The organism is Pseudescherichia sp., from assembly GCF_032052675.1.
In the GTDB taxonomy this organism is placed as follows: Bacteria; Pseudomonadota; Gammaproteobacteria; order Enterobacterales; family Enterobacteriaceae; genus Pseudescherichia.
Map to the genome: position 1 here is coordinate 54,884 of NZ_DAMBWA010000005.1, position 56,295 is coordinate 111,178.

Sequence of the window (56,295 nt, forward strand, 5' to 3'; positions counted from 1 at the left end):
CGTTGAACGTGCAGGCGCGGCCTGTAAAGCAGCAGGCGCTAAACGCGCGCTGCCGCTGCCGGTGAGCGTACCGTCCCACTGCGCGCTGATGAAGCCCGCAGCCGAGAAGCTGGCCGCCGAACTGGAAAAAATTACCTTCAACGCGCCGGCTATTCCGGTAGTGAACAACGTAGATGTGAAGTGCGAAACCACGCCGGAAGCGATCCGCGATGCGCTGGTTCGCCAGCTCTACAGCCCTGTGCAGTGGACTAAAAGCGTTGAATTTATGGCTTCCCAGGGCGTTGAGCACCTGTATGAAGTCGGTCCGGGCAAAGTGCTGACTGGCCTGACCAAGCGTATTGTTGACACCCTGACCGCCTCGGCCATTAACGAGCCGGCGGCACTATCAGCGGCGGCTGAGCAATAAACAAGGAATCCAAAACCATGAGTTTTGAAGGAAAGATCGCACTGGTTACCGGTGCAAGCCGTGGCATTGGCCGCGCAATCGCTGAAACCCTCGTCGCCCGCGGCGCGAAGGTGATCGGTACTGCGACCAGCGAAAGCGGCGCACAGGCCATCAGCGACTACTTAGGTGCAAACGGCAAAGGTTTACTGTTAAACGTGACCGATCCTGCATCTATTGAAGCTGTGCTGGAAAATATCCGTGCAGAGTTTGGCGAAGTGGATATTCTGGTAAATAATGCCGGGATTACTCGCGACAACCTGTTAATGCGGATGAAAGACGACGAGTGGAACGATATCATCGAAACCAACCTCTCTTCTGTTTTCCGCCTGTCAAAAGCGGTAATGCGGGCTATGATGAAAAAGCGTCATGGTCGCATTATCACTATCGGTTCTGTGGTGGGTACCATGGGAAATGCTGGTCAGGCTAACTACGCTGCGGCGAAAGCAGGCCTGATCGGTTTCAGTAAGTCGCTAGCGCGTGAAGTTGCGTCCCGCGGCATTACTGTAAACGTTGTTGCTCCGGGCTTTATTGAAACGGACATGACGCGTGCGCTGACTGAAGATCAGCGTGCGGGTACGCTGGCAGCCGTTCCGGCGGGTCGCTTAGGCTCCCCAAAAGAGATTGCCAGCGCGGTTGCATTCTTAGCCTCTGACGAGGCGGGCTACATCACGGGTGAGACCCTGCACGTCAACGGCGGAATGTATATGGTTTAACCACGTTATTTCCTAAAGCACCATATGGGAATAATTTTATTTGCGTTATTAGGGCAAAAGGCCTCAGAATAGCGCAAAATCGTGGTAAGACCTGCCGGGATTTAGTTGCAAATTTTTCAACATTTTATACACTACGAAAACCATCGCGAAAGCGAGTTTTGATAGGAAATTTAAGAGTATGAGCACCACTATCGAAGAACGCGTTAAGAAAATTATTGGCGAGCAGCTGGGCGTTAAGCAGGAAGAAGTCACTAACAATGCTTCTTTCGTTGACGATCTGGGCGCGGATTCTCTTGACACCGTTGAGCTGGTAATGGCTCTGGAAGAAGAGTTTGATACTGAGATTCCGGACGAAGAAGCTGAGAAGATCACTACTGTTCAGGCTGCCATTGATTACATCAACGGTCACCAGGCGTAAGTGAACATCTCCAGGCGGTCACTCGACCGCCTGAGTTTTATCTTTTTCTCCCACCAATCTCTTTTTTATCCCTCCCTGGAGGACAAACGTGTCTAAGCGTCGTGTAGTTGTGACCGGACTTGGCATGTTGTCTCCTGTCGGCAATACCGTAGAGTCTACCTGGAGTGCTCTCCTTGCCGGTCAGAGTGGCATCAGCCTGATCGACCATTTCGATACTAGCGCCTATGCAACAAAATTTGCTGGCTTAGTAAAGGATTTTAACTGTGATGACATTATCTCGCGCAAAGAGCAGCGCAAGATGGATGCCTTCATTCAATATGGAGTTGTTGCGGGCTGGCAGGCCATGCAGGATTCTGGCCTTGAGGTCACCCCAGAGAACGCTCATCGTATCGGGGCCGCTATCGGTTCAGGTATCGGCGGTCTTGGCCTGATCGAAGAGAACCACGCCTCGCTGGTTAACGGCGGCCCGCGTAAAATCAGCCCATTTTTTGTGCCTTCTACCATCGTTAACATGGTAGCCGGTCACCTGACGATTATGCTTGGCCTGCAGGGCCCGAGCATCTCTATCGCCACGGCCTGTACCTCTGGCGTGCACAACATCGGCCATGCGGCGCGTATTATCGCCTACGGCGATGCTGACGCTATGTTGGCAGGCGGCGCTGAAAAAGCCAGTACCCCGCTTGGCGTGGGCGGCTTTGGCGCAGCGCGTGCGCTCTCAACCCGTAACGACAATCCGCAGGCGGCAAGCCGTCCGTGGGATAAAGATCGTGACGGCTTTGTACTGGGCGACGGCGCAGGTATGGTCATGCTGGAAGAGTATGAGCATGCGAAAAAGCGCGGCGCGAAAATCTATGCTGAGCTGGTTGGCTTTGGTATGAGTAGCGACGCCTACCACATGACCTCGCCGCCGGAAAACGGTGCGGGTGCAGCACTGGCGATGACCAATGCGCTGCGTGATGCCCAGCTGGATCCGGCGAAGATTGGCTACGTTAACGCCCACGGCACCTCCACGCCGGCCGGCGATAAAGCCGAAACCCAGGCGGTGAAATCGGTGTTTGGTGAAGCGGCAAGCCGCGTTATGGTGAGCTCTACCAAATCCATGACCGGTCACCTGCTCGGCGCGGCGGGCGCAGTAGAGTCTATCTACTCGATCCTCGCTCTGCGCGATCAGGCGATCCCGCCGACCATCAACCTGGACAACCCGGATGAGGGTTGCGATCTGGACTACGTTCCGCATGTCGCACGCCAGGTGAGCAATCTGGAGTATACCCTGTGTAACTCCTTTGGCTTCGGTGGCACCAACGGCTCGCTGATCTTTAAACGGATCTAACGCCGTATGACCGGGTAGCCTCTGCGCTGCCCGGTCCGTCTGTTCCGCCCCTTTTCCCTTTCAATTCAGCTTTCTCCGCTTGTCCTGCGTTTCGCATCCTGCCAGACTATCCGGTCACTCACATAGGAGCCGCTATGTTCTTGATAAATGGCTGTCAACAGCAGACGCTGGCGGCAAACGACAGGGCAGTACAGTTCGGCGACGGCTGTTTTACTACCGCCCGGGTTCAGACCGGCCTGGTTCAGCTGCTGCCAGCCCATCTTACGCGCCTGCGCGAAGCCTGTGAGCGATTGTTTATCCCGTTTACCGAGTGGGGCATCCTCGAACAGGAGATGATCGCTCTGGCCAGCCGCCAACAGACGGGCGTGCTGAAAGTCATCATCACCCGGGGCGTGGGCGGGCGCGGCTATAGCGCTTCTGGCTGCCAGACGCCAACGCGCATTCTGAGCCTGTCAGCGCCACCTGCGCACTATGCCCGCTGGCAACAGGAGGGCGTTACCCTTGCGCTCAGCCCCATCCGGCTAGGACGTAATCCCCATCTGGCGGGATTAAAGCATCTCAATCGTCTTGAGCAGGTGCTGATCCGTACTCATCTTGAGCAGACGGCAGGCGACGAAGCGCTGGTTCTTGACAGCGACGGGTTGCTTACGGAATGCTGTGCCGCGAATTTATTCTGGCGTCAGGGCATGACGGTATTTACGCCACGCCTTGACCAGGCAGGCGTGAAGGGCATTATGCGTCAGTTTATTATCGACCAGCTGGTCGCTTCAGATTTTACGGTTGCTGAAGTTGCTGCACGGCCCAGGGCGCTGGCAGAGGCTGATGAGGTGCTGATCTGCAACGCGCTGATGCCGGTGGTGCCGGTTAATGCCTGCGGCGAGTGGGAATGGAGATCCCGTGCGCTGTTTTCCTTTTTATCTCCCCTTTGTGAGCGTGCGATCTCGTCATGAAGAAAATGTTTCGTTTTGTTTTACTCCTGCTGGTGGCGTTGGGCATTGCTGCCGGGGCAGGTTACTGGAAAGTTCGCCAGCTGGCGGAGAGCAAGCTGCTGATTAATACAGAGACCATCTTTACCCTGAAAGCGGGCACCGGCCGCCAGGCGCTGGGAACCCAGCTCTATAGTGAGAAGATTATCAATCGCCCTCGCGTGTTCCAGTGGCTGCTGCGCGTCGAGCCGGATCTCTCCCACTTTAAGGCCGGGACCTACCGCTTTACCCCGGATATGACGGTGCGCGACATGCTGCGCCTGCTGGAGAGCGGTAAAGAGGCACAGTTCCCGCTGCGTCTGGTAGAGGGAATGCGTCTCAGCGACTTTCTCAAGCAGCTCCGGGCCGCACCCTATATTCAGCACACGCTGAAGGATGACAGCTACGCCACGGTGGCGGAGGTGCTCAAGTTTGAGCATCCGGAATGGATTGAGGGCTGGTTCTGGCCCGATACCTGGCTCTACACCGCCAATACCACCGACATTGCGATGCTCAAACGCGCCCATGATAAGATGGTCGCTGCGGTGAATGCTGCCTGGGAAGGACGGGTAGAGGGCTTGCCGTATAAAGATCAAAACCAGCTGGTGACGATGGCCTCGATTATTGAAAAAGAGACGGCGGTCGCCAGCGAGCGGGATCAGGTTGCCTCGGTCTTTATCAACCGCCTGCGTACCGGCATGCGCTTGCAAACCGATCCCACCGTTATTTACGGTATGGGGGAGCGCTACAGCGGCAAAATTAGCCGTAGCGATCTAGAGACGCCAACGGCGTATAATACCTATACCATCAGCGGCCTGCCGCCGGGACCGATTGCTATCCCGAGCGAAGCATCGCTGCGCGCCGCTGCGCATCCGGCTAAGACGCCGTATCTCTATTTTGTTGCTGACGGCAAAGGGGGACATACCTTTACCACTAACCTTGTCAGCCACAATCGCGCGGTGCAGGATTATCTGAAAGTGCTTAAGGAAAAAAATGGCCAGTAAATACATCGTTATCGAAGGGCTGGAAGGGGCCGGAAAGACCACCGCCCGCGATACCGTCGTGGAGACGCTGACCCAGCTCGGCGTTGGCGAGATGATCTTCACCCGCGAGCCGGGCGGCACGCAGCTGGCTGAGAAGCTGCGCAGCCTGGTGCTGGATATCAAATCCGTTGGCGATGAGGTAATTACCGACAAGGCCGAAGTGCTGATGTTCTATGCTGCCCGCGTCCAGCTGGTTGAGACGGTGATCAAGCCCGCGCTGGCCCGCGGCTGCTGGGTGATTGGCGATCGCCACGATCTCTCGACTCAGGCCTACCAGGGCGGCGGACGCGGCATTGATGCCCCTATGCTGGCTACGCTGCGCGATACCGTATTAGGCGATTTCCGTCCGGACCTGACGCTCTATCTCGACGTAGAGCCGGAAGTGGGCCTGAAACGCGCCCGCGCCCGCGGCGAGCTGGACCGCATTGAGCAGGAGTCCTATGACTTCTTCCATCGCGCCCGCGCCCGTTATCTGGAGCTTGCCGCTGCCGATCCGCGGATCAAAACCATTGACGCTACCCGATCCCTCGACGAGGTGATGAGTGATATTCGCCAGACGGTCACTGCCTGGGTGCAGGAGCAGGGCGCATGAAATGGTATCCGTGGTTACGCCCGGACTTTGAACGCCTGGTTGCCAGCTATCAGGCCGGACGCGGACACCATGCGCTACTGATCCACGCTCTGCCCGGCATGGGCGATGAAGCCTTAACCTATGCCCTGACGCGCTATCTGCTCTGCCAGCAGCCCGACGGGCATAAAAGCTGCGGCCGCTGTCGCGGCTGTCAGCTGATGCAGGCCGGGACCCACCCGGATTACTACGTGCTGGAGCCAGAGAAGGGCAAAAGCACGCTGGGCATCGACGCGGTGCGCGAGGTGAGCGAGAAGCTCTACGAGCACGCCCGACTGGGCGGCGCGAAGGTGGTTTGGGTCAGCGACGCGGCCCGACTGACCGAGGCCGCCGCTAACGCCCTGCTGAAAACCCTGGAGGAGCCGCCAGCGAATACCTGGTTCTTCCTCGCCTGTCGCGAGCCCGCCCGTCTGCTGGCTACCCTGCGCAGCCGCTGTCGTCTGCATCACCTGGCACCACCCGAGGAGCGCTATGCCTGCGCCTGGCTGGCGCGTGAGGTTCAGGCGACGCCCGAGGCGATCCTGACGGCCCTGCGACTCTGCGGCGGCGCGCCGGGCGCAGCGCAAATTCTGCTCTCTACCGACGCCTGGGCGCAGCGTCAGACGCTGTGTACCGCTGTCGATGCGGCGCTGACCAGTGGCGACTGGCTCTCTCTGCTGCCCGCACTGAACCACGACAGTGTGGCCGATCGTCTCCACTGGCTGGCTTCGCTCTATCTCGACGCGATGAAAATTCAGCAGGGGGCAACGCTGATTGGCAATGCCGATGCCCGTCCACTGGTGACCCGGCTGGCTAAAATTATTGCGCCTGCGCGTCTACGGGCCATCCTGGCAGCGATCTTTACCTGCCGGGAGCAGCTGTTGACCGTAACCGGCGTTAATCGCGAACTGCTGTTAACCGATTTCCTCCTGAGCCAGGAGCACTGGCTGCAACCCGACGCCGTGCTGCCTGTATCCCATCTTTAAGAGAGACATTATGTTTTTAGTCGACTCCCACTGCCATCTTGATGGCCTTGATTATCAATCCCTGCATCGGGATGTAGACGACGTGCTGGCCAAAGCGGCCGCCCGCGACGTTAAGTTCTGCCTCGCCATCGCTACCACGCTGCCAGGCTACCGCGCCATGCGTGAGCTGGTGGGCAATCGTGACAACGTTGCCTTCTCCTGCGGCGTACATCCGCTGAATCAGGATGAGATGTATGACGTTGAGGAGCTGCGCACTCTGGCGGCAGAGGAGGGCGTTGTAGCAATGGGCGAAACCGGTCTGGACTACTTCTATACCCCGGAAACCAAACCCATTCAGCAAGAGTCGTTCCGCAACCATATCCGCATCGGTCGCGAGTTGAACAAGCCGGTGATTGTCCACACCCGCGATGCCCGCGAAGATACGCTGGCAATTCTGGCTGAGGAAAAGGTGACGGATTGCGGTGGCGTACTACACTGTTTCACAGAAGACAGAGAAACGGCAGGTAAGCTGCTGGATATGGGCTTCTATATTTCGTTTTCTGGCATTGTTACCTTCCGTAACGCTGAACAGCTGCGCGACGCTGCGCGCTACGTGCCGCTGGACAGAATGCTGGTGGAGACGGATTCACCCTATCTGGCACCGGTCCCGCACCGGGGCAAAGAGAACCAGCCTGCGATGACCCGCGATGTTGCGGAGTATATGGCAGTGCTGAAAGGCGTATCGCTGGAAGAGCTGGCGCAGCAGACCACGCAAAACTTCGCCACCCTGTTCCATATTGATCCCGCGCGCCTGCAACCCCGCTGATTAACCTGTTTTTTTAAGGCTCGTAATTAATTGACAATGCGAGTAGAGTGCACCGCCATAAACTTGGCGGTGAGTCGCATTTTTGGTACTTTCAGGCCGCGTTTTTGTAAATATGTGAAAGTTTTGAAGCGGCCGCGTTTTGAAACGTGATAGCGGTCAAACAAACTTGGGATGATTTATTTTACTCTGTGTAATAAATAAAGGGCACTTAGATGCTCTGATTAAAGTGCGGTTCTCCCCCCGCGCCAATGCGTGAAAACGTACAAAAAGCACAAATACTCAGGAGCACTCTCAATTATGTTTAAGAATGCATTTGCTAACCTGCAAAAGGTCGGTAAATCACTGATGCTGCCCGTTTCCGTACTGCCCATCGCAGGTATCCTGCTTGGCGTCGGTTCGGCAAACTTTACCTGGCTACCAGAAGTGGTTTCCCACGTTATGGCAGAAGCGGGCGGTTCCGTTTTTGCCAATATGCCTCTGATTTTCGCTATCGGTGTTGCCCTTGGCTTCACAAATAACGACGGCGTGTCTGCGCTGGCCGCAGTGGTTGCCTACGGCATCATGGTGAAAACGATGGCCGTGGTTGCACCGCTGGTGCTGCATCTGCCTGCGGAAGAGATCGCGGCGAAACACCTGGCGGATACCGGTGTTCTCGGCGGGATCATCTCCGGTGCGATTGCCGCCTATATGTTCAACCGCTTCTACCGCATCAAGCTCCCTGAGTATCTGGGCTTCTTCGCCGGTAAGCGTTTCGTGCCGATCATCTCTGGTCTGGCTGCGATCTTTATGGGCGTGATCCTCTCCTTCATTTGGCCGCCGATCGGTACGGCTATCCAGACCTTCTCCCAGTGGGCTGCTTACCAGAACCCGGTTGTGGCGTTTGGTATCTACGGCTTCATTGAGCGCTGCCTGGTACCGTTTGGTCTGCACCACATCTGGAACGTTCCTTTCCAGATGCAGATTGGTGAATACACCAATGCCGCAGGTCAGGTCTTCCACGGCGATATCCCGCGCTACATGGCAGGTGACCCGACCGCAGGTAAACTCTCCGGTGGCTTCCTGTTCAAAATGTACGGCCTGCCGGCTGCTGCGATTGCCATCTGGCACTCTGCGAAACCGGAAAACCGTGCCAAAGTGGGCGGTATCATGATCTCCGCCGCGCTGACCTCGTTCCTGACCGGTATCACCGAGCCGATCGAGTTCTCCTTCATGTTCGTTGCGCCAATCCTCTACGCAATCCACGCGGTTCTGGCAGGCCTGGCCTTCCCGATCTGTATCCTGCTGGGTATGCGTGACGGGACCTCCTTCTCGCACGGTCTGATCGACTTCATCGTGCTGAGCGGTAACGGCAGCAAACTGTGGCTGTTCCCGGTAGTGGGCCTGTGCTATGCGGCAATCTACTACACCGTGTTCCGTGTGATGATTAAAGCGCTGGATCTGAAAACCCCGGGTCGTGAAGACGCAACCGAAGACGCTAAAGCTGGCGCGACCAGCGAGATGGCTCCGGCACTGGTCTCCGCTTTCGGTGGTAAAGAGAACATCACTAACCTTGACGCCTGTATTACTCGTCTGCGTGTGAGCGTGGCCGATGTGGCGAAGGTTGACCAGGCTGGCCTGAAGAAACTGGGTGCAGCGGGTGTGGTGGTTGCTGGTTCGGGCGTTCAGGCCATTTTCGGTACCAAATCCGATAACCTGAAAACCGAAATGGATGAGTACATCCGCAACAGCTAAATTGCAGTCTGGGGAGACTGAGGGAGCCGTAAGGCTCCCTTTTTTATTGCTTACCCTTTGCTAATTCATGCCCTTAAAGCGTAATCACTATGATAAGTAATAAATGGAGGCTAAGCTTTTCATACCTGTCTAATGCTGAAACAGAGAGTAATCTGTATGTCTCAACCAACGCTATTTACACCGCTACGCATCAGAAATCTGGAGATTGAAAACCGGATCGTCATTGCGCCCATGTGCCAATACTCCGCTGAAGAGGGGTGCATGACCGACTGGCACACGATGCATCTGGGACAGCTGGCGCAATCCGGTGCCGGATTGCTGACGATTGAAGCCACAGCGGTCTCCCCTGAAGGACGCATCACCTTCGCCGACGTCGGCCTCTATGATGATAAATCTGAGGCAGCGATGGCCCGCGTTCTTGATGCAATTCGTAAATGGTCGGATATGCCCATTGCGATCCAGCTGGCCCATGCAGGCAGAAAAGCATCAACCTACAAACCCTGGGATAAACAGGGGCAAATCCCGCCTGATCAGCAAGGCGGCTGGCAAACGTTAGCCCCCTCTGCTGTTCCCTACACTACGGGCTATACGCTCCCCACAGCCCTGGATAGCGCCGGACTAGACGAGATCCGCACCCAGTTTGCCAATGCCGCGAAACGCGCTGCCAAACTGGGCATCGATCTGATTCAAATTCACGCCGCGCATGGTTATCTGCTGCATCAGTTCCTGTCGCCACTCTCAAACCAGCGTACCGATGAGTACGGCGGCTCGCTGGAGAACCGCGCCAGATTCCCGCTGGAAATTTTTGACGTGGTTCGTGAAGCCTTCCCGGCAGAAAAAGCGATCAGCGTGCGCATCTCAGCGACGGATTGGGTTGAGGGTGGATTCGATATTGAAGAGGCCGTGGCGTTTGCAAAAATGCTTGAAGCGCGCGGTGTTGATGCCATCCATGTCTCTAGCGGTGGGCTTCATCCCGATCAAAAAATCGATGTTTATCCCGGCTATCAGGTTCCATTGGCAAGAGCCGTGAAGTCCGCTGTGAATATTCCGGTTGTGGCCGTTGGCTTGATCACCGAACCGCAACACGCAGAGGCCATTGTCGCGAGCGGCGATGCAGATATCATCGGTATTGCGCGCACGGCGCTGTACGATCCGCGCTGGCCCTGGCATGCCGCGGCAACGCTCGGCGCGCAGGTGCGGGCAGCCAGCCAGTATCTTCGCTGCCAGCCCCATACGCTGAAGAACCTGTTTAAGTCCTGACCCTGCGAGGCGCGCCGCAACGGATGGAAAGCAGACGCAGTAGAATAGCCGTGGCGCTTGAGGCTTTTTGCCTCATGCAGTCGGTAGAGATGTTGGTTTGCAGAGAGGTAAAAAGCAGAAAGCCCCGTAGTTAATTTTCATTAATCCACGAGGCCACCTGTATGCCTGAACAACATCAGAGTAGCCATTTACTCGCCGCAAGGCAAGGAGAAGAAGGCTATGAAGCTGCCACGGAACGCTCTCATTTAGTGCGTATTGATTGTGTGTCTCACGCTGTTGATATTCACCTGGCTGACGCGGAAATCGCTGTGCGAAATCCTCGTGAGCGCCTTTATAAGGGGCTGCTGGTTCAGACCGGCAGCCCTTTTTCTATAGGGGACGATAGCTATTGATTCTGTTCCACTTTTTGTCTCCTTTAATGATAGGGTTATACGCTAACGCGAAAAGGAGATAAATCATGATTGTTCGCACATGGCACGGCTGCGTTCCACTGAAGCATGCTGAGGGTTTTGCCGCACACCTTAATAAAACAGGCGTCGATCACGCTAAAAGCGTGTCGGGAAATCTGGGGGCGCTTGTTCGCCGAGAGACGCAGGGTAACTGGGAGCACTTTTTTCTTGCTACCTATTGGGAGGATTTATCGGCGGTGAAAGCATTTGCCGGGGAGGATTATCATGTGGCGGTAACTTACCCGGATGACGAGCAGTTTGAGTTGCTCTCCGATCCCTACGTTTTCCAGCATGAGGTAGCCGCGGTTTCGCCGTTATAGGGGAGTGTGGGTGAGTTCAAATAGCATCAGCAGCATGCTTAAACATGCTGTTAAGGTACAACCATGAAAAAAATTGCACTGATATGTTTCCTGATGGCGAGTTTCACCGCGCAGGCGCAAAACGCACCGCTTCCTGAACCTGTAAAACAAATAGAGAAGCAGGGAGTTGAGATTATCAAACCCTTTACCGCGCCTGGAGGCGTTGAAGGATGGCTGGGCAAGTTCCAGGATACCGGCGTGACCATCTATCTGACGCCGGATAAAAAGCATGCTATTTCAGGATATATGTATGATGCCCAGGGTAATAACCTGAGTGAAAAAATCATCAATGATGAGATCTATATTCCGGCAGGCCGGGAGATGTGGAAAACGCTGACCAATACACAGGGAATAAAAGAGGGGAGCGAGGATGCAGGCTGTAAAGTAGTGGTTTTTGCCGATCCATTCTGTCCCTACTGCAACAAATTTTGGCATCAGACGCAGCCTTTAATTAAAGACAAGCGTATTAGCATGACTACGTTACTCGTAGGCGTCATTCGTCCGGAGAGTGGGCAGTATGCAGCAGCCATTCTTGCAGCGGACGATCCCCGTCAGGCCTGGTCCGACTTTGAACGCGCTAACGGCCAAAACAAACCGGCGTTAAAAGAGAAGACTCCCCGGCCTATTTTTGATCAGATTCAGCACAATCAGCAGCTTATGCAGCAATTGGGCGCGAACGGTACGCCAGCTATCTATTATCTGAATAAAGATCGCGCACTACAGCAGATTCTGGGTATGCCTAATGCACAGCAGATGTCTGATTTAGCTGCCTGCAAGTAAGCGATACAGGCCACTCCTCAGAAACGTAAAACCTGCGATCCGCTAAGCGGCGCAGGTTTTTTATTGTTAACGTCTGAATGCTAGCCGCGGAGGTAATCTTCCGTCGAGATCGCTTTGCCATAGCCGAATTCAAAGGCGGCCATCATTGCAGCATGCACGTGGGCGGCGGGCACGGTGACGTTGTTCAAGGTGAGATCCAACGTGGCACAGGCATCGTGCAGAATGGTGACTGGGTATCCCATATCAACGGCTGCGCGCACGCAGGCATCCACACACATATGGCTCATTGCACCGACGATAATGATCTCTTCAACGCCCTGCGCGTCAAGCTGCGCTTTAAGATCGGTATCGCGAAACGCATTTATATGGTTTTTAACAATAACCAGCTCGTTTTCAGCGGGAATAACCGACGGCTGGATCTGCACGCCCTCGCTACCGGGCGTAAATATTGGCGCATCTTCGCTAGCAGATTCATGACGAATGTGGAAAACAGGGTGCCCATGCTGGCGGAAATCGGCAATCACGCGTGCAGCATTGGCTGCTGCCATATCAATATTGGTTAAAGGAAGCTTACCGGTAGGCAGATATTCGTTTTGCAGGTCGATAACAATAAGGCCGCGCTTTTTCATATATCCTCTCGCTCGATGATGATGTGAGACGCTATTGTGTCCCGCCTAAGCGACGCTGCTAAGTGGCCTCAGCGACATTATTAGGGTCAATAACGACACCGCGCTGCAGCAAAGAAATTATATTGCTGCTCCAGCGCTAAAGCGGCGGCGATACTCCCCGGGGGTCAGGCCTACAATACGGGTAAACACCTTACGGAAGGCCCCGGCGTCATTATAGCCAACCTCCCAGGCTACGCTGTCAACCGGCGCATTGCCAAACTGTAACAGCTCCCGCGCCCGGCCTACGCGCAGCCGCTGGCAATAGTCGGTGCTGGTCATTCCTGTCGCTTTCTGGAAGCGGCGCAGAAAGGTGCGCGCTTCCAGATTAGCCTGGAGGGCCAGAGCGCTAAGGGAGATCTCCTTGGCCTGAGTGGCTTGTAACCAGTGTTGTACTTTTAGTATCGCCGCATCGCCATGATTAAGACGCGGAGAGAATACGCTGTAATAGCGCTGTTCACGGCCAGGCGGATCGACCAGCAGCATACGGGCAGTGTGTATCATGATGGTCGGCCCCAGCAGACGATCAACCAGCCTGAGCCCGAGATCCGTCCAGGACATAAGTCCTCCAGCGGAAATAACATCCCCATCGTCAATCACGAGGCGATCCGCATCGACGGCAATATCAGGAAAGTGCTGCTGTAATAGCTCAGCATATTTCCAGTGGGTGGTCATGCGTCGGCCCGTCATCAGCCCAGTCGCCGCCAGCAGGAAAGCGCCTGCGCAGATCGATCCAAGCACGACACCTTGCGCATGGCGATCGCGTAACCACTGCGTCAGCCTGTCACCCCGCTCGGGCACTACCGGCGTAGACAGCGCAGGGGGTAAGATCAATGCCGAAAGCGCGCATGAAGGGTTTGCGCTCGCGTCACCCGTGGGTATCGGGTCCCGATCCTGCCCCGGCGACTGCCAGTGGGTCACCTGTAAGACGGTGTGCTGTTGATATTCTGCGGCAATGCTATTGGCGACGCTAAACAGGTCGCTTAATCCTAAAACGGCTGCCTGCTGGACGCCGGGATAGAGCACCAGCCCAATTCCAATCACCTTCGTCTGGCTCATAAAGTGTGTTCATCTTCACCTGGATAGGAAGTGAAGTGTGTTAGCTCTACCGTCGGGTTGCAAGGGAATAAAAAAGGGAGCCTTTCGGCTCCCTCGGTCACATCAGCGCTATCAGAAACTGTAGTTAGCGCTGACAGAGAAGTTACGCGGCTCGCCATAGACAATGGTGCGGCTGTCGATGTCGGTCTCGTAGGTTTTGTCGAACAGGTTGTCGACGTTCGCCTGCAGGGAGAACGCTTTGGTGATCTGGTAACGGGCAAAGAGATCCACCAGCGCGTAGCTACCTTGCTCAGCGCGCAGCGTGCCGTCCGCAACGGCAACGTTAGACCAGACGCGGTTCTGCCAGTTGACGCCGCCGCCAACGGTCAAATCCTGAATCGCTGGCAGACGGTAGCTGGTGAACATCTTCACGCTGGTACGCGGCAGGTTCGGGTTAACCGCGTCGCCTTCAGCATCGTTTGCCACGTAGCGGGTTGCGCCAAAGGTCATCTGCCAGTTATCGGTCAGCGCACCGTTGATCTCAAACTCAACGCCTTTGCTCACCGTGCCGTCCGCTTCGCGATAGGCGGTCTCGCCGTTGCTGCCAGGAATGACCTGCCCGGTAGACTGCGCCAGGTGATCCTGCTCAATGCGGAACACCGCAAGAGAGGTGGTCAGACGGCTGTTCATCCAGTCCGCCTTCACGCCGGCCTCATAGTTGTTACCGGTGATCGGCGACAGGTACTTACGCTGTGCGTCACGCTCGGTCTGCGGCTTGAAGATCGAGGTATAGCTGGCGTAGGTAGACCAGCTGTCGTTGATATCAAACACCACGCCCGCGTAAGGAGAGGTGTTGTTCTTCTCCATCTGCTGGTTTAGCGTATCCAGGTTGTACTTGGTATAACGCGCACCGAGGATCACATGCAGCGGATCGGCCAGGGAGATGCGGGTCGCCGCATAGACTGATTTCTGGTGGACGGTGTCATCCTGGGCCAGGCTCAGCGGGTTCCAGTTGGTCTGCGGGAAATTGCCGTTGTAGTCAGCGTAGTTGCCCAGCTGGGTATCGCCGATGTTCTCCCAGGAGCTGTAGTAGATGTTGTTCTGGCGCGAGTAGTTAGTACCGATCATCAGCTCGTGCTGACGGCCAAACAGGTCGTAAGATCCGTTTGCGAAGGTATCGATAGCGTCCACTTTACGCTTACCGGTGTTGTAGCCGGTACCGCCCACGTAAGGGTAGGATGCGCCGTACGGGCTGACCATCAGGCCAGTAGTGCGGTCAACCTGGCCGTCCAGATAGAGCTGCTTGCTGTCGAGATCTTGTTCGGTATGGGTACCGTTAACGGTCAGCTGCCAGTTGTCGCCCAGCTTCTGCTTCAGGGTCGCGAAGGTACGCTCGGACTTTTTATCGACATAGGCCCACTCCGGCGCGGTGCTGAAGCTGCGGTCCGGGTTAACGCGCGTGCCGTCAGTATACCAGCGTGGAATACCGCCCCAGGTTGGGCTGTTGGAGTTGGTCTCCTGATAGTCATAGCCGACGGAGAAGGTGGTGGCGTCGGTCAGATCAACATCCAAAACGCCGTAGAAGAACTTTTTCTCCTGGCTGTAGCGGTCCAGCCAGCTGTCATTGTGCTGGTAGCCCGATACCATGCGGCCACGGATGCGACCGTCGTCGGTCAGCGGGGTAGAGAGGTCAGCCACGTAGCGCTGTTTGTTCCAGCTGCCGTACTCGGCGGAGACGTTGCCGGTAAACTCACGGCTGTCGGCGTGCTTGCGCACCATGTTAATGGCGGCGGAGGGGTTACCGGAGCCGGTGGTCAGGCCGTTGGCACCGCGAACCACTTCAATACGTTCATACAGGGCGGTATCGGAGAGGGCGTCACCCATATTCCAGCGGGTCTCAAACAGGGTCGGAATACCGTCGACCATAAAGTTATCGATCTCAAAACCGCGGGAGTAGAAGTTGGTGCGCTCAGAGTCCGTTGCGCTTTGGGTAATGCCGGTGGTGTTTTTCAGCACGTCGCCGAGGGACTCCAGCTTCTGATCCTGCATGCGCTGTTTGCTGATGATGCTCACGGACTGCGGGATATCACGCGGAACCAGCAGCATTTTGGTGCCGGAGGTGGTGGTTTTAACGCTGTAGTCCTGGCTCTCTTCATCGGCATAGCTGCTGGCGGCGGAACCATCAACGATAACGGTATCGCCGCTGGTGGTGTCCGGCGTGGCGGCAAAAGTCGCGGCAGGCGCAAGGGCAAAGGCAATGCAGACGGCCAGCAGTGACGGAGCGGCGGCAGGACATTGTCCATCCCTGGCGTGAACGGTGAAAGACATGGTGAACCCTTTTCGCAAGTTAAATAGTGCGCTCTGATCGATACGTTGCCGATCCTGAGCATGCTGTGTTGGTTTTCATGATGCAATTGCGCATGAAAATGCAAATGCGAAATATACGCATTCATGTTAGCCCTGTAAACAGATGTAATATTTATCGAGAAAATTATTGGCGGGGGTGGAGTGGCGAAAAATCAGGCGTAACGGCAGCACTTAATCCTAATGCGTGAAGAAAAGCGGCGTAATAGTTGAAACATCAGGAGATTCTCGATCATACTCTCTTGTTGAGTCCCGCAGTTATTCATTAAGGAAGACGTCATGGCCGAAGAAACGATTTTCAGTAAAATTATCCGCCGCGAAATTCCGTCGGATATCGTCTGGCAGGATGAGCTGGTCACGGCATTCCGTGATATCTCTCCGCAAGCGCCGACGCATATCCTCATTGTGCCTAACCTGCTGATCCCAACGCTAAATGACGTCTCCGAAGCGCATGAGCAGGCGCTGGGACGTATGCTCACCGTGGCGGCGAAGCTCGCAGCGCAGGAGGGGATTGCCGAAGATGGCTACCGGGTGATCATGAACTGCAACCGCCACGGCGGCCAGGAGGTATACCATATTCACCTGCATCTGCTGGGCGGCCGCGCGCTGGGCCCCATGCTGACACATAAAGGTTAAACCTATGCTGAGAGGAGGCCTGGCCGCGCTGCTGGCGTTGGCTGCACTGACGGGCTGTAGCTCGCGTCCGGCGATCCCGGTAAGCGATGAGCAGACGCTGGTGATGGAAGCAACCGTGCTGGCAGCAGGCATAAGCGCAGAAAAACCGGTGCTGAATAACGCTGAGATCCAGCCCTCCGCGTCCTCAACGCTCTATAACGAACGGAGCGAAGCCGCTACCGTAAACTATCGTTTTTTCTGGTATGACGCCAGAGGTCTCGAGATGCATCCGCTGGAAGCGCCCCGGCGCATTACCATTCCTGCGCATTCATCGGTAACGCTTTACGGCAGCGCTAACTATTTAGGCGCGCGTAAAGTGAGACTCTATCTCTATTTGTAAGGGGTGAATCTTGATCAATAAACTGGGTCGTTATGCGCTACTCACGACCGTAGCGATGATCCTTTCGGGATGTATTATGCGGGGCGAACAGCAGCCAGCGCCCGTAGAGGAAGCCAAACCGCAGCCGCAGCAGCCGGTTGAACAGCCGCAGCCGCAGCCTGTACCGGAGGTGCCGTCCGTACCGGCGATCCCAGCTCAGCCAGGCCCCATTGAACACCAGGATGAGACCGCGCAGCCCGCGCCGCGCGAGCGTCATTTCGACTGGAGCGGGGCGGTGTCGCCGATGGTCAGCAAAATGCTGCAGGCGAGCGGTGTTTCCGGTGGCAGCGTGCTGCTGGTGGATAGCGTCAATAACCGCACCAACGGCTCGCTGAACACGGCGGAAGCTACGGAGGTACTGCGCGGCGCGCTGGCTAACAACGGTAAGTTTACGCTGGTCTCTGCCCAGCAGCTCTCCGTAGCCAAGCAGCAGCTCGGTCTGTCGCCGCAGGATAGCCTCGGCACCCGCAGTAAAGCGATCGGCATCGCCCGCAACGTAGGGGCGCAGTATGTGCTCTACACCAGCGCCTCCGGCAACGTTAATTCCCCCGCGCTCCAGATGCAGCTGATGCTGGTGCAGACGGGCGAGATCGTCTGGTCAGGTAAAGGTGCGGTTCAGCAACAGTAACCTTCAGCGTGACGAGATCCTGTCACGCTATTTCCCCAACGCAGCGCTCGTCGCCAGCCCGGAACATACCGGGCTGAGCGGCGGGAGCTGCGTCATTGCCAACGGTGAGCAGCGTCTGGTGCTGCGCCAGCAGCACGCGGCCACTACCCCTGCACCCTTTCTGCGTCAGTATCGAGCCCTAAAACGGCTGCCTGACTCCCTTGCGCCGCGCCCGCAGTGGCTGGGGCAGGGCTGGATGGCCGTAGAGTACCTTGCAGGGGAGGTGAAAACCACGCTTCCGCACCCCCATCACCTCGCCGACTTGCTGTATCATCTGCATCAGCAGCCCCGTTTTGGCTGGCGCATTACGCTGTTGCCGCTGCTGGAGCGCTACTGGCAGGGGTGCGATCCCGCACGCCGCACGCCACGCTGGCTGGTATGGCTAAAGCGCCTTCAGCGTGAGGGTGAGCCGGGCATCATCAGACTGGCCCCGTTACATATGGACGTGCATGCAGGTAATCTGGTGCATACCGCTTCGGGGTTGCGGCTGATTGACTGGGAGTATGCCGGCGATGGCGATATCGCCCTGGAGCTGGCCTCGGTCTGGACGGTAGATGAGCGTGAGCGTGAGCAGCTTATCAGCGCCTACGCCCAGGCGGCAAACATAACGTATGCGCAGCTGGCGCAGCAGGTGCGGCGCTGGCGCCCCTGGGTGGTGATGCTAATGGCGGGCTGGTACGAGTGCCGCTGGCAGCAGACGGGGGAGCCGCAATTTATTACGCTGGCAAATGAAACATGGTGTCAGCTCGAGACAAAAGGATAAGAGAGGTCAGTGTGGGTCCGGTAATGTTAGATGTGGCAGGCTATGAGCTGGATGCGGAGGAGCGCGAGATTCTGGCGCATCCGCTGGTGGGAGGCCTGATCCTCTTTACCCGAAACTATCACGATCCGGCGCAGCTCCGCGAGCTGGTGCGGCAGATCCGCGCCGCCTCGCGTCATCGGCTAGTGGTAGCGGTGGATCAGGAGGGGGGCCGGGTACAGCGTTTTCGCGACGGCTTTACGCGCCTGCCTGCTGCTCAGTCGTTTGCCGCACTGCTCGGCATGGAGGAGGGCGGCAGGCTGGCCGAAGAGGCGGGATGGCTGATGGCCTGCGAGATGATCGCGATGGACATCGATATCAGCTTTGCCCCGGTGCTGGACGTGGGCCACATCAGCGCGGCCATTGGCGAGCGCTCGTACCATGCCGATCCGCAGAAGGCGCTGGCCATTGCCACCCGCGTGATTGACGGGATGCACCGGGCGGGCATGAAGGCGACCGGCAAGCACTTCCCGGGACACGGGGCGGTAACGGCGGATTCCCATAAGGAGACCCCGCGCGATCCGCGTCCGGAGGCGCTGATCCGCGAGCACGATATGTCGATCTTTAGCTCGCTGATCCGCGATGGCAAGCTGGATGCGATTATGCCCGCGCATGTGATCTACAGCGAGGTGGATCCGCGTCCAGCCAGCGGCTCGCCGCACTGGTTAAAAACGGTGCTGCGCGGGGAGCTGGGCTTTGACGGAGTGATATTCTCGGACGATCTCTCTATGGAGGGGGCGGCGATCATGGGCAGCTATGCCGAGCGTGCCCAGGCTTCGCTGAATGCGGGCTGCGATATGGTTCTGGTTTGTAATCATCGTCAGGGCGCAGTAAGCGTGCTGGATAACCTGTCGCCGATCAATGCAGCACGTGTTACAGAGTTGTATCATAGAGGTGCGTTTACGCGTCAGGAGCTGGTTGCCTCCGCCGAATGGAAAGCGGTGAATAGCAAACTGGAACAGCTTCAGGCCCGCTGGCTGGAGCGGTCGGCGGCCCATTAACCCTCCCTGAAAGGGAGAAAGCACAGGGTGAGGACAGATGATCATCTACTTACACGGTTTTGATTCAAACAGTCCGGGCAATCACGAAAAGGTGCTGCAGCTGCAGTTTATCGACCCCGACGTACGTCTGCTGAGCTACAGTACGCGCCATCCGAAGCATGACATGCAGCATCTGCTGAAAGAGGTGGATAAAATGCTGCAGCTTAACGTCGATGAGCGACCGCTGATCTGCGGCGTGGGCCTGGGCGGGTACTGGGCCGAGCGGATCGGTTTTCTCTGCGACATTCGGCAGGTGATTTTCAATCCTAATCTCTATCCGCAAGAGAATATGGAGGGCAAGATCGACAGGCCGGAGGAGTATGCCGATATTGCCACCAAGTGTGTGACTAACTTTCGCGAGAAAAACCGGGACCGCTGTCTGGCCATCCTCTCCCGCCACGATGAAGCGCTCAATAGCCAGCGCACCGCCGAGGTGCTGCACGACTTTTATGAGATTGTCTGGGACGAAGAGCAGACGCATAAGTTTAAGAATATCTCCCCGCATCTGCAGCGTATTAAGGCCTTTAAAACCCTCGGTTAAGCCACCATTTCCTGAACCAGCCTTTTAACGGCTGGTTTTTTTTCGCCCTTCGGCCGAAACCTGGTTATCTTTTATGCATCAAAACTTGATATATATCAATTTTGGTATGACCAATGCACCGTTCATGCTATTCTCAAGGGGTAGATGACTGTGTTTTGCTGCTAACTTGTTGTTAACTAAAAGCTATTTCCATAACTTTTAGTTAACAATTGGTTAATATTTTAGGGGGTCGTGTTGACTACACCATTGAAAAAGATTGTGATTGTTGGCGGTGGAGCTGGCGGACTGGAGCTGGCAACCCAGCTAGGTAAGAAGCTGGGCCGGGGTAAAAAAGCCAAAATTACCCTCGTCGATCGCAACCACAGCCACCTGTGGAAGCCGCTGCTGCATGAAGTAGCAACGGGCTCACTGGATGAGGGCGTAGACGCGCTGAGCTACCTGGCGCACGCACGTAATCACGATTTCCAGTTCCAGCTTGGCTCGGTTGTGGATATCAACCGCGAAGGCAAAACTATCACCCTGGCCGAGCTGCGGGATGAGAAAGGTGAGCTGCTGGTACCAGAGCGCAAGCTGCCTTACGACACCCTGGTGATGGCACTGGGCAGTACCTCTAACGACTTCAATACGCCGGGCGTGAAAGAGCATTGCATTTTCCTCGATAACCCGCATCAGGCGCGCCGTTTCCATCAGGAGATGCTGAACCTGTTCCTGAAGTACTCCTCTAACCTGGGTGCCAGCGGTAAGGTTAACATTGCCATCGTTGGCGGCGGGGCCACCGGGGTTGAGCTCTCTGCCGAACTGCACAATGCGGTGAAGCAGCTGCATAGCTACGGCTATAAGGGCCTGACCAATGAGGCGCTGAACGTAACGCTGGTCGAGGCGGGCGAACGCATTCTGCCTGCGCTGCCGCCGCGCATCTCCGGTGCGGCTCACAGCGAGCTGACCAAAATGGGCGTACGCGTGCTGACCCAGACTATGGTTACCAGCGCGGACGAAGGCGGTCTGCACACGAAAGAGGGTGAATATATCCAGGCCGATCTGATGGTCTGGGCGGCAGGGATCAAAGCCCCGGACTTTATGAAAGAGATTGGCGGCCTTGAGACCAACCGTATCAACCAGCTGGCGGTAGAGCCGACGCTGCAAACCACCCGTGATGCGGATATCTATGCCATTGGCGACTGCGCCTCCTGCGCCCGTCCGGAAGGGGGCTTTGTGCCGCCGCGCGCTCAGGCTGCGCACCAGATGGCAACCTGCGCGCTGCACAACATTATCGCGCAGATCAAAGGTAAGCCGCTGAAAGCCTACGTCTATAAAGACCACGGCTCGCTGGTATCGCTCTCGAACTTTTCCACTGTGGGTAGCCTGATGGGTAACCTGATGCGCGGCTCGATGATGGTAGAGGGGCGTGTTGCACGCTTCGTCTATATCTCGCTCTACCGTATGCACCAGGTTGCGCTGCACGGCTACTTCAAAACGGGCCTGATGATGCTGGTAGGCAGCATCAACCGTGTCATCCGTCCCCGCCTGAAGCTGCACTAAGCCCATCGCCCCGCCGACGCATGGCGGGGCCTTTAGCATATCCTTCTGTTGATTTCCATCAGGTGGCTCAGATTTCTCTGAATCACCGCGATTTGCCACATAACCCCCCGTTATTTACCGCCTTTCTGATTGGCTTCTGGCCGCGCTGATTGCAGAATTATGACTATCAGAGCCAACCAGAGGGACTATTCAATGAATAAATCCATGTTAGCGGGTATCGGAATTGGTGTGGCCGCTGCACTGGGCGTTGCTGCGGTGGCGGGCTTAGACGTTTTCAACCGCGGCCCTCAATACGCACAGGTGGTTTCTGCTACACCCATTAAGGAGACGGTGAAAACGCCGCGTAAAGAGTGCCGTAACGTAACGGTAACCCATCGACGTCCGGTACAGGATGAAAACCGGCTGACCGGCTCGGTGCTGGGCGCGGTAGCGGGCGGCGTGATTGGTCATCAGTTCGGCGGTGGGCGCGGTAAAGATGTCGCCACGGTCGTGGGCGCGCTGGGCGGCGGCTACGCCGGTAACCAGGTACAGGGAGCGATGCAGGAGCGGGATACCTACACCAGCACGCAGCAGCGCTGCAAAACCGTCTATGACAAATCAGAAAAGATGCTCGGTTACGACGTGACCTACAAAATTGGTGACCAGCAGGGGAAAATTCGCATGGCCAACGATCCCGGCACCCAGATCCCGCTGGATAGCAACGGGCAGCTGGTTTTGAATAACAAAGCATAAAAAAGCAGTACCCCCGATTTGGCTCCTCATTCGCTCAGGCTGAGGAGCCTTTTTTACGGGCATAAAAAAGCCTCGCTAAGGCGAGGCTTTTATTATCGCTCGGTATTAAATCATACTCTGCTGGCGGATCAGCAGACATCCTGTGATCAGCACAGAGATGAAAGCAAACAGGATCGAACCACCACATACTACCCAGAGACTAAATAACAATGTAATTACTATTAGCACCTTAAATAATGGTAATAGCAAAACCATGACCGTTATCCTTCTGCATGTGAATAGTCGTAAAACTTTCCTGAATATCCATGAAATAGAAAGGGATGCTGCGCTGCGTCGTCATGACGTCTCTCGTTTTCCTGTGTATCCTGCTAATGATTAGCACGAGAATAATCACCATTAAGCGTAGCAAAGGGTCATACAAAAGTGTGAGGAAGATTTGACCTATCGTTAAGATAGGCCAAACCGATATCAGGAGTTAATGAGCTGTGGCCAGAGGGAGAGAGTAGTGCGGGTGATAGTCAGCAGTTTTTCCTGAGATGCTCCTTCACGGGCGCTGACCGACATTCCCTGAATGACGCAGTTCAAAAACTGCGCTATCGTCTGCAGCGAGGCCGTCGTAGGTATCTCACCGCGCTGCTGGCGCAGCTCAAGGAAGCGCAGCAGCGCAGCCTCCTGCAACGCGTGACGCGACTTCAGCGTCTGGGCAATCTCATTTGAGGAAGCTGCCAGCGCCGCTGAGGTGCTAATCAGGAAGCAGCCTGAGGGCGTCTCTTTGCTGGTGAAGCAGGTGGCGACGGCGGTAAAGTAGTCCAGCAGCGCCTGCTCAACGCGCTTATCATCGCAAAACAGCTCCGCCTGATATTTGGTCGCAAACTGCGAAATATAGCGATCGAGCACCGCGCGAAATAGCCCCTCTTTATTGGTAAACTCCGCGTAGAGCGTCGGGGCTTTCGCTCCGGTAGCGTCGACCAGATCGGATAGCGACGTCGCCTCATAGCCATGCTGCCAGAAGAGGGTCATGGCTTTGTCGAGCGCGGCTTCCCTGTCAAAAACTTTGGGTCGGCCACGGCTTTTTTTTGTGCTACTGCTGACGTCGGTGGTCATAGTGGCTCCTCACCTAATGTTGAATTATTGAACAATCATTATAAAAATAATTGTCACCGAAGGCCAGCAGGGAATGGTTAAAAATAATTATGTTATATGCTAATGATTTTTAACGGTTTACGGGTTATAGCGATTGCACAGAGGCCGCGTCATGCTGCGTCACGTCTACCGGCATGCCCGAGCGCACCGCCATCACTTCCTCCATCAGCGCCGCATCGGTCCCGGCAGCGGATTTAAAGCTCTCCAGGCTCGCATTCAGCACCAGCGGCTGCGTTTTTGGATCGTCATTAATGGATTTGGACAACGGCTGATGCACCTCAACCAGCCGGGTACCATCTGGCTCCACCGAGGCTTTTACCGGCGCGTTGATAATATTCACCGGTGTCCCAGGGGTAACCTGGCGGAACAGGGTTGCAATGTCATTATCGCGCAGGCGAATACAGCCCGAGCTGACGCGCATGCCAATGCCAAAGTCAGCATTGGTTCCATGAAGCAGATAGACGCCACCGTGGGCTGCAAGACGGATAGCGTGGTGGCCCATCGGGTTATTTGGCCCGGCAGGCACCACCGCAGGCAGATCGATCCCCTGGGCCTTATAGCGTGCGCGGATGTTAGCTGTCGGCGTCCAGGTTGGGTTGGCGCGTTTATCTGACACGCGGGTCACCATCGTTGGCGTTAAGGTGTCGCCCCCCAGCTGGCCAATGCCGATAGGGTAGACAGCCACCTCGTTTCTGCCTGGCTGGAACCAGTAGAGTCGCAGCTCAGAAAGGTTGATGACAATCCCCTGGCGCGGCACATCTGGCAGCAAAGTCTGGAGCGGGATAGTCAGCACGCTGCCAGCGCGCGGCACGTAGGGATCAACGCCGGGGTTGGCCTGCAGTAGCGCCAGAAAGCCGACGTTATACTTTTTGGCGATGGCCTCCAGCGAGCCACCGTCTTTCTCGACGAGGTGAAAACGGTTTTCACCTACCAGCCGGCTGCCGTTAGCGGGAAGCGGCCAGGTATTGGCCTGGGCGGGGAGGGAGAGGAGTGCCGTCGCCGCAAGGGCCAGCAGCGTTATCCAGCGAGTCGTGCGCATCTGTTTCATCGTTAGACCACCGTACTTTTAGGTTGTTGTTATGCAAGGGCAAACGTGAAGTATGGACGGAAGGTGTGTCTGGATGTTTCGTGAAATGCAAGGATTTGTAAAGAGTGGCGCACGCTGCTGCCGCAGCGTGCGCCTGGGGATCAGGCGATGGCGTTCTCTGCCAGCTCCTTCATAAAGTTACTTACCCACTCCATGCGGGTTTTGCGCTCACCTAGCTCCTGCATAAACTTCAGCCGGGTAGGGCCATCGAGGCGGAAGTGCTGTGGCTGCTTCTGCAGCAGGCCGATGAGCCAGGCCGGATTGACATGGTTCTTCTCGGCAAACTCAATCGCGCCGCCTTTATCGTTGCTCTCCAGCTTGCGGATCCCCAGCTTCTGCGCCTGCTGACGCAGCCGGGCTACCTCAAGCAGCGTCCGGGCCGGATCGGGCAGCAGACCAAAGCGGTCGATCAGTTCGACCTTGATCTCCTCCAGCTCGCTGCTGCTCTTGGCGCTGGCGACGCGCTTGTAGAATGACAGGCGGGTATTGACGTCCGGAATGTAATCATCCGGCAGTAGGGCAGGCATGCGTAACTCGACCTCGGTCTGCTGGCTGGTCAGATCCTCCAGCGACGGCTCGCGCCCGGCCTTCAGCGCGTCAACGGCGTTCTCGAGCAGCTCCATATAGAGCGAGAAGCCGATAGTCTCCATAGAGCCGCTCTGATCTTCCCCGAGCAGTTCGCCCGCGCCACGGATCTCCAGGTCATGGGTGGCCAGCGCAAAGCCTGCGCCCAGATCCTCCAGCGAGGCGATGGCTTCCAGACGCTTCTGCGCGTCGGTGGTCATCGCCTTCGGGTGCGGGGTCAGTAGCCAGGCGTAGGCCTGGTGATGGGAGCGCCCAACGCGACCACGGAGCTGATGCAGCTGGGCGAGGCCGAAGTGGTCCGCCCGCTCAATGATGATGGTGTTGGCGGTGGGGATGTCGATCCCGGTTTCAATGATGGTGGTACAGACCAGCACGTTAAAGCGCTGGTGATGGAAGTCGTTCATCACCCGCTCCAGCTCGCGCTCGCGCATCTGGCCGTGGCCGATGGCGATCCGCGCCTCCGGCACCAGCTCCGCCAGCCGCTGGGCCGCCTTCTGGATATTCTCAACGTCGTTATAGAGATAGTAGACCTGGCCCCCGCGCAGGATCTCACGCAGCATCGCCTCGCGCACTACCAGGCTATCGTACTCGCGCACGAAGGTTTTCACTGCCAGACGACGGGCCGGCGGCGTGGCGATAATTGACAGATCGCGCATGCCGCTCATGGCCATATTCAGGGTACGCGGGATCGGGGTGGCGGTCAGCGTCAGGATATCGACGTCGGCACGCATCGCTTTGATGCGCTCCTTGTGGCGTACCCCGAAGCGATGCTCCTCGTCGACGATCAGCAGGCCGAGATCGCGCCACTTCAGATCGCTTTGCAGCAGCTTGTGGGTGCCGATCAGAATATCGACCTTGCCCTCTGCCGCATCGGCCAGCACCTGGGTCTGCTCTTTCGCGCTCCGGAAGCGGGACAGCAGCTCGATGCGTACCGGCCAGTTGGCGAAGCGATCGCGGAAGTTGTCGTAGTGCTGCTGGGCCAGCAGGGTCGTCGGCACCAGCACCGCCACCTGCTTGTGGTTCTCTACCGCAAGGAAGGCGGCGCGCATCGCTACCTCGGTTTTACCGAAGCCCACGTCGCCGCAGACCAGGCGATCCATCGCCAGCGGCTGACACATGTCGCTGAGCACGGCGTTGATCGCCTGGGCCTGATCTGGCGTGGTTTCAAACGGAAAGGCATCGCAGAAGAGCTGATACTGCTCTTTGTCATGCTTGAAGGCAAAGCCGGTCTTGGCCGCGCGCTGGGCGTAGACGTCCAGCAGCTCGGCGGCCACGTCGCGCACTTTTTCCGCCGCCTTCTGCCGCGCCCGCGTCCAGGCATCGCTGCCCAATTTGTGCAGCGGGGCATTATCCTCCGCGCCACCCGCGTAGCGGCTGATCAGGTGCAGGGACGACACCGGGACATAGAGTTTGGCATCGTTGGCGTAGGTCAGCATCAGGTACTCACCTTTTATGCCGCCCGCTTCCAGCGTGGTCATACCCGCGTAGCGCCCGACGCCATGCTCCAGGTGCACCACCGGTTGGCCGGGATGCAGCTCGGCAAGGTTGCGGATCAGCGTATCGGGATTGATGGTCCGGCGGTTGTCCTGGCGACGACGTGCGACGCGTTCGCCCAGCAGATCGCTCTCACAGATCAGCGCCCGGTTGCGCAGGGTATCAATAAACCCGCGCTCCGCCGCGCCGATCAGCAGGTAACGCCCGCTGGCCGTCGCCTCATCAAGGCGCAGGATCCGCTTCGGAGCGACTTTAATACGCGCCAGCAGTTCGCCCAGCGCCTCACGGCGGCCCTCGCTCTCAACGGAGAAGACCACCGGGCCGGTGAAGGATTCGAGGAACTTGCGCAGGCTATCCAGGGGGGATTTCTGCTGCGCCTGAACGGCCAGATCCGGCAGCGTCTGGTAGCCAAGGTTAGTGTTGGCGGCTTTCTCCGCCAGCTGTTCGGTTTTCAGCTGGATGCGCGGCCAGCGCTTCAGCTCGGCAAACAGCTCGTCGCTGCGCAGCCACAGCGTCTCCGGCGGCAGCAGAGGACGCATCGGATCGACACCGCGGTTCTCGTAGCGGGCCTGGGTTTCGCTCTGGAAACGCACCGCGCTGGCATCGAGATCGCCGGTGTTAATCACCAGCGTATTGGCCGGGAAGTAGCTAAACAGCGGCGGCAGCGGCTCGCTGAAGAAGAGCGGCTGCCAGTACTCGATCCCCGCTGGCAGCGTGCCTTTGCTCACCTGCTGGTAGATGTGTTCGGCGTCGCGCTTCACCTCAAAAGTGTCGCGCCACTGGCTGCGGAACAGCTCGATAGCCGCCTTGTCGGTAGGAAACTCGTGGGCGGGCAGGAGATTGATCGCCTCCACCTCTTCCAGCGTGCGCTGGGTATCAGGATCGAACAGGCGCAGGCTATCGATCTCATCATCAAAGAAGTCGATGCGGTAGGGCTGCGTGCTGCCCATTGGGTAGAGATCCAGCAGCGCGCCGCGAGTAGCGTATTCGCCGTGCTCCATCACCTGGTCAACGTGGCGGTAGCCAGCGGTATCCAGCTGGGCGCGCAGGGCATCGCGGGAGAGACGCTGGCCCTTTTTCATCACCAGCGCATGGCCGTGCAGATAGCTGTGCGGGCAGACGCGCTGCATCAGCGTGTTCACCGGCATAATCAGCACGCCGCGCTGCATAGAGGGCAGCTGATAGAGCGTCGAGAGCCGGGAGGAGATGATCTCCTGGTGCGGGGAGAAGCTGTCATAAGGCAGCGTCTCCCAGTCGGCGAGGTTCATTACCAGACTGTCGGTAAACTGACGGATCTCATCATGCAGGCGCAGCGCGTTTTGCATATCGGGTGCAATCAGCACCACCGGGCCTGCGTGACGCTCAACGATTTCTGCCACTTCTGTGGCACAGGCGCTGCCTGTAAGCTCACCCAGTTGGCGCTGGTCGCCCGCTTTCACGGGAAGGGAGTAACGGTATTGTTCAGGCATGGCAAATATCGGGATCTCTTAGGTTTATGCCCCCTGATATGGGGGCATATCACTGATACACAATGCAGTTTATTATCTTTGATCCCTCAATATTAGCAAAGTTATGCCGCTAACGGGGGGCAGGGACCAGACGCAGTTTCTCCGGCGGTGAAAAAAAGAGGTCGCCAAACAGGCGCACGGAGAGGCGGCGGATACCCAGCCCAACCAGGGTACAGACCAGCAGGCTCAGAAGGGGATAAGCCAGCAGCAGGCCCAGCTCCAGCATCGGGGAGAGTACGCCCTGGCGAAACAGCGGCAGCAGGGCGAGGCTGCTGCCTTCGATCAGGATGCGGTGAGTGGTGTAAATGGCAATGGTGTTGGAGCCAATCACGTTCAGGAGCCGATCCTCACCGGGGGTAAAGCGCTGCTCCAGCCGCCAGAAGAGGGACATGATCAGCCAGGCCGAGAGCAGGGAGAGCAGTACCGGCACGTTGCAAAACCAGAGCGCTACCGCCACCAGCAGGGCAGGCACCAGAGGAAAAATTTGACGGCGCAGGGGGATGCTCTGCAGCCAGCCCATAATCGTCACGCCGTACCAGGCCCCAAGGGCGTAGTAGATGACGTTACGCACCACGCTGTTCATTCCCCACCACGGGAGCGGCAGGAAGTTAATCGCCACCGACGCCAGCAGCATCATCACCAGCGCGGGACGTTTCCAGCGGCTCAGGAACTTACAGACCACGAAGTAGATCAGCAGGGCGTAGAGATACCACAGGCTGATGCTGGCGGTCAGCATGCCGTGCAGGAACTCGCTCAGCGAGTCGGCGTAGGCCGCGTTGGCCGACTGGCTAAGATCGCGCTCGGGAGCCAGCCAGCGGTTGAGAAAACTTATCCCCTGCCACTGTAAAACCCCCCACAGAGCCAGTACGTAAAAGATCGACCACAGCCGCTTATCGATGCAGTTTTTCCATTCGGCCTCGGTGATATAGCGGCGGATCAGGTAGCCGGAGATGAAGAAAAACACCGGCATCCGGAAAGGCGCAAGGTAGAGATTCATATAGAGCCAGCATTTGGCGAGCAGGCCGGAGAGGGGGTGTTGTAACCCCTCAAGATGAGGATAAAAGGTGATCACCGAGTGGTAGATCACCACAAGGCTGATACATAACCCTTTGATCTGGTTGATCCATAATGCTTTTTGCTTCATCGTTAAAACGCCTGTGTTGCGATATATTTTGGCGTCTATAGTGGTAAGGCAGGGCCGCGCTGTAATGGGTAACGCTCTGGATTTGGCGCGTTACAGGAAGTTTTCGGAAAAAGGTGAGGTCCGTTATCGTAGGCTTAGCCGATAAACCTTGTTTTACCAAATTGATTTTGAACAATTTTTTACCCCAATCCCCGACAATTCTTAGCGTATAAGCGATTTACCATCCCCGGTTTCGCTTATATACTCGTGAGTCTGCTAACCGCAACCAGACGGATGTCATGTATCAACCTGTCGCACTATTCATAGGCCTTCGCTATATGCGCGGGCGCGCAGCGGACCGCTTCGGTCGCTTTGTCTCCTGGCTCTCAACCATCGGCATTACGCTCGGCGTGATGGCGCTGGTGACTGTCCTGTCGGTGATGAACGGCTTCGAGCGCGAGCTGCAAAACAACATCCTGGGGCTCATGCCGCAGGCGATCCTCTCCTCAGCCAATGGCTCGCTGAACCCGCAGCAGCTGCCAGCCAGCGCCGCGAAGCTCCAGGGCGTCAGCCGCGTCGCGCCGCTGACCACCGGTGACGTAGTGTTACAGAGCGCGCGCAGCGTCTCGGTAGGGGTGATGCTTGGCATCGATCCCGCGCAGAAGGATCCGCTTACGCCGTACCTCGTCAACGTCAAACAAACCGACCTGCAGCCAGGCAAATATAACGTGATCCTCGGCGAGCAGCTGGCCGGGCAGCTGGGCGTTAACCGTGGCGATCAGCTACGGGTGATGGTGCCCTCTGCCAGCCAGTTTACGCCGATGGGGCGTCTGCCGAGCCAGCGCCTCTTTACCGTGATCGGCACCTTTGCCGCCAACAGCGAAGTGGATGGCTATCAGATGCTGGTCAACATTCAGGATGCGTCGCGCCTGATGCGCTATCCGGCGGGTAACATCACCGGCTGGCGGCTGTGGCTCAACGAGCCGCTGAAGGTCGATGAGCTGAGCCAGCAGGCGCTGCCGGAAGGGACTAAATGGCAGGACTGGCGCGATCGCAAAGGTGAGCTGTTCCAGGCCGTGCGCATGGAGAAGAACATGATGGGCCTGCTGCTGAGCCTGATCGTCGCCGTGGCCGCCTTCAACATCATCACCTCGCTGGGGCTGATGGTGATGGAGAAGCAGGGCGAAGTGGCGATCCTGCAAACTCAGGGGCTGACGCCGCGTCAGATCATGGCGGTCTTTATGGTGCAGGGGGCCAGCGCGGGGATTATCGGCGCGCTGCTCGGTGCCGTACTCGGGGCGCTCCTTGCCAGCCAGCTTAACAATCTGATGCCAATCATTGGCGCACTGCTGGACGGCGCGGCGCTGCCGGTCGCTATTGAACCGCTGCAGGTCGTGATTATTGCGCTGGTGGCGATGGCCATTGCGCTGCTCTCTACGCTCTATCCCTCATGGCGCGCCGCCGCCACCCAACCCGCTGAGGCTTTACGTTATGAATAAGATCCTGTTGCAATGCGACAACCTGTGCAAACGCTATCAGGAAGGGAACGTGCAGACCGACGTGCTGCACGATGTCAGCTTTAGCGTGAACGAAGGCGAAACCGTGGCGATTGTCGGTAGCTCCGGCTCCGGTAAGAGTACGCTGCTGCACCTGCTGGGGGGGCTGGATACGCCCACCTCTGGCGACGTGATTTTTGGCGATCGCCAGCTGAGCCAGCTCTCCTCGACGGCAAAAGCCGAGCTGCGCAACCGTGAGCTGGGCTTTATCTACCAGTTTCACCACCTGCTGCCGGACTTTACCGCTCAGGAGAACGTCGCCATGCCGCTGCTGATTGGCAAGCACAAACCGGCGGAAATTACCCAGCGCGCACGGGATATGCTCCAGGCGGTCGGCCTGCTGCATCGGGCGAATCACCGTCCGTCGGAGCTTTCCGGCGGCGAGCGTCAGCGTGTGGCGATAGCCCGGGCGCTGGTCAATAATCCCCGCCTGGTACTGGCGGATGAACCCACCGGTAACCTTGACGCGCGCAACGCCGACGCGATCTTTGCCCTTCTCGGCGAGCTGAACGCCTCGCAGGGGACGGCGTTTCTGGTGGTCACCCACGATCTGCAGCTGGCAAAACGTATGAGCCGCCAGATGGAGATGCGCGACGGCCACCTGAGCGCGGAGATGACGCTGATGGGGGCGCAGTAATGGCTTCACCTCTGTCGTTACTCATCGCCCTGCGCTTTAGCCGTGGCCGTCGGCGCGGCGGCATGGTGTCGCTGATCTCGGTGATCTCTACCATCGGCATTGCGCTGGGGGTGGCGGTGCTGATCGTCGGTCTCAGCGCCATGAACGGCTTTGAGCGCGAGCTAAATAACCGCATCCTCGCGGTGGTGCCTCACGGCGAGATCGAGCCGGTCAACCAGCCGTGGTCTAACTGGCGCGAGGCGCTGGGCAAGGTTGAGAAGGTGGCAGGGATTGAAGCCGCCGCGCCCTATATCAACTTTACCGGCCTGGTAGAGAGCGGGGTAAACCTGCGCGCTATTCAGGTGAAAGGGGTCGATCCGCAGCAGGAGACGCGTCTGAGCGCGCTGCCGCGCTATGTGCAGAACAACGCCTGGGCCAGCTTCAAGGCGGGTGAACAGCAGGTGATCCTCGGTAAAGGCGTTGCCGATGCGCTGAAGGTCAAGCAGGGCGACTGGGTATCGGTCATGATCCCTAACGCCAGCGCCGATCATAAGCTTCAGCAGCCGAAACGCGTCAGGCTGCACGTCAGCGGTATTTTACAGCTCAGCGGCCAGCTCGATCACAGTTTTGCCATGATCCCGATGCAGGATGCTCAGCAGTACCTGGAGATGAACGACGGCGTCACCGGCATCGCCATCAAGGTTAAGGACGTCTTTAACGCCAATAAGCTGGTGCGCGACGCCGGCAGCGTGACCGACAGCTATGTTTACATCAAAAGCTGGATCGGCACCTACGGCTATATGTACCGCGATATCCAGATGATCCGCGCCATTATGTATCTGGCAATGGTGCTGGTGATCGGCGTAGCCTGCTTCAACATCGTCTCGACCCTGGTGATGGCGGTGAAAGACAAGAGCGGCGATATCGCCGTGCTGCGCACCCTTGGGGCGAAGGATGGACTGATCCGCGCGGTCTTCGTCTGGTATGGTCTGCTGGCCGGGCTGTTCGGCAGCGTGGCCGGGGTAGTCATTGGCGTGGTGGTTGCCCTTCAGCTGACGCCGATTATCAACGGTCTTGAGACGCTGATCGGCCATCAATTCCTGTCGGGGGATATCTATTTTATCGATTTCCTGCCGTCAGAGCTGCACGTGCTTGATGTAGTCTACGTGCTGGTGACCGCCCTGGTGCTGAGTCTGTTGGCGAGCTGGTATCCTGCCAGACGCGCCAGCAATATCGATCCGGCCCGTGTTTTAAGCGGACAATAGTTTAAGCGGACAGTAACCCAAGCGGCCAGTAACAAGGAGAGGCGATGTATTACGGGCTGGACATCGGCGGGAGTAAAATTGCGCTGGGCGTCTTCGACAGCGACAGAAAGCTACAGTGGGAGCGGCGCATCGCCACGCCCCACGAGAGCTACAGCGCCTTTCTGGACGCCATCGCCGGGCTGGTGCATGACGCCGACGCCCGTACGGGTGAAAAAGGATCGGTGGGCATCGGCATTCCCGGCATGCCCGTCACCGCCGACGGCACGCTCTACGCGGCAAATCTTCCTGCCGCCAGCGGCAGGGCGCTGCGGGCCGATCTCTGTGCGCTGTTAGGCCGCGACGTTCGTCTCGATAACGACGCCAACTGTTTTGCCCTCTCGGAAGCCTGGGATGATGCGTTTGCCCGCTATCCGCTGGTGATGGGGCTGATCCTCGGCACCGGCGTCGGGGGGGGACTGGTCTTCAACGGCAGGTCCATTCCCGGGCACAGCTATATTACCGGCGAGTTTGGCCATATTCGCCTGCCCGTCGATGCGCTTGAAATTGTTGGGCGCGATATTCCCCTTCTGCGCTGCGGCTGCGGCCAGCTGGGCTGCATTGAGAACTATCTTTCCGGTCGCGGCTTTGCATGGCTCTACAATCACTTCTACGATCAATCTCTGAACGCACCTGAAATAGTCGCTCTTTGGGAACAAGGTGATGAGAGGGCGCTGGCGCATGTGGCTCGCTACGTTGAGCTGCTGGCCGTCTGCCTGGGGACGATATTGACCATCGTAGATCCGGATCTGCTGGTTATCGGCGGCGGGCTGTCAAACTTCGCCGCGCTGACCACGCTGTTGTCCGATCGTTTGCCGCTGCGTCTGCTGCCGGTTGCCCGGGTACCGCGCATTGAGCGCGCCCGGCACGGCGACGCGGGCGGCATGCGTGGCGCAGCCTTCCTCCATCTCACCGATTAAGCACAAGAGGCCGATATGCAGTCGCGTCGTTTTAGCCGACTAAGCCGTTTTCGCCGCAACAAACGCCGTTTGCGCGAGCGTCTACGCCAGCGCATCTTTTTCAGAGACAGAGTGGTACCCGAAGTGATGGAAAAACCAAGAGTGGTCGTATTGACCGGGGCGGGGATCTCCGCCGAATCGGGCATTCGTACCTTCCGCGCCGCCGACGGGCTGTGGGAGGAGCACCATGTAGAGGACGTCGCCACGCCGGAGGGGTTTGCCCGCAACCCGGAGCTGGTGCAGTCGTTCTATAACGCACGCCGTCGCCAGCTTCAACAGCCGGAGATTGCCCCCAACGCCGCGCATCTGGCACTGGCGAAGCTGGAAGAGGCCCTCGGGGACCGCTTTCTGCTGATCACCCAGAATATTGATAACCTGCACGAGCGGGCCGGTAACAAAAACGTGCTGCATATGCACGGTGAGCTACTTAAGGTGCGCTGCGCCTCCAGCGGCCAGGTGCTGGAGTGGACGGGGGATATCACCCAGGAAGATAAGTGCCACTGCTGCCAGTTCCCGGCACCGCTGCGCCCGCACGTGGTCTGGTTTGGTGAGATGCCGCTGGGCATGGATGAGATCTACAGCGCGCTGACGCTGGCGGATGTGTTTATCGCCATCGGCACCTCCGGGCACGTCTATCCGGCCGCAGGCTTTGTGCATGAGGCGAAGCTACAGGGCGCACACACCGTTGAGCTTAACCTCGAGCCGAGCCAGGTAGGCAGCGAGTTTGAAGAGAAGCACTACGGGCTGGCAAGTCAGGTCGTGCCGGAGTATGTCGACAGGCTGCTGAAAGGGCTGTAGGTCCAGAAAAACGCTGGGCGGCACTGCGTTTGCCCGGCCTACGTGTGACTACGGTGTTTTTTGTAGGCCCGGCAAGCGCTGCGCCGCCGGGCATTTTACGCTTAACGGCCCGCTTTCAGCTTCTGGTAGTAGCTTTCGTAGATAGCGCTGGCCTGGCCAACGTCATTCTGCCACTCGCCTTTACTGATGGTCTCGGCATCCGGGTAGAGCGACTTATCATTTGCAACCGCCGGGGTGAGTAGCTTACGCGCTGCCAGGTTAGGCGTTGGGTAACCAATGGTCTCCGCAACCTGTTTTGCCACGTCCGGGCGCAGCAGGAAGTTGATTAGCTTAAGCGCACCATCAACGTTTTTCGCGTTGGCCGGGATCGCCAGGCTATCCATCCAGAAGATGCCGCCCTCTTTAGGCCACACCACCGTTAGCGGGGTGCCGCTCTGGCGTGCCACGTAGGCGGAACCGTTCCAGACCATACCCAGATTGACTTCCCCTTCCATATAGGGGTTGGCCGGGTTGTCGGAGTTGAAGGCTGCCACGTTTGGCATCAGCTTCTGCAGCTCGTGGTAGGCTGCCTCAATCTCTTTCGGATCGGTGGTGTTACCCGAGTAACCTAGCTTGCGCAGCGCCATCTGGAATACTTCCCGGGCATCGTCGGTCAGTACCAGGCTGCTCTTATACTCCGGCTTCCACAGATCGGCCCAGCGGGTGACGCTCTTCGGATCGATAGCTTCGCTGTTGACTCCAATAGCCGTCGCACCCCAGATATAGGGAACAGAGTAGTCGTTGCTCGGATCGAACGGCTTGTTCAGCACCTCAGGGTCGAGGTTGCTGAAGTTACTCAGCTTGCTTTTGTCGATCTTCTGGATCATTCCCTCTTTGCGCATCTTGTCGACAAAGTAGGTGGAAGGTACAACCAGATCGTAGGCGCCGTCTTTATAGGTTTTGAGCTTGGCATACATGGTCTCGTTCGACTCATAGGTCGAATAGATCACCTTGATACCCGTCTCCTTGGTGAACTGCTCCAGCAGGCCTGGCGGCACGTACTCGGTCCAGTTATAGAAGTAGAGGGTCTTATTATCCTCGGCATGGGCGGCACTCACGCTGAGCGCCAGCGCCCCTGCGGCGAGCAGGTGGCGTGACCAGTTTTTCATTTTAACGTCCCCTGATTGCGGAGCCCGTCTTCAGGCTCCTGGTTTTATCGCGGCCAATAAGCTGGCTGGCCATCACCAGACCCAGCGAAAGGAGTAAAAGAATGGTTGCCAGCGCGTTCACCTCCGGTGAGACGCCGACTTTCACCATTGAGTAGATCTTCAACGGTAGAATTTCATACCCAGGCCCGGTCACGAATGACGAGACAACGACGTCATCCATCGACAGGGTAAAGCTCAACAGCCAGCCGGCGGCGACGGCGGGCATCGCCAGCGGCAGAATGATTTTGCGCAGGATGGTGGTTTCGCTGGCACCCAGATCCTTTGCCGCCTCCAGCATCCGCACGTCAAAGCCCTTCAGGCGTGAGTAGACCGTCACGACCACAAACGGCAGGCAGAAGGTGATATGCGAGAAGAGCAGCGACCAGAAGCCTAGCTGGATGCCGAGCAGCATAAACAGCACCAGCAGTGAGATTGCCATCACGATGTCCGGGGACATCATCACCACGAACAGCATGCCGCTGACGAAAGGTTTGCCGCGAAAGCGGTAGCGGTAGAGCGCCACCGCGGTCAGGGAGCCAATCAGCGTAGCAAAGGTCGCCGACAGCACCGCCATAGTTAGCGAGTGCTGGGCTGCCTGCAGCAGGCTATCGTTGTTCATCAGCAGGCTATACCACTGAGTCGTAAAGCCCTGCCAGTTGATGCCAAAGCGCGCCTGGTTAAAGGAGTTAACGATCAAAATAACGATCGGGATATAGAGGTAAGCGTAAATAGCGGTCATAAAACCGCCGCGCAGCAGTCGACCCATCACTCCAGCTCCACCTTTTTGTTCAGCAGGCGCATCGCGCGCCAGTAGACCAGCAGCATCAGACCCATGACTACCGTCAGAGTGATGCTGGTCGCCGCCCCGAACGGCCAGTCGCGAATATTGAGGAACTGGCTCTTGATCACGTTACCGATAAGCAGGTTTTTTGCGCCGCCCATGAGATCCGAGACATAGAACAGCCCCATTGCCGGGAGCATCACCAGCAGGCAGCCCGCGATAATGCCCGGCATAGTCAGCGGCAGGATGATGCGGATAAAAGTTTGCAGCTTGCTCGCCCCCAGATCCCGCGCCGCCTCCAGCAGCGGCTTATCCAGCTTCTCGATGCTGGAGTAGAGCGGCATCACCATAAAGGGCAGCAGAATATAGACCAGACCAATGATGACCGCGCTGGGGGTAAACATAATCCGCAGCGGGGTATCAATGATCCCCAGCTCAAGCAGGAACGCATTGAGGTAGCCCTTGGTGCTCAGAAACAGCTTCAGGCCATAGATGCGGATCAGGGAGTTGGTCCAGAACGGCACGATCAGCAGAAAAAGCAGCAGCGGACGCACCTTCTGCGGCAGCTTCGCCAAAAACCAGGCGAAGGGATAGCCCAGCGCCAGACAGGCGAGGGTGGCCATCAGCGCCATATTGAGGGAGTGCAGCAGCACGTCAAAATAGAGCGGATCGAGCAGGCGTGTGTAGTTGTCCAGCGTAAAGACCAGCTTAACGAAGGAGACGTCGTCGCGGGTCAAAAAGCTGGTGACCACGATCATCAGGTTGGGCAGAAAGACAAACAGCACAAGCCAACCGACGATAGTGGCAATCACCACGTTCTGGAATTTACTTGTGCTCTTCATCAGCCAGTACGACCTCCCAGCTCTCTACCCAGTTGATCGCCATCTTCTGATCCAGCGAGTGGTCGAAATCGGGATCGTCTTCGTTAAAGAACTCGCTGACCATCACAATCTTGCCGTTTTCCAGCTCGACTACCGACTCCAGGGTCATACCCTTGTAGTTACGCTCGCGTACGTAGCCAATCAGCCCTTCGATCTCATTGTCGTCGTTAATCTCATCGACGCGCAGATCTTCCGGGCGCAGCAGCACGTTCAGTTTTTGGCCTGGCGTGACGGCGAAATTGACGTAGATATTGCACTCGCGGCCCTCGACGCTGGCCCGTACGCGCTGCGCATCAATACGCTCGATCACCGTCGCGTTGAAGATATTGATCTCGCCGATAAAGCTGGCGACGAAGAGGTTTTTCGGCTCCTCGTAGATCTCACGCGGGGTGCCGTCCTGCTCGATTTTGCCATTTTGCATCACCACGATACGATCGGACATGGTCAGCGCCTCCTCCTGATCGTGAGTGACGAAGACAAAGGTAATGCCGAGCTTGCGCTGTAGCGCCTTCAGCTCGTTCTGCATCTGCTTGCGCAGCTTGTAATCGAGCGCTGAGAGGGACTCGTCCAGCAGCAGCATGCGCGGCTTGTTAACCACCGCCCGGGCGATAGCAACGCGCTGCTGCTGGCCGCCGGAGAGCTGGTGCGGCTTACGGTGGGCAAACTCCTCCAGCTGCACCATACGCAGGGCATCGGTAACGCGAGGGGTAATCTGATCCGCCGGGGTTTTCTGCATCCGCAGGCCAAAGGCAACGTTTTCGAACACTGTCATGTGCGGGAAAAGGGCGTAGCTTTGAAAGACGGTATTAACATGGCGATGCTCTGCCGGAACGTTCGTTATATCATCGCTATCGAGGGTGATATGGCCGGTATCAACACTCTCCAGGCCTGCAATCAGGCGCAGGACGGTAGTTTTACCGCAGCCAGAGGGGCCAAGCAGCGTCAGGAATTCGCCGTTGTTGATGGTCAGGTTAAGATCGGAGATAACGGTTTTCCCATCAAAACTTTTTCGAATTCCCGCCATTTGTACCAGCGGTGAAAGCGAACGTGATTGTGTATTCAATTTTTGACTCTGTCCCGTGTAGACGCAGCGGATGGCTTACCGGTGCGGGGTTTGTGAGTAACCACCTTGGGTTTTGGCACATTAATAAGGCCTGGCATTCTACGGCAAACCACTGAAATCGCCAAACCTTGTTCTTATTTCTTACCCATCCAGGCCGTTTCTCAGCCACTATTAAGGGTGTAATAAAATACAGGGTTTACAAGTTAAAAGTGACCTGACGCAATACATATCCTGTCGCGCTTCTTGATAATGACGTGACAAAAAGTGAGGGTGGACGCATGGAAAAATTACTTGAGCGTTTTTTGCACTATGTTTCGTTAGATACGCAGTCGAAACCGGGCGTCAGACAGGTTCCAAGCACAGAGGGACAGTGGAAGCTATTAGAGCTGCTTCGCGATCAGCTTAATGAGATGGGCCTCACCAACGTGACGCTGAGTGATAAAGGCACGGTGATGGCAACGCTGCCGGCTAACGTGGAGGGCAATATCCCCACTATTGGGTTCATCTCCCACGTCGATACCTCCCCGGACTTCAACGGCAAGAACGTCAATCCGCAGATTGTCGAGAACTACCGCGGGGGCGATATTGCCCTTGGCGTAGGGGATGAGATCCTCTCTCCGGTGATGTTCCCGGTGCTGCATCAGCTGCTGGGGCAGACGCTGATCACCACCGATGGCAAAACCCTGCTTGGCGCGGACGATAAGGCTGGCGTGGCGGAGATCATGACCGCGCTCTCGGTACTGATTAAGCAGAACGTGCCCCACGGCGAGATCCGCGTGGCCTTTACCCCTGATGAAGAGGTAGGAAAAGGGGCGAAGCACTTCGACGTCCCGGCGTTTGGCGCACAGTGGGCCTATACCGTGGACGGCGGGGGCGTGGGCGAGCTGGAGTTTGAGAACTTTAACGCCGCCTCGGTGACCATTAAAATCGTCGGCAACAACGTGCACCCCGGCACGGCGAAAGGGGTAATGGTTAATGCCCTGACCCTCGCGACACGTATTCACTCCCTGGTGCCGGCCGATGAGAGCCCCGAGACCACCGAGGGTTACGAAGGTTTTTATCACCTTGCCAGCATCAAAGGGGCGGTGGATCGCGCAGAGATGCACTACATCATTCGTGATTTCGATCGTAAAAACTTTGAGGCGCGTAAGCGCAAGATCATGGAGATCGCTAAAAAGGTCGGCAAGGGACTCCATCCAGACTGCTATATCGAGCTGGTGATTGAGGACAGCTACTACAATATGCACGAGAAGGTGGTGGAGCATCCGCATATTATTGATATCGCCCAGCAGGCAATGCGCGACTGCGATATTGAACCACAGCTCAAGCCGATTCGCGGCGGGACCGATGGCGCACAGCTCTCCTTTATGGGCCTGCCATGTCCGAATATCTTTACCGGCGGCTATAACTACCACGGCAAACATGAGTTCGTCACTCTGGAAGGGATGGAGAAAGCGGTGCGCGTGATTGTGCGGATTGCGGAGCTGACCGCAAAACGGGGTTGATGGCGCTTGTCACACTATCGTCGTCATTACGTTCCCGGCGGAAGCTGGTTTTTCACCGTTAACCTGCGCAACCGTTATAGCGATCTGCTGGTCAGGTACATTGATGCATTGCGCCTGGCAACGGCGCAGGTAAAGCGCCGTAAGCCATTTATCATTAACGGCTGGGTTGTACTGCCTGAGCATATGCACTGTATCTGGACGCTACCGGAAGGTGACAGCGACTATTCAGGTCGCTGGCGCGATATCAAAAAGCTCTTCACCCGGACGCTGCAAACGGCAGGCATATGGCAACCCCGATTTTGGGAGCATACCCTACGCAATGAAGAGGATTACCGGCGGCATATGGATTACATCTATATCAATCCGGTAAAGCATGGTTGGGTTAAGCGAGTGCAGGATTGGCCCTATTCAACCTTCCATCGTGATGTTCAAAACGGTTTGTATCCGCTGGAGTGGGCAGGGGGTTATACCGATTTCACCGCCGGAGAGCGGCGCTAACGCCGGGCGGCACTGCGTTTGCCCGGCCTACGGGGTAAGGCTGCTGCGGTGATTTTGTAGGCCCGGCAAGCGGCGCGCCGCCGGGCGTTATCGAGAGTTAATCCTCGAAGAACCAGTAGCCGCTGTTAACCAGCGCGGCGAGCATGGCGAGGAACGACGGGTCGTCCAGCGCGTCGCCAAGGGTATCGGCAGTCACCACGATGTGATTTGCCAGCGCGACGAGGGCCGGGCGGTGCGGGGAGTCGACCTTCTCACCGTTAACAAATATCTCTTCGCCAACGCGCAGCACCCGCAGGCCACCGAGACGCACCAGCTTGTCACCCTGCTGCAGCGCATCGTAGATCTCATCCGGCTGGTAAGGCGGCTCCGGCGGCGAGACGTCCAGCTCATGACGCGACTGGGAGATAAACTCGCCGAACCACTGCTGGAACTGCGCCGGCTGATTAATCAGCTCAAGCATCATTCCGCGCAGCTTATCCAGCTCCTGAGGCAGGATATCCGCCGGATGCTCCCGCGACGGCACGTCCGGATCGCTATAGCGGTGGCTGCCCAGCTCGCGCTGCAGAACATAGTCTGCAAAGCCGCTGATCATCTCCCGACCACTTGGCGCACGGAAACCCACCGAGTAGTTCATTGAGTTTTCAAGGGAGTAGCCCTCGTGCGGGAAGGCAGGGGGGATATAGAGAATATCGCCCGGCTCCAGCTCTTCATCAATGATCGCCTCGAAAGGATCGACCTGCAGCAGATCCGGGTGCGGGCAGTGCTGCTTCATCGGCACCTTATCGCCCACCCGCCAGCGGCGGCGGCCGGTACCCTGAATAATAAACACATCGTACTGATCGAGATGCGGACCCACGCCGCCGCCCGGTACGGAGAAGGAGATCATCAGATCGTCAATACGCCAGTCCGGCAGCGCCCGGAAGGGACGCATCAGGGCAGCACTCTGCTCGTGCCAGTGATCCACCGCCTGCACCAGCAGCGACCAGTTGGTTTCACCCAGGTGATCGTAGCTCTCAAAGGGGCCGTGGCTGACGTTCCATTTACCATCCTGATGACTGACCAGGCGGCTATCGACTTCGCTCTCCATCGCCAGCCCGGCCAGCTCATCCGGCGAGAGGGGATCGATAAAGTTAGCTATGCCTCGCTTCAGCACTACCGGACGTTTTTGCCAGTAACGCTGAATAAAATCGGGCCAGTCGAGTGTTAATTGATATTCCATATAAGTTTCCTGGTCTTGTGTCTGACTCGGATTATAACGGATGGCGGCCTGGCTGGATGCTTAATTCGTTAATTATCCCCGGCGCTCTCCTGCTGGCGGGCAAAAATAGCCTCCATCCTCGCGCCGCCGAGGGGACTCTCTCCGGCAACAATCTCTCCGCCGTACTGCTCCACAATCTCCCGGGCAACGGCTAAGCCTACCCCCTGGCCGGGACGCAGCGTATCGGCCCGCTGCCCGCGGTCGAAAATGGTCTCTCGCAGGCTAACGGGAATACCGGGGCCGTCATCGTCAACGATAATATGCAGTCGATCGTCAGACTGCCGGGCGGAGACCTCAACAAACTCCAGGCAGTATTTGCAGGCGTTGTCCAGCAGGTTACCCATCACCTCCATCAGATCGTTTTTCTCGCCAACAAAGCTAATTTCCGGGGAAATGTCGAGGGTGATGGCGACCCCTTTACGCTGGTAAACCTTATTCAGCGCCGAGGTGAGGCTATCCAGCAGTGCCGCGACCGGATGCAGTTCGCGGCTGAGCATGATGCTGCCGCCGCGCATGCTGGCCCGATGCAGATAGTAGCCAATCTGCTGGGAGATGCGGCTGATCTGCTCCAGCATCACCGGCTCGGCGTCGCTCACGCTTAACCTATTGCTGCGCAGCGAGCGCAGTGTACTTTGCAGCACCGCCAGCGGGGTTTTCAGGCTGTGGGTGAGATCGGTGAGGGTGGTGCGATACTTGTCGTAGCGCTCACGTTCGCTTTTTACCAGGCGATTGAGGTTACGCACCAGGCTGACCAGCTCGCGGGAGGTCTCAGGATTCAAATGCTCGCGGTGGTGATCCTCCAGCTCGCGTACCTCTCTGGCCAGCGCTTCGATAGGACGCAGGCTCCAGCGCGCCGCCACCCACAGCAGGGGAATAACCAGCAGCAGGTTAGCCATCACCACGTAGATAAACCAGTTCCATACCTGATGCGCCTGCTTAAGCTCATCGGGCACGGTATCGATCACCACGATAGTTATCGGCGGCATATGCGCCGTCGCTGGGAAGTAGTTAACCGCTACCGAGTGGGTGGTTTCGCTATCGCTGTCGTCGGCCCGCAGGTCGCTAAGTGCTTTCTGCGCCGATGCATCGCCGCTGATCAGGGCGCTGGTGGCGTCGGCGTCGGCCTCTATCTCATGGAAGCCATCACTTTTCAGCCACTCGGGGCGGATACGCTGTACCAGCCACGGCACGCTGCGCTGGGACCACAGCAGGTGCCCCTGCTGGTCATAGATCAGCGCCACGGTGGGGCCTTGCAGGTTCAGGTTTTCAGGCAGCTCAATGCTGAAGCGCTGGTTTTCCCACTTAGAGAGGGTATAGAAGAGGTTGCTCTCGCCGCGCAGCAGGCGAAAGGTGGTCTTGTCGAAGCTGACGTTGTAGCCCACCAGCGCCACCATGCCATAGGAGAGGGAGAGCACCAGCACCACCGCGGCGGTGGCAAGCAGGAAGCGGACCCGCAGGGAGAGCGGCAGCAGGTGCCGCCGAAGCCTCTTCATGAATGCAGTTCGAACAGGTAGCCCTGGCCGCGCACGGTAGTGATCACTTCATGGGCATACTGGGCCTGGATCTTTTTCCGCAGGCGACCCATTAACACATCGATGGTATGGCTCTCCCGCAGCTCCGCATCTGGATAGAGCTGTAGCATCAGGGCATCTTTGCTGACCACCTTGCCGCTGTTGCGGATCAGCGTCTCCATGATGGTGTACTCGAAGGCGGTCAGCTTGATCACTTCGTCGTTGATGGACAGCTCCCGGCGCGAAAGATCGACCTGGAACGGAGGCATAGAGATAACCTGCGAGGCGTGTCCGCCGTTGCGGCGCATCAGAGCCTGCATGCGGGCGGCCACCTCTTCGATATGAAACGGCTTGGTGACGTAATCATCGGCTCCGGCGCTCAGCACTTCGACCTTGTCCTGCCACCCTTCGCGGGCGGTCAGCACCAGCACGGGAAGGACGACATCATGGCTGCGCCAGCGACGGATCAGCGACAGGCCATCCTCATCCGGCAGGCCGAGATCGACAATGGCGATGTCAGGAAGGTGTTCATTTAAGTAGTAATCCGCTTCCTTTGCATCTTCGGCGGCGTCGACCTGATGCCCAAGCTCCTGAAGCTGTACTTTCAGGTGGTGGCGCAGCAAAGGGTTATCCTCTACGACGAGTACGCGCATGGTCCGAACTCCCATAAATTCTTGTTGTAAATAGTTTAACGCGAATTAGAGATTATGAGGCGATCGGAATCAACAGAGAGTAAACCAGTGGGGAAGCAGCCCGCTCGCTAATATGAGCGGGCTAAAAGGCGGGAGATTATTTCAGCTCATCAACCATAGTGATGGCCCGGCCAATATAGTTGGCAGGGGTCATCGCTTTGAGGCGAGTTTTCTCCTCCTCTGGCAGCGCCAGACTATCGATAAACTGCTTCATGCCTTCAGCGTCGACGCGCTTGCCGCGGGTCAGCTCTTTCAGCTTCTCGTACGGCTTTTCGATACCGTAGCGGCGCATCACCGTCTGGATCGGCTCGGCCAGCACTTCCCAGTTGTGATCCAGCTCGTCGAGCAGGCGATCGCGGTTCACTTCCAGCTTGCTCACGCCTTTCAGGGTGGACTGATAGGCGATCAGCGCGTAGCCGATACCCACGCCGAGGTTACGCAGCACCGTAGAGTCGGTGAGATCGCGCTGCCAGCGGGAGACCGGCAGCTTAGCCGCCAGGTGCTGCAGCACCGCGTTGGAGAGACCCAGGTTGCCTTCGGAGTTTTCGAAGTCGATGGGGTTAACCTTGTGCGGCATGGTTGAGGAGCCGATTTCACCGGCGATCGTCTTCTGCTTAAAGTGGTTCAGGGCGATGTAGCCCCAGACGTCGCGGTCAAAGTCGATCAGAATGGTGTTGAAGCGTGCCATGCAGTCGAACAGCTCGGCGATATAGTCGTGCGGCTCGATCTGAGTGGTGTAGGGGTTCCACTGGATGCCAAGGGAGGTGACAAACTCCTCGCTGAACTGGTGCCAGTCCACTTCCGGGTAGGCCGCGATGTGGGCGTTATAGTTACCTACCGCGCCGTTGATTTTGCCGAGGATCTCAACCTGAGCAAGCTGGCGGAACTGACGCTCCATGCGGTAGGCCACGTTAGCCATCTCTTTGCCCATCGTTGACGGCGTGGCCGGCTGGCCGTGGGTACGGGAGAGCAGCGGGATATCGCGATACTGCACCGCCAAATCTTTTACCGCATCGATAATCTTGCGCCAGTAGGGCAGAACCACCTCTTCCCGAGCGGTATGCAGCATCAGGGCGTGAGAGAGGTTGTTAATATCTTCCGACGTGCAGGCAAAGTGGATGAACTCAGAGACCGCATGCAGAGCCGGAACGTCGGCTACTTTCTCTTTCAGAAAATATTCGACCGCTTTCACATCGTGGTTGGTGGTGCGCTCAATAGTTTTAATGCGCGCGGCGTCTTCTTCGCTGAATTCCGCGACAATCTTATCGAGGTAACCGTTTGCGTCGGCAGCAAAAGCAGGAACTTCCTTGATAGCTGCATGTGCCGCCAGCTTTTGCAGCCAGCGTACTTCTACCTGAACACGAAACTTCAGCAGGCCGTATTCGCTGAAGATCTCGCGCAGCGCGCTGACTTTATCGCCGTAGCGTCCATCGACAGGGGAAACGGCGGTCAGTGAGGATAATTCCATAAGACAAAACTCCGGGACGTTAACAATGGGCAAGAATTTGTTTCGCCTGCGTAGACAGACGATTACGGGAAAACATCAGCTGCAGACGACCACCGCCCACCTGATGCCAGAGCACGGCGGCGCGGATCCCAGCGAGCAGCGAGGCGCGGACTTTAGCCTGCACCTGGGCGCTTTGCAGCACCGCCGGGGTGCCGGTGACCTGAATACGCGGGCCGAGAGGACTAATCACATCGACGTAGATGGCAGCCATCGCACTTAACAGGGGATCGGAGTGCAGATCGAAGTGTTCGAGCTGGCGCGAAAGCCCGGCGATGCGGCTGCCAAGGTTGTCCATTGCGCCTTTACTTGCGGCGAGCTTACGCTCCAGTACCATCAGGCTCAAGGTGTAGCGCGTCAGTTCGGCGTTCAGCCCCTCGCGGCTGCTGGCGTTAAGCACGCCCAGCAGGGTTTCGAGACCCATGCGCAGGTTCGCTTCGCTACCGCCAAACACGGCCAGAGTTGAGTCCGGATTTTGGTCAATAACGCTGTTCAGCGAGACATGCAGCGCGTCGGAATCACAGGTTCCCTGGTGCGCCAGCTGCTGCACCAGACGGGCCGACTGGCAGATCCCTGCCAGCGCGATGGTGATATCGTAATAGTTCTTCGCCACACTCACTCCTTGTATCCCCGTCGCCTTACGCGCCACGGGGAGAATGCTCTACGTTAAACCGGCAGCGGCAGACGCTGCTCAATGATGCCGCCGCCCAGGCAAACCTCACCGCTGTAGAAGACAGCGGACTGGCCCGGCGTAACGGCAGCTACCGGCTCGTCAAAACGGACCTCGATACGATCGTTGTCCAGCGCGGTGACGGTGCAGGGGATATCCGTCTGACGATAGCGTGTTTTTACCGTGCAGCGCAGCGTGCCGGTAAAGGTTTCGCGGTCGACCCAGTGCAGCTGCTGGGCAATCAGGCCCACCGACATCAGGCGCGGGTGATCGTGACCCTGGGCGACGATCAGCACGTTGTTTTCAACGTCTTTATCGACCACGTACCACGGATCTTCGCTGCCCTCTTTGGTGCCGCCGATGCCGAGGCCTTTACGCTGGCCGAGGGTGTGGTACATCAGCCCCTGGTGCTCGCCAATCTCGTCCCCGTCAACGGTGATGATTTTACCCGGCTGGGCAGGCAGGTAGCGCCCCAGGAACTCGCGGAACTTGCGCTCGCCGATGAAGCAGATCCCAGTGGAGTCTTTCTTCTTGGCGGTGATCAGACCCAGCTCTTCAGCAATTTTACGCACCTCGGGCTTCTCCAGCTCGCCGACCGGGAAGAGGCTCTGGGCGATCTGCTCGTGGCCAAGGGTATAGAGGAAGTAGCTCTGATCTTTGTTGCCGTCCAGCCCCCGCAGCAGGCGACTTTTGCCGTCAACGTCCGCCCGGCGCACGTAGTGGCCGGTGGCGATGTAGTCCGCGCCGAGATCTTCGGCGGCGAACTCGAGGAAGGCTTTGAATTTGATCTCTTTGTTGCAGAGGATATCCGGGTTTGGCGTGCGTCCGGCCTTGTACTCTTCGAGGAAGTGCTCAAAGACGTTATCCCAGTACTCTGCAGCAAAGTTAACGGTGTGCAGCTCAATGCCGAGCTTGTCGCACACCGCTTGCGCATCGGCAAGGTCGGCGGCGGCGGTGCAGTATTCCTCGCCGTCATCCTCTTCCCAGTTCTTCATGAACAGGCCTTCCACCTTATAGCCCTGCTGTTGCAGCAGGTAGGCAGAGACGGAAGAGTCGACACCGCCGGACATCCCGACGATCACTTTTTTTGGGCTTTCAGACATAGAATACTCGCGACATTAAACTTCAAGGCGGCGTATTCTATCACGCAAGCGCGCCTCAGGCATCACTTGTAAAAGGCCAGTTAAATTCGCCGATCAGCGCCAGCGGATAGCGCTCTCCGCTCTGATAGCAGCGGATACTCTCCGCCACCAGCGGCGAGCGTAGGTTGGAGGCGGTTAAAATCTCATCGGCGCTGACCCACAGGCAGCGATCGATATCGCCATCGTTAGGCCAGGTAGCGCACGTTTCGTTAAGCTCAATGGCAAACAGAAAGCGCAGGAAGGGGGTGTTATCCGGGGCAATCCACTGGTGCATGCGGATAAAGTGCTGGGGTACCGCATCAATACCGGTCTCTTCCCACAGCTCGCGTGCGGCGGCCTGCACCAGGGTTTCATTTGCCTCAAGATGTCCGGCAGGCTGGTTCCAGAGCGCCTTGTCGTTAATGGTCTCTTCAACAACCAGAAACTTGCCCTGGGCATGCACTACGCAGGCAACGGTAACGTGCGGTTTAAACATACTTTCATCCTTATTCAGCAACATCTCGCCACTCACCGTTAGCGAGATTTTCCAGCGTGTAATTCCCCATAGCGTAACGGATTAGACGCAGCGTGGGAAAACCAACGTGCGCGGTCATGCGTCTGACCTGGCGGTTACGCCCCTCATAGAGGGTAATTTTCAGCCAGGCGGTAGGAATGGATTTCCGCTCGCGGATCGGCGGATTGCGTGGCCATAGCCACTCAGGCTCGCTGACCAGCTCGACGCCGGCGGGTAGAGTAGGACCATCGTTGAGCGTCACCCCATTACGCAGCGCCGCCAGCGCCTCCTCGCCGGGTTCACCCTCGACCTGAACGTAGTAGATCTTTCCGGTGCGCTTGCCCGGCTGCGTCAGCCGCGCCTGCAGTGCGCCATCGTTGGTCAGAACCAGCAGCCCTTCGCTGTCACGATCCAGACGGCCTGCGGCATAAACGTCGGCGACGGGGATAAAATCTTTCAGCGTGCTGCGTCCAGCTTCGTCGGTAAACTGCGGCAAGACATCGTAGGGTTTATTGAACAAAATCACCCGCTTTGGGTGGTTTTTGCCGTGACGTTGAGTGGGTTGTTGTGAGCTGAATCGCTTAACCCGGTGATCTGTAAAAGAAGTTTTGCGCATGGTATTTTCAGATGTTAGCAATTGCCGCATTATAGCGGAATAACTTGCGCCTTTCATGCCAGCCGACAATCAGTTAGTATTGACAGGCCCATTACAATTTATTAACAAAACAGCAGAACGAAAACACGCTCGAACTCGAAGGAGAGGTGAATGGAAAGCAAAGTAGTTGTTCCGGCGGAAGGTAGTAAGATCACCCTGCAAGACGGCAAGCTGAACGTGCCTAACAATCCGATCATCCCGTTTATCGAAGGTGATGGTATCGGTGTGGACGTGACGCCGCCGATGATCAAGGTGGTCGATGCCGCTGTGCAAAAGGCCTACAACGGTGAGCGTAAAATTTCCTGGATGGAAATTTATACCGGTGAGAAATCGACCCAGGTGTATGGCCAGGACGTCTGGCTGCCGACCGAGACCCTGGATCTGATCCGTGAGTATCGTGTAGCAATCAAAGGTCCGTTGACTACCCCAGTCGGCGGCGGTATTCGTTCCCTGAACGTCGCCCTGCGCCAGGAGCTGGACCTGTATGTCTGCCTGCGCCCGGTACGTTACTACCAGGGTACGCCAAGCCCGGTTAAACACCCGGAGCTGACTGACATGGTGATCTTCCGTGAAAACTCCGAAGATATCTATGCCGGTATTGAGTGGAAAGCCGACAGCGCTGACGCTGAGAAAGTGATCAAATTCCTGCGCGAAGAGATGGGCGTGAAGAAAATTCGCTTCCCGGAACATTGCGGTATCGGCATCAAGCCGTGCTCGGAAGAGGGTACCAAACGTCTGGTGCGCGCGGCCATTGAGTATGCGATCACCAACGATCGTGACTCCGTGACCCTGGTGCACAAAGGCAACATCATGAAGTTCACCGAAGGCGCATTCAAAGACTGGGGCTACCAGCTGGCACAGGAAGAGTTCGGCGGTGAGCTGATCGACGGCGGCCCGTGGCAGAAGATCAAAAACCCGAACACCGGCAAAGAGATCATCATTAAAGATGTGATCGCTGATGCGTTCCTGCAGCAGATCCTGCTGCGCCCGGCTGAGTACGACGTGATTGCCTGTATGAACCTGAACGGTGACTACATCTCCGACGCCCTGGCAGCCCAGGTTGGCGGGATCGGTATCGCACCGGGTGCGAACATTGGCGACGAGTGCGCGCTGTTCGAAGCAACCCACGGTACTGCACCGAAATATGCAGGTCAGGACAAGGTCAACCCAGGCTCGATCATCCTCTCTGCTGAGATGATGCTCCGTCACATGGAGTGGTTCGAAGCCGCAGACCTGATCGTTAAAGGCATGGAAGGCGCGATTAACAACAAAACCGTGACCTATGACTTTGAACGTCTGATGGACGGCGCTAAGCTGCTGAAATGCTCAGAGTTTGGTGACGCGATTATCGCGAACATGTAATCAGCTACGCTGGTTAGCGAAAGACGGGAGCCAATGCGCTCCCGTTTTTTATGCTTAAAAATCCTTCAAAGCACCAGGCAGGACGCTGTGCTGGCGGAACCACGCTGCAAAAAAGCCGATAATAATGAGAAACTCGGCAAGATCGCCACCGTAATACATCCACTGCGCGGCCGCCTGAATCTCTGCAAGGCTGGCCTGGGTGCCCTGCGGATATCCATAGCCATACATGAGCTTACCGAGGATCGCGTGTGCGGCGGTGGCGAAGAAGATCACTGCCAGCCGTACGTGCCTGGATGGGCGATGGGGAGCGGGATCCGGCCCGGCGACAGACCAGGTAAACAGGTAGCCGGAGAGAACAAAATGCACGTGTAGCAAAACAAACAGCACGGGATCGCTCATGCTCAACGTATAAAAAGGCGTGAGATAGAGCAGATACATGCCGCCTATATCCAGAAACGCAGCGGTGACCGGGTGGATCAAAAAACGTATCGGGCGGGCGCGGAGAAAATTCATGATGCCGCGTGCCGTTCGGGCTGAAACGCTGCGTAGCAAAAGCGAACCCGGCGCGCCAAATACCAGCCCAAGAGGCCCAAACATCCCTAAAAACAGATGCTGCAGCATATGGCCGCGCAGATCGTGATGGGCCCAGCTTGCCAGGGGCGGCAGCATAGAGGTCACAATCAATACGGTTCCGACGGTAAAGCTGACGATGCGCCAGCTACGCCAGCGAGCAGTACGGCGTATCCGCAAGGCGGCGAACAGATAAAAGCAGAGCAGCACCACAGGAACGATGACCAGAAGAATGAACAGCGCGGCTGAAGGTGCGGCTTCTGGATGATGCATCATCGGCTCCACGACTTAACCCCTTGCCGTACGGCGCGCGCGGCGAAATAGCAGATAGCCTACCAGCAACAGCAGCAGGGCAATTCCGTTCCAGATAACATCGTAGAGCAGAACGTTTTCAACGTAGCGGATCTGGTGCAGCCTGAGCAGCTTATGATCGACAATCCCGTCAAACAGCTGAAAGCCACCCATTCCTACCACGAACCCCGCCCATGCTGCCGTTCGGTTAAGCGCGCCGCGACGGTAGAGCCTGGAAAACATAAAGAAGCCAAGCACAAAGAAAATCAGCTCAGCGGAGTGCAGCAATCCATCCGACAGCAGGCTAAACGCCGGAGTGCCCCAGTCAAAGAAGTGATGCCAGGCGAGAAGCTGGTGGAATACTACTTCATCAATCGCCGCCATCATACCGATGCCAAGCGGAACAGTGGCTGTTAGAGATCGTTTTAGGTCGGACTGACGAGAAGACGTTAATGGCGGCATTGCGCTCTCCTGAGCAAGAGTAAAATTTTACTTAAAAAGCGTAGTTGAAAACAGCCGGGTTCCGGAGACATGTTGCAGGTAAAGGTGCTAATCTGCTGATTTGTTAAAGCTGTTTGATATTCAAAGGGAAATTATCCGCAATGGAGATTACGTTAGTAAGGCATGGCAAACCCGATTTAAAAAAGTCTGGCAGCGTGAGTGCGGCAGGCATGCGGGAGTGGGTATTGGCGTATGACGCGTCACGTATTTCTGGATCGCCAGCGCCGACGGTCAATGCAGCCTGTCAAAACAGTAAGCTCATCGTCAGCAGCCCGCTGCCTCGGGCAATTTCCTCCCTTGAGACGCTGGGCGTAAAGCCAGATTTCATTTTAAATGAGCTGAGTGAAGCTCCGCTGCCAATCTTCAACGTACCGACGATTAAGCTTTCGCCCTCGCTGTGGCTGGTGCTCTTCAGGCTTTTCTGGTTAGTGGGCGCGTCGTCGAACAGTGAGTCCTGCTCTGATGCGAAAAAGAGAGCGAAAAGCGTTGCGGATCGCCTGGCAGCCTTCGCCCATGAGCATAATCGGGTATTCAGCATGGGGCACGGGATAATGAACAAGCTGATAGCCAAAGAGCTCGAGCGTGCTGGTTGGACAAAAGTGACGGATGGGGAGTCAGGATACTGGGGGACGGTGAGATACTGCTATAAAAGGTAAACCAGATAAATCCTCTCTTGCAGCATCATAGCGTAAAGATTGCATAATGCGACAAAATGTCGCATATTGAACATGCGCACGCTTTGCGTAGGCATTTTCCATGCAAGGTGATTTAATCCGGGAGACAGGTGATATGGCCATAAGCATTCGTTTAGACGATGACTTCGTTAGCGACGTAAAGATTCATGCTGAAGCTGCAAACCGCAGCGTTCCCAGGCAAATTGAGCACTGGGCCAAAATAGGGCAGATTGCGGAGGATAACCCCGATCTTCCCTACAGCTTTATCAATGAAACCCTACTGGCGCAAAGCGAAATCAAAAACCAGAAGGTGACGCGATATGCCAGAAGGACAGGGCGTTCAAAAAAGTGATGTTTACCAGAGTCGCCGTTTCGAAAAGGCACTGGACAAACTGCCGACCTCGTTGCTGAGGGTGGTAGAGGATGAGATCGATAAAATCATTGATAACCCAGCTATAGGCGAGCAGAAGAGGGGAGATCTCAGCTTTCTCTGGGTTCATAAATTTCAGCTAAACAAACAGCAAGCGCTTCTGGGATACAGTTGGGTCAAGGATAAGCTGGAGCTCTACCTGCTAAGCATAGGTTCGCACGAAAATTTCTATCAAGATCAAAAAAATAACCGCAAAGTCGATCTAAAGCTTATCGGCTAATCAATAAAAAAACGGGAGCCAGTTGGCTCCCGTTTTCCATTACCTGCCTACAACCCGGTCTGAAACAGTATCAAAACCAGTTGTACTTAGAAGAGAGTGTCAGAAAGAGACCCGCTGCGGCTAACACATTCAGCAAGACTACCGTTCTGCTTGATACATTCATTGTTGCGTCCTTTCGGTTACGTGACGAGGAGTTTAAACCAATTCAATGAAGTAAAAACTACCAAAAATGGTGTATGCCGCAGGGCAACCATTTCACGAAAATTGCCGGGCATTTACAATGAAAGAAGTATAGACCGCGCTCGCCTGACGTAAAGTATGATTAGGCATCTTTTACATATTCATGGAGACACAGCTTGACCCTATATGACTCCCTGCTGGCATTTACGCTGGCTGCCGCGCTGCTTACCCTGACCCCAGGGCTGGATACCGCGCTGGTGTTGCGTACCGCCTCGGTTGAGAGCCGGGCACAGGCGTTTAAAGTTGCGCTGGGTATTAATGCCGGATGTTTTATCTGGGGAGCGATGGTGGCGTTTGGTCTGGGGGCACTTATCGCCGTCTCTGAGCTGGCCTATTCCATTTTGAAATACTGCGGCGCGGCTTACCTCTGCTGGCTGGGCGTGAATATGCTGCTAAGCCGCGGGGGTGGGTTAACCGCGGCGGCAGAGGGCGAGGCACCTAAGGCAAAGCAGAACGGGTTTATGAAGGGGCTGCTGGGTAATCTGCTAAACCCCAAAATGGGCGTTTTTTACGTCTCCTTTTTACCGCAGTTTATTCCCCACGGTCAGCCGTTGATCGTCTGGACCTTTGGTCTGGTGGCGATCCACGTTGTTCTGGGGCAGACTTGGTCAACGGTGCTGATTCTGGCCACGCGTCCGCTCGGCCGTTTCCTGAAACGCAGCGCGGTAATCCGCTGGATGGATCGCACCACCGGCACGCTGTTTATTCTCTTTGCCGCTAAGCTGGCGTTGAGTAAACGCTAAAAGGTTCCATGCCGCAGCAGACCGGGTAGCTTATCCACCGCGCTGCCCTTTGCCAGCCAGGCCGGAATTTCCGCTGCGGAAATCGGCCTGGAGAAGTAATACCCCTGCGCTTCATCGCAACCATACTCTTTTAACATCATGGCCGTTTGCCTGTCTTCAATTCCCTCGGCGAGCACCAGGTAGTTCAGATCCTTCAGCATCATAATGACGTTGCGGGCGATAATGCGGCTATCGGAGTCGGTGACAATCTGGCTGATAAGCGAACGATCAAGCTTAATGATGTCAAAAGGAATGCGTCGCAGATAGCTGATGTTGCTGTAGCCTGCGCCAAAATCATCCAGCAGGATCTTGAAGCCTCTCTTTTTCAGCTGACCCAGCTCGTACAGTGCTTCATCGCTCTCCAGCACCTTTTCGGTCTCCAGACATTCAATGCGCAGATCCGCTACGGTGAGTCCGGCACGAAGCACCTTCTTCTCCAGCTCGTCGGCAAAACCCTGCCGTGAGAAGTCACTCACCGTGACGTTAATTGAAATTGGCAGGCCAATCCCGGCTTTACGCCAGGCCTGAAGCTGGGCAATCACGGTTTTGATTACCCACTGGGTAATATCCGTCATCAGGCTGGTTTTCTCAGCAAGCTGAACAATGGTGGACGGAGGCACATTGCCCTGCACCGGATGATGCCAGCGAAGCAGCGCTTCACAGCCCTCGGTCAGACCGGTGTGCAGAGAAATTTTGGGCTGGTAGACCATATAAAGCTGATCTTTTGCTTTGATCGCCTCGCTAAGATCGTGCAGTAGCCGGAAGTGGTTATTACGTTTCTGATCGAGCAGAGGATCAAATGCCAGAACAGGAACTTGCTCGCGCATCGCCTCATGCAGAGCGCTGATGCCCTGGCGCAAAATTTCATGCGGATCGTTATCCTGCGGGATGAAGTTGACGTAGCCGGTATGGACCTTGAGCTGAATATCAATGTCGCCGCGGATCTGCGCTTCGATATCCGGCAGGGATCCGGCTTTTTGGATCAGCGTCTGGGCAAGTGCGGCCTCGACCAGGACGGCATAACGCCCAGGGGCAAAGGCAAACAGCGTCATCCGGGAGGGCAGCTTGAGGCGCAGGCGTAGCAGAGGTCCAAAACCGCGCAGCATCTTTTCAACTGCTGTCAGACCAAGATAGCGCGCCAGTTCATAGGCGCGGGGCATATCAATACAGTCAAAAAGGATCAGCGACCAGCGCTGCGCGTTGTTATCCTGCACCAGCTTCTCTATCTCTTGCAGAAGGAACTGGCGATTGGGCAGTCCGGTCAGGCCGTCGATGCGGCCCAGCGAGTACCAGGCCTCCAGATAGGTGCTGGCAAGGGCGGCAACGCGCAGGAAGTTTTCAATCTGCTCGTCGGTGGGTGCGACCGGCTGAGTATGGCTGACGCACAGCGTGCCCAGGACAAACCCCTCTTTTGTTTGCAGCGGCGCAGCGGCATAAAAGATAACCTGCCCTCTGATGACCAGAGAGTGATGAGCAAAACGACTGTCGGTGCGTGTATCGTGGCAGATAACCGGTTCGGCGCTGGCGACGGCATACTGGCACATCGTTTCTGGAATAGGGGATTTTATTTGCAGCCGGGAGATGTTCTTTACATATTTAATATATTGATACTGGTCGTCAAAAATGGTCACGAAGCATCCGCTGACGCCCATTATTTCGCTAGCCAGACTCGCAAATTCACCAAGAGCGGTATCACGCGCTTTATCGTGCTTGCGTAAGAGTGCAAGTGCCGCCAGTCTTTTAGTTTCGTTCTTGTTAAGTCCGCTGAACATGTTTGAGCTCCTGCCCAGATTACGATCTGAAACAGTAAAAATCTGAACCGACGTAATATTATTTGTAACACCAAATTAACATAGCATCCACGCGGTGATGCTTTTTAAAGCATAGCCGATGTCAACACGGTAAAAGCACGAGTGAAACAGGAGAAAGCGCAATAGAATATATCGTCAACCTTCAGAAAGCAGGCAGACGATATAAAGTACCAGGGGGAACGAAAGAGATTACCACCAGCCCAACTGCGTACCGGCAACGACAACGATCGCCACGATCAGCATAATAACTGTTGTTTTTTTCACGCCTTGCTCCTGAAAGATTGCTAAATAATGAATTAATCCAGAACAATAAAAGGGCTTTTATGCCGACTCTTCTTCTCCTGGTACATGGCAACATCGGCCATGCGCAGGGCAGTATCGGCGTCGGTCTGCGTTGGGTCAACTTCTACTATACCAATACTGGCACCGGGATAATAAATACGTATGTCCCCCAGAGTATAGTCACCGGTAATATGTCCACTCAGACGCGCCTTAAGCTCACTAAGATAGGCTTCGTCACTTTTTCCACGAGCGCTGCCTGGACAAGCAAGCATAAACTCATCGCCGCCCAGCCTGCCCGCGATGTCGTTACCGTCGCACTGCTGCAGGATCCGCTTACCTATCTGCACCAGGAAGAGATCGCCCACGTCATGGCCAAAGCTGTCATTTATCGACTTAAAGTTATCGAGATCGATAAAGGCGATAATTACCGGCACATCCAGATGGCGCGCCAGTGAGAAGAGGGTGGTGAGATTATCAAATATTGCCCGCCGGTTAGGCAGGCCGGTGAGCGCATCGGTGTAGGAGTGGGCAATCAGTGCCGCATTGGCCTCCCGCAGCTGCGCTACCAGCGACTCTTTCTGGATCGCCTGGGAAATCAGCCCGGCAAAGAGCTGCAGAACCTGGTTCGCTCGCACGCTCAGGGCATGCGTTTCGGCGCTGGCAGCACAAAGCGTACCGTACAGCGTCCCGTCGGCCAGATGGACAGGCGTGCTGAGATAGGTTTTGATGCCTAACGCGCGGGCCGGCCCACAGTCGCTCCAGTGCTCAGCAACATTGTTGCTGAAAAAGCAC

At 56.8% G+C, this 56,295-nt stretch carries 58 protein-coding genes and 1 pseudogene (2 of these 59 only partly in view); 35 read left to right on the forward strand and 24 right to left on the reverse strand.

All coding sequences use genetic code 11. The features are described from left to right. From fabD to dsbG, 15 genes and pseudogenes are all read left to right on the forward strand, one after another. Positions 1-406, forward strand: partial view of an ACP S-malonyltransferase gene (fabD, locus tag RTX96_RS08690; RefSeq protein WP_312670733.1) — the 3' end only. Its footprint begins 524 nt before the window's first position; 406 of the gene's 930 nt are visible here — the last part of the coding sequence; the start codon falls outside the window, past its left edge; it ends in the stop codon at positions 404-406. Positions 407-423: 17 nt separating this feature from the next. After that, positions 424-1,158, forward strand: coding sequence for a 3-oxoacyl-ACP reductase FabG (fabG, locus tag RTX96_RS08695; protein ID WP_312670734.1), 735 nt, complete (start codon positions 424-426; stop codon positions 1,156-1,158). Between the two features lie 178 nt (positions 1,159-1,336). Further along, on the forward strand, positions 1,337-1,576 hold the full coding sequence (gene acpP, locus RTX96_RS08700; RefSeq protein ID WP_042392766.1) for an acyl carrier protein: 240 nt from the start codon (positions 1,337-1,339) through the stop codon (positions 1,574-1,576). A gap of 88 nt (positions 1,577-1,664) precedes the next feature. Beyond that, positions 1,665-2,906 (forward strand): beta-ketoacyl-ACP synthase II, encoded by a 1,242-nt coding sequence (gene fabF / locus RTX96_RS08705; RefSeq protein ID WP_103821218.1) that lies wholly within the window; start codon positions 1,665-1,667, stop codon positions 2,904-2,906. A gap of 134 nt (positions 2,907-3,040) precedes the next feature. Then, positions 3,041-3,856, forward strand: a complete 816-nt coding sequence (pabC, locus tag RTX96_RS08710) for an aminodeoxychorismate lyase (RefSeq protein ID WP_312670735.1) — start codon at positions 3,041-3,043, stop codon at positions 3,854-3,856. Further along, positions 3,853-4,875, forward strand: a complete 1,023-nt coding sequence (gene yceG / locus RTX96_RS08715) for a cell division protein YceG (protein ID WP_312670736.1) — start codon at positions 3,853-3,855, stop codon at positions 4,873-4,875. Before pabC ends, yceG begins: the two co-directional genes overlap by 4 nt. Beyond that, positions 4,865-5,506, forward strand: a complete 642-nt coding sequence (gene tmk, locus RTX96_RS08720; protein ID WP_312670737.1) for a dTMP kinase — start codon at positions 4,865-4,867, stop codon at positions 5,504-5,506. Before yceG ends, tmk begins: the two co-directional genes overlap by 11 nt. Further along, complete coding sequence (gene holB / locus RTX96_RS08725) at positions 5,503-6,507, forward strand: DNA polymerase III subunit delta' (RefSeq protein ID WP_312670738.1); 1,005 nt, start codon at positions 5,503-5,505, stop codon at positions 6,505-6,507. Before tmk ends, holB begins: the two co-directional genes overlap by 4 nt. 10 nt (positions 6,508-6,517) lie before the next feature. Continuing rightward, positions 6,518-7,312, forward strand: coding sequence for a metal-dependent hydrolase (locus RTX96_RS08730; protein ID WP_312670739.1), 795 nt, complete (start codon positions 6,518-6,520; stop codon positions 7,310-7,312). A gap of 297 nt (positions 7,313-7,609) precedes the next feature. Continuing rightward, positions 7,610-9,043, forward strand: a complete 1,434-nt coding sequence (gene ptsG, locus RTX96_RS08735; protein WP_268108350.1) for a PTS glucose transporter subunit IIBC — start codon at positions 7,610-7,612, stop codon at positions 9,041-9,043. Positions 9,044-9,199: 156 nt separating this feature from the next. Next, positions 9,200-10,303, forward strand: a complete 1,104-nt coding sequence (locus tag RTX96_RS08740; protein WP_312670740.1) for an NADH:flavin oxidoreductase/NADH oxidase — start codon at positions 9,200-9,202, stop codon at positions 10,301-10,303. A gap of 161 nt (positions 10,304-10,464) precedes the next feature. Then, positions 10,465-10,587: pseudogene (locus tag RTX96_RS08745) on the forward strand (DUF5431 family protein); the annotation flags it as partial. Further along, positions 10,559-10,678: a Hok/Gef family protein gene (locus RTX96_RS08750; RefSeq protein WP_409418562.1), complete on the forward strand. Its 120-nt coding sequence runs from the start codon at positions 10,559-10,561 to the stop codon at positions 10,676-10,678. The pseudogene RTX96_RS08745 and the gene RTX96_RS08750, both read left to right, overlap by 29 nt. 82 nt (positions 10,679-10,760) lie before the next feature. Continuing rightward, on the forward strand, positions 10,761-11,072 hold the full coding sequence (locus RTX96_RS08755; RefSeq protein ID WP_312670741.1) for a hypothetical protein: 312 nt from the start codon (positions 10,761-10,763) through the stop codon (positions 11,070-11,072). A gap of 63 nt (positions 11,073-11,135) precedes the next feature. Continuing rightward, complete coding sequence (gene dsbG / locus RTX96_RS08760; protein WP_312670742.1) at positions 11,136-11,891, forward strand: thiol:disulfide interchange protein DsbG; 756 nt, start codon at positions 11,136-11,138, stop codon at positions 11,889-11,891. A gap of 80 nt (positions 11,892-11,971) precedes the next feature. On the opposite strand, the gene RTX96_RS08765 is transcribed toward dsbG, so the two are convergent. From RTX96_RS08765 to fhuE, 3 genes are all read right to left on the reverse strand, one after another. Continuing rightward, positions 11,972-12,520, reverse strand: a complete 549-nt coding sequence (locus RTX96_RS08765; RefSeq protein ID WP_312670743.1) for a cysteine hydrolase family protein — start codon at positions 12,518-12,520, stop codon at positions 11,972-11,974. Between the two features lie 117 nt (positions 12,521-12,637). Beyond that, a complete protein-coding gene (locus RTX96_RS08770) occupies positions 12,638-13,615 on the reverse strand; it encodes a GlxA family transcriptional regulator (protein ID WP_312670744.1) in 978 nt (325 codons plus the stop codon). Positions 13,616-13,726: 111 nt separating this feature from the next. Beyond that, positions 13,727-15,922 carry a ferric-rhodotorulic acid/ferric-coprogen receptor FhuE gene (gene fhuE, locus RTX96_RS08775; protein ID WP_312670745.1) on the reverse strand — a complete coding sequence of 732 codons (2,196 nt, stop codon included), beginning with the start codon at positions 15,920-15,922 and terminating at the stop codon, positions 13,727-13,729. 315 nt (positions 15,923-16,237) lie between these two features. Between fhuE and hinT the strand changes: the two genes are divergently transcribed. The 8 genes from hinT (at position 16,238) to RTX96_RS08815 (ending at position 22,330) form a co-directional block, all read left to right on the forward strand. Next, positions 16,238-16,594, forward strand: coding sequence for a purine nucleoside phosphoramidase (gene hinT, locus RTX96_RS08780; protein WP_042392832.1), 357 nt, complete (start codon positions 16,238-16,240; stop codon positions 16,592-16,594). A gap of 4 nt (positions 16,595-16,598) precedes the next feature. Further along, the gene (locus RTX96_RS08785) at positions 16,599-16,973 is read left to right on the forward strand and encodes a YcfL family protein (RefSeq protein WP_103821195.1); all 375 of its coding nucleotides are present in this window, start codon (positions 16,599-16,601) and stop codon (positions 16,971-16,973) included. Between the two features lie 13 nt (positions 16,974-16,986). Then, on the forward strand, positions 16,987-17,640 hold the full coding sequence (gene lpoB, locus RTX96_RS08790) for a penicillin-binding protein activator LpoB (protein ID WP_103821261.1): 654 nt from the start codon (positions 16,987-16,989) through the stop codon (positions 17,638-17,640). Continuing rightward, the gene (thiK, locus tag RTX96_RS08795; RefSeq protein ID WP_312670746.1) at positions 17,621-18,442 is read left to right on the forward strand and encodes a thiamine kinase; all 822 of its coding nucleotides are present in this window, start codon (positions 17,621-17,623) and stop codon (positions 18,440-18,442) included. The genes lpoB and thiK overlap by 20 nt, the downstream gene beginning before the upstream one ends. A gap of 11 nt (positions 18,443-18,453) precedes the next feature. Beyond that, a complete protein-coding gene (gene nagZ / locus RTX96_RS08800) occupies positions 18,454-19,479 on the forward strand; it encodes a beta-N-acetylhexosaminidase (protein WP_312269295.1) in 1,026 nt (341 codons plus the stop codon). A gap of 37 nt (positions 19,480-19,516) precedes the next feature. Then, positions 19,517-20,059 carry an alpha/beta hydrolase YcfP gene (gene ycfP, locus RTX96_RS08805; protein ID WP_103821192.1) on the forward strand — a complete coding sequence of 181 codons (543 nt, stop codon included), beginning with the start codon at positions 19,517-19,519 and terminating at the stop codon, positions 20,057-20,059. A gap of 234 nt (positions 20,060-20,293) precedes the next feature. Further along, a complete protein-coding gene (locus tag RTX96_RS08810) occupies positions 20,294-21,598 on the forward strand; it encodes an NAD(P)/FAD-dependent oxidoreductase (RefSeq protein WP_312670747.1) in 1,305 nt (434 codons plus the stop codon). Positions 21,599-21,790: 192 nt separating this feature from the next. Next, a complete protein-coding gene (locus tag RTX96_RS08815) occupies positions 21,791-22,330 on the forward strand; it encodes a glycine zipper 2TM domain-containing protein (protein ID WP_103821190.1) in 540 nt (179 codons plus the stop codon). Positions 22,331-22,798: 468 nt separating this feature from the next. Here RTX96_RS08815 and RTX96_RS08820 read toward each other — a convergent pair whose 3' ends face one another. The 4 genes from RTX96_RS08820 to RTX96_RS08835 form a co-directional block, all read right to left on the reverse strand. After that, positions 22,799-23,434, reverse strand: coding sequence for a TetR/AcrR family transcriptional regulator (locus RTX96_RS08820; RefSeq protein ID WP_312670748.1), 636 nt, complete (start codon positions 23,432-23,434; stop codon positions 22,799-22,801). 124 nt (positions 23,435-23,558) lie between these two features. After that, positions 23,559-24,521, reverse strand: a complete 963-nt coding sequence (locus RTX96_RS08825) for a L,D-transpeptidase family protein (protein ID WP_312670749.1) — start codon at positions 24,519-24,521, stop codon at positions 23,559-23,561. A gap of 140 nt (positions 24,522-24,661) precedes the next feature. Continuing rightward, positions 24,662-28,108 carry a transcription-repair coupling factor gene (gene mfd, locus RTX96_RS08830; protein ID WP_312670750.1) on the reverse strand — a complete coding sequence of 1,149 codons (3,447 nt, stop codon included), beginning with the start codon at positions 28,106-28,108 and terminating at the stop codon, positions 24,662-24,664. Between the two features lie 109 nt (positions 28,109-28,217). After that, on the reverse strand, positions 28,218-29,291 hold the full coding sequence (locus RTX96_RS08835) for an acyltransferase family protein (RefSeq protein ID WP_312670751.1): 1,074 nt from the start codon (positions 29,289-29,291) through the stop codon (positions 28,218-28,220). 278 nt (positions 29,292-29,569) lie between these two features. Between RTX96_RS08835 and lolC the strand changes: the two genes are divergently transcribed. Genes lolC through cobB form a run of 5 tightly spaced genes read left to right on the forward strand, consistent with a single transcriptional unit; the run spans position 29,570 to position 34,500 of the window. Continuing rightward, the gene (lolC, locus tag RTX96_RS08840) at positions 29,570-30,769 is read left to right on the forward strand and encodes a lipoprotein-releasing ABC transporter permease subunit LolC (RefSeq protein ID WP_312269289.1); all 1,200 of its coding nucleotides are present in this window, start codon (positions 29,570-29,572) and stop codon (positions 30,767-30,769) included. Continuing rightward, complete coding sequence (gene lolD / locus RTX96_RS08845; RefSeq protein WP_103821184.1) at positions 30,762-31,463, forward strand: lipoprotein-releasing ABC transporter ATP-binding protein LolD; 702 nt, start codon at positions 30,762-30,764, stop codon at positions 31,461-31,463. Before lolC ends, lolD begins: the two co-directional genes overlap by 8 nt. Beyond that, positions 31,463-32,707, forward strand: a complete 1,245-nt coding sequence (lolE, locus tag RTX96_RS08850) for a lipoprotein-releasing ABC transporter permease subunit LolE (protein ID WP_103821183.1) — start codon at positions 31,463-31,465, stop codon at positions 32,705-32,707. The genes lolD and lolE overlap by 1 nt, the downstream gene beginning before the upstream one ends. Before the next feature lie 44 nt (positions 32,708-32,751). After that, positions 32,752-33,663: an N-acetylglucosamine kinase gene (nagK, locus tag RTX96_RS08855; protein WP_312670752.1), complete on the forward strand. Its 912-nt coding sequence runs from the start codon at positions 32,752-32,754 to the stop codon at positions 33,661-33,663. A 15-nt stretch (positions 33,664-33,678) separates the two neighbouring features. Beyond that, complete coding sequence (cobB, locus tag RTX96_RS08860) at positions 33,679-34,500, forward strand: Sir2 family NAD+-dependent deacetylase (RefSeq protein WP_103821181.1); 822 nt, start codon at positions 33,679-33,681, stop codon at positions 34,498-34,500. A gap of 101 nt (positions 34,501-34,601) precedes the next feature. On the opposite strand, the gene potD is transcribed toward cobB, so the two are convergent. Genes potD through potA form a run of 4 tightly spaced genes read right to left on the reverse strand, consistent with a single transcriptional unit; the run spans position 34,602 to position 38,373 of the window. Then, on the reverse strand, positions 34,602-35,648 hold the full coding sequence (gene potD, locus RTX96_RS08865; RefSeq protein WP_312670753.1) for a spermidine/putrescine ABC transporter substrate-binding protein PotD: 1,047 nt from the start codon (positions 35,646-35,648) through the stop codon (positions 34,602-34,604). Position 35,649: 1 nt separating this feature from the next. Further along, on the reverse strand, positions 35,650-36,456 hold the full coding sequence (gene potC / locus RTX96_RS08870) for a spermidine/putrescine ABC transporter permease PotC (RefSeq protein ID WP_312269285.1): 807 nt from the start codon (positions 36,454-36,456) through the stop codon (positions 35,650-35,652). Continuing rightward, positions 36,453-37,310 carry a spermidine/putrescine ABC transporter permease PotB gene (gene potB / locus RTX96_RS08875; protein ID WP_103821178.1) on the reverse strand — a complete coding sequence of 286 codons (858 nt, stop codon included), beginning with the start codon at positions 37,308-37,310 and terminating at the stop codon, positions 36,453-36,455. Before potB ends, potC begins: the two co-directional genes overlap by 4 nt. Continuing rightward, positions 37,294-38,373 carry a spermidine/putrescine ABC transporter ATP-binding protein PotA gene (gene potA, locus RTX96_RS08880; protein ID WP_286140712.1) on the reverse strand — a complete coding sequence of 360 codons (1,080 nt, stop codon included), beginning with the start codon at positions 38,371-38,373 and terminating at the stop codon, positions 37,294-37,296. Before potA ends, potB begins: the two co-directional genes overlap by 17 nt. 317 nt (positions 38,374-38,690) lie before the next feature. Here potA and pepT point away from each other — a divergent pair, with 317 nt between their 5' ends. Together pepT and RTX96_RS08890 are read left to right on the forward strand one after the other, a co-directional pair. Further along, positions 38,691-39,917 carry a peptidase T gene (pepT, locus tag RTX96_RS08885; RefSeq protein WP_312670754.1) on the forward strand — a complete coding sequence of 409 codons (1,227 nt, stop codon included), beginning with the start codon at positions 38,691-38,693 and terminating at the stop codon, positions 39,915-39,917. A 6-nt stretch (positions 39,918-39,923) separates the two neighbouring features. Continuing rightward, positions 39,924-40,415, forward strand: a complete 492-nt coding sequence (locus RTX96_RS08890; RefSeq protein ID WP_312670755.1) for an REP-associated tyrosine transposase — start codon at positions 39,924-39,926, stop codon at positions 40,413-40,415. 97 nt (positions 40,416-40,512) lie between these two features. Here the strand turns inward: RTX96_RS08890 and RTX96_RS08895 are convergent, their stop codons facing one another. The 8 genes from RTX96_RS08895 to rluE form a co-directional block, all read right to left on the reverse strand. Beyond that, positions 40,513-41,634 (reverse strand): cupin domain-containing protein, encoded by a 1,122-nt coding sequence (locus RTX96_RS08895; RefSeq protein WP_312670756.1) that lies wholly within the window; start codon positions 41,632-41,634, stop codon positions 40,513-40,515. Positions 41,635-41,702: 68 nt separating this feature from the next. Further along, positions 41,703-43,166, reverse strand: coding sequence for a two-component system sensor histidine kinase PhoQ (gene phoQ / locus RTX96_RS08900; protein WP_312670757.1), 1,464 nt, complete (start codon positions 43,164-43,166; stop codon positions 41,703-41,705). Continuing rightward, positions 43,163-43,837: a two-component system response regulator PhoP gene (gene phoP / locus RTX96_RS08905; protein WP_268108311.1), complete on the reverse strand. Its 675-nt coding sequence runs from the start codon at positions 43,835-43,837 to the stop codon at positions 43,163-43,165. The genes phoQ and phoP overlap by 4 nt, the downstream gene beginning before the upstream one ends. 136 nt (positions 43,838-43,973) lie before the next feature. Next, entirely contained in the window at positions 43,974-45,344 is a 1,371-nt protein-coding gene (gene purB / locus RTX96_RS08910) for an adenylosuccinate lyase (protein WP_103821171.1), read from the reverse strand. A gap of 19 nt (positions 45,345-45,363) precedes the next feature. Then, positions 45,364-45,993 (reverse strand): high frequency lysogenization protein HflD, encoded by a 630-nt coding sequence (hflD, locus tag RTX96_RS08915; RefSeq protein WP_103821170.1) that lies wholly within the window; start codon positions 45,991-45,993, stop codon positions 45,364-45,366. A 53-nt stretch (positions 45,994-46,046) separates the two neighbouring features. Continuing rightward, positions 46,047-47,153 (reverse strand): tRNA 2-thiouridine(34) synthase MnmA, encoded by a 1,107-nt coding sequence (gene mnmA / locus RTX96_RS08920; RefSeq protein ID WP_103821169.1) that lies wholly within the window; start codon positions 47,151-47,153, stop codon positions 46,047-46,049. Between the two features lie 55 nt (positions 47,154-47,208). Beyond that, a complete protein-coding gene (locus tag RTX96_RS08925) occupies positions 47,209-47,667 on the reverse strand; it encodes an NUDIX hydrolase (RefSeq protein WP_103821168.1) in 459 nt (152 codons plus the stop codon). 10 nt (positions 47,668-47,677) lie between these two features. After that, a complete protein-coding gene (rluE, locus tag RTX96_RS08930) occupies positions 47,678-48,331 on the reverse strand; it encodes a 23S rRNA pseudouridine(2457) synthase RluE (RefSeq protein ID WP_312670758.1) in 654 nt (217 codons plus the stop codon). A gap of 120 nt (positions 48,332-48,451) precedes the next feature. On the opposite strand from rluE, the gene icd reads away from it, so the two are divergent. After that, a complete protein-coding gene (icd, locus tag RTX96_RS08935) occupies positions 48,452-49,702 on the forward strand; it encodes an NADP-dependent isocitrate dehydrogenase (RefSeq protein ID WP_268108306.1) in 1,251 nt (416 codons plus the stop codon). A 54-nt stretch (positions 49,703-49,756) separates the two neighbouring features. Here the strand turns inward: icd and RTX96_RS08940 are convergent, their stop codons facing one another. Both RTX96_RS08940 and RTX96_RS08945 read right to left on the reverse strand, forming a co-directional pair. Next, positions 49,757-50,545, reverse strand: a complete 789-nt coding sequence (locus tag RTX96_RS08940; RefSeq protein WP_312670759.1) for a cytochrome c oxidase assembly protein — start codon at positions 50,543-50,545, stop codon at positions 49,757-49,759. 15 nt (positions 50,546-50,560) lie between these two features. Then, on the reverse strand, positions 50,561-51,025 hold the full coding sequence (locus tag RTX96_RS08945; RefSeq protein ID WP_312670760.1) for a DUF2243 domain-containing protein: 465 nt from the start codon (positions 51,023-51,025) through the stop codon (positions 50,561-50,563). Between the two features lie 140 nt (positions 51,026-51,165). On the opposite strand from RTX96_RS08945, the gene RTX96_RS08950 reads away from it, so the two are divergent. From RTX96_RS08950 to RTX96_RS08960, 3 genes are all read left to right on the forward strand, one after another. Next, a complete protein-coding gene (locus RTX96_RS08950; RefSeq protein WP_312670761.1) occupies positions 51,166-51,720 on the forward strand; it encodes a histidine phosphatase family protein in 555 nt (184 codons plus the stop codon). A 133-nt stretch (positions 51,721-51,853) separates the two neighbouring features. Further along, positions 51,854-52,090, forward strand: coding sequence for a TA system antitoxin ParD family protein (locus RTX96_RS08955; RefSeq protein ID WP_312670861.1), 237 nt, complete (start codon positions 51,854-51,856; stop codon positions 52,088-52,090). Next, the gene (locus tag RTX96_RS08960; protein ID WP_312670762.1) at positions 52,059-52,388 is read left to right on the forward strand and encodes a type II toxin-antitoxin system RelE/ParE family toxin; all 330 of its coding nucleotides are present in this window, start codon (positions 52,059-52,061) and stop codon (positions 52,386-52,388) included. Before RTX96_RS08955 ends, RTX96_RS08960 begins: the two co-directional genes overlap by 32 nt. 70 nt (positions 52,389-52,458) lie before the next feature. Here RTX96_RS08960 and yncL read toward each other — a convergent pair whose 3' ends face one another. Beyond that, the gene (gene yncL / locus RTX96_RS08965; protein ID WP_103821162.1) at positions 52,459-52,551 is read right to left on the reverse strand and encodes a stress response membrane protein YncL; all 93 of its coding nucleotides are present in this window, start codon (positions 52,549-52,551) and stop codon (positions 52,459-52,461) included. A 193-nt stretch (positions 52,552-52,744) separates the two neighbouring features. Between yncL and RTX96_RS08970 the strand changes: the two genes are divergently transcribed. Beyond that, the gene (locus tag RTX96_RS08970) at positions 52,745-53,371 is read left to right on the forward strand and encodes a LysE family translocator (protein WP_312670763.1); all 627 of its coding nucleotides are present in this window, start codon (positions 52,745-52,747) and stop codon (positions 53,369-53,371) included. Here RTX96_RS08970 and RTX96_RS08975 read toward each other — a convergent pair. Both RTX96_RS08975 and RTX96_RS08980 read right to left on the reverse strand, forming a co-directional pair. Continuing rightward, positions 53,368-55,182, reverse strand: a complete 1,815-nt coding sequence (locus tag RTX96_RS08975; RefSeq protein WP_312670764.1) for a sensor domain-containing phosphodiesterase — start codon at positions 55,180-55,182, stop codon at positions 53,368-53,370. The genes RTX96_RS08970 and RTX96_RS08975 overlap by 4 nt on opposite strands. A gap of 335 nt (positions 55,183-55,517) precedes the next feature. Next, positions 55,518-56,295, reverse strand: the 3' portion of a protein-coding gene (locus RTX96_RS08980; RefSeq protein ID WP_103821159.1) for a GGDEF domain-containing protein. The gene runs 251 nt beyond the window's last position; 778 of the gene's 1,029 nt are visible here — the last part of the coding sequence; the start codon falls outside the window, past its right edge; the stop codon is at positions 55,518-55,520.

What these genes read in the sequence shown, in the direction of transcription:
- RTX96_RS08925 (WP_103821168.1), bottom strand. Translation starts at nt 47,667, where the DNA reads ATGTTTAAACCGCACGTTACCGTTGCCTGCGTAGTGCATGCCCAGGGC.
- RTX96_RS08940 (WP_312670759.1), bottom strand. Translation starts at nt 50,545, where the DNA reads ATGCATCATCCAGAAGCCGCACCTTCAGCCGCGCTGTTCATTCTTCTG.
- RTX96_RS08730 (WP_312670739.1), top strand. Translation starts at nt 6,518, where the DNA reads ATGTTTTTAGTCGACTCCCACTGCCATCTTGATGGCCTTGATTATCAA.
- hinT (WP_042392832.1), top strand. Translation starts at nt 16,238, where the DNA reads ATGGCCGAAGAAACGATTTTCAGTAAAATTATCCGCCGCGAAATTCCG.
- purB (WP_103821171.1), bottom strand. Translation starts at nt 45,344, where the DNA reads ATGGAATTATCCTCACTGACCGCCGTTTCCCCTGTCGATGGACGCTAC.
- RTX96_RS08740 (WP_312670740.1), top strand. Translation starts at nt 9,200, where the DNA reads ATGTCTCAACCAACGCTATTTACACCGCTACGCATCAGAAATCTGGAG.
- RTX96_RS08945 (WP_312670760.1), bottom strand. Translation starts at nt 51,025, where the DNA reads ATGCCGCCATTAACGTCTTCTCGTCAGTCCGACCTAAAACGATCTCTA.
- cobB (WP_103821181.1), top strand. Translation starts at nt 33,679, where the DNA reads ATGCAGTCGCGTCGTTTTAGCCGACTAAGCCGTTTTCGCCGCAACAAA.
- nagK (WP_312670752.1), top strand. Translation starts at nt 32,752, where the DNA reads ATGTATTACGGGCTGGACATCGGCGGGAGTAAAATTGCGCTGGGCGTC.
- mnmA (WP_103821169.1), bottom strand. Translation starts at nt 47,153, where the DNA reads ATGTCTGAAAGCCCAAAAAAAGTGATCGTCGGGATGTCCGGCGGTGTC.
- RTX96_RS08975 (WP_312670764.1), bottom strand. Translation starts at nt 55,182, where the DNA reads ATGTTCAGCGGACTTAACAAGAACGAAACTAAAAGACTGGCGGCACTT.
- fabG (WP_312670734.1), top strand. Translation starts at nt 424, where the DNA reads ATGAGTTTTGAAGGAAAGATCGCACTGGTTACCGGTGCAAGCCGTGGC.
- phoQ (WP_312670757.1), bottom strand. Translation starts at nt 43,166, where the DNA reads ATGAAGAGGCTTCGGCGGCACCTGCTGCCGCTCTCCCTGCGGGTCCGC.
- RTX96_RS08765 (WP_312670743.1), bottom strand. Translation starts at nt 12,520, where the DNA reads ATGAAAAAGCGCGGCCTTATTGTTATCGACCTGCAAAACGAATATCTG.
- acpP (WP_042392766.1), top strand. Translation starts at nt 1,337, where the DNA reads ATGAGCACCACTATCGAAGAACGCGTTAAGAAAATTATTGGCGAGCAG.
- RTX96_RS08950 (WP_312670761.1), top strand. Translation starts at nt 51,166, where the DNA reads ATGGAGATTACGTTAGTAAGGCATGGCAAACCCGATTTAAAAAAGTCT.
- lolE (WP_103821183.1), top strand. Translation starts at nt 31,463, where the DNA reads ATGGCTTCACCTCTGTCGTTACTCATCGCCCTGCGCTTTAGCCGTGGC.
- pepT (WP_312670754.1), top strand. Translation starts at nt 38,691, where the DNA reads ATGGAAAAATTACTTGAGCGTTTTTTGCACTATGTTTCGTTAGATACG.
- dsbG (WP_312670742.1), top strand. Translation starts at nt 11,136, where the DNA reads ATGAAAAAAATTGCACTGATATGTTTCCTGATGGCGAGTTTCACCGCG.
- RTX96_RS08835 (WP_312670751.1), bottom strand. Translation starts at nt 29,291, where the DNA reads ATGAAGCAAAAAGCATTATGGATCAACCAGATCAAAGGGTTATGTATC.
- mfd (WP_312670750.1), bottom strand. Translation starts at nt 28,108, where the DNA reads ATGCCTGAACAATACCGTTACTCCCTTCCCGTGAAAGCGGGCGACCAG.
- yceG (WP_312670736.1), top strand. Translation starts at nt 3,853, where the DNA reads ATGAAGAAAATGTTTCGTTTTGTTTTACTCCTGCTGGTGGCGTTGGGC.
- potD (WP_312670753.1), bottom strand. Translation starts at nt 35,648, where the DNA reads ATGAAAAACTGGTCACGCCACCTGCTCGCCGCAGGGGCGCTGGCGCTC.
- RTX96_RS08820 (WP_312670748.1), bottom strand. Translation starts at nt 23,434, where the DNA reads ATGACCACCGACGTCAGCAGTAGCACAAAAAAAAGCCGTGGCCGACCC.
- rluE (WP_312670758.1), bottom strand. Translation starts at nt 48,331, where the DNA reads ATGCGGCAATTGCTAACATCTGAAAATACCATGCGCAAAACTTCTTTT.
- RTX96_RS08895 (WP_312670756.1), bottom strand. Translation starts at nt 41,634, where the DNA reads ATGGAATATCAATTAACACTCGACTGGCCCGATTTTATTCAGCGTTAC.
- ptsG (WP_268108350.1), top strand. Translation starts at nt 7,610, where the DNA reads ATGTTTAAGAATGCATTTGCTAACCTGCAAAAGGTCGGTAAATCACTG.
- potA (WP_286140712.1), bottom strand. Translation starts at nt 38,373, where the DNA reads ATGGCGGGAATTCGAAAAAGTTTTGATGGGAAAACCGTTATCTCCGAT.
- phoP (WP_268108311.1), bottom strand. Translation starts at nt 43,837, where the DNA reads ATGCGCGTACTCGTCGTAGAGGATAACCCTTTGCTGCGCCACCACCTG.
- RTX96_RS08960 (WP_312670762.1), top strand. Translation starts at nt 52,059, where the DNA reads ATGCCAGAAGGACAGGGCGTTCAAAAAAGTGATGTTTACCAGAGTCGC.
- tmk (WP_312670737.1), top strand. Translation starts at nt 4,865, where the DNA reads ATGGCCAGTAAATACATCGTTATCGAAGGGCTGGAAGGGGCCGGAAAG.
- RTX96_RS08955 (WP_312670861.1), top strand. Translation starts at nt 51,854, where the DNA reads ATGGCCATAAGCATTCGTTTAGACGATGACTTCGTTAGCGACGTAAAG.
- ycfP (WP_103821192.1), top strand. Translation starts at nt 19,517, where the DNA reads ATGATCATCTACTTACACGGTTTTGATTCAAACAGTCCGGGCAATCAC.
- holB (WP_312670738.1), top strand. Translation starts at nt 5,503, where the DNA reads ATGAAATGGTATCCGTGGTTACGCCCGGACTTTGAACGCCTGGTTGCC.
- RTX96_RS08825 (WP_312670749.1), bottom strand. Translation starts at nt 24,521, where the DNA reads ATGAAACAGATGCGCACGACTCGCTGGATAACGCTGCTGGCCCTTGCG.
- lolC (WP_312269289.1), top strand. Translation starts at nt 29,570, where the DNA reads ATGTATCAACCTGTCGCACTATTCATAGGCCTTCGCTATATGCGCGGG.
- potB (WP_103821178.1), bottom strand. Translation starts at nt 37,310, where the DNA reads ATGAAGAGCACAAGTAAATTCCAGAACGTGGTGATTGCCACTATCGTC.
- RTX96_RS08770 (WP_312670744.1), bottom strand. Translation starts at nt 13,615, where the DNA reads ATGAGCCAGACGAAGGTGATTGGAATTGGGCTGGTGCTCTATCCCGGC.
- RTX96_RS08755 (WP_312670741.1), top strand. Translation starts at nt 10,761, where the DNA reads ATGATTGTTCGCACATGGCACGGCTGCGTTCCACTGAAGCATGCTGAG.
- icd (WP_268108306.1), top strand. Translation starts at nt 48,452, where the DNA reads ATGGAAAGCAAAGTAGTTGTTCCGGCGGAAGGTAGTAAGATCACCCTG.
- lolD (WP_103821184.1), top strand. Translation starts at nt 30,762, where the DNA reads ATGAATAAGATCCTGTTGCAATGCGACAACCTGTGCAAACGCTATCAG.
- RTX96_RS08785 (WP_103821195.1), top strand. Translation starts at nt 16,599, where the DNA reads ATGCTGAGAGGAGGCCTGGCCGCGCTGCTGGCGTTGGCTGCACTGACG.
- fhuE (WP_312670745.1), bottom strand. Translation starts at nt 15,922, where the DNA reads ATGTCTTTCACCGTTCACGCCAGGGATGGACAATGTCCTGCCGCCGCT.
- yncL (WP_103821162.1), bottom strand. Translation starts at nt 52,551, where the DNA reads ATGAATGTATCAAGCAGAACGGTAGTCTTGCTGAATGTGTTAGCCGCA.
- pabC (WP_312670735.1), top strand. Translation starts at nt 3,041, where the DNA reads ATGTTCTTGATAAATGGCTGTCAACAGCAGACGCTGGCGGCAAACGAC.
- RTX96_RS08815 (WP_103821190.1), top strand. Translation starts at nt 21,791, where the DNA reads ATGAATAAATCCATGTTAGCGGGTATCGGAATTGGTGTGGCCGCTGCA.